Source organism: Bradyrhizobium sp. USDA 4502 (assembly GCF_054063355.1).
This window is the reverse complement of the sequence record NZ_JBSSGF010000001.1, coordinates 1,495,240-1,551,679: the sequence shown is the minus strand read 5'-3', so window position 1 is coordinate 1,551,679 and position 56,440 is coordinate 1,495,240. Positions and strand designations below refer to the sequence as shown.

Here is a 56,440-nt window from a genome sequence, read left to right as displayed (position 1 = left end):
GCTGCCGCTCAAGGACGTGCTCGATCCGGTTGGCGTCGGCCACATGGTGGCCGAGGTCGCGGCGATCGATCCGGCGACGCGCGCGGTCACGATCAAGACCAGCGCGGGCGCGGAGGTTCTGAGCTACGACCGGCTGGTGCTAACCACCGGCAGTGAGCTGGTCCGCCCCGCCATTTCGGGCCTTGCCGCCCACGGCTTCGATGTCGACACGTATGAAGCAGCGATGCGGCTCGACACGCATCTGGCGGCGCTCGGTAAAGAGCCGCCGTCAGAGGCACGCGCGAGCATCGCGGTCGTCGGCGCAGGGTTCACCGGGATCGAGGTCGCGACCGAGATGCCGGCCAAGCTGGCGCACGCCGGCATCACCGGCGATCATCGGGTCATCCTGATCGATCCCAATCCCGTCGTCGGCGCGACCTTCGGCGCGCATGGCCGCCCGGTCATCAACGAGGCGCTGGCCGCGCTCGGCGTCGAGACGCGGCTGAATGTCCGGGTCAGTGCCGTCGGCGCCGACAGCATCACGCTCGATAGCGGCGAGATCATTCCGACCAAAACCGTGGTGTGGTGCGCCGGCATGCGCGCCAGCCCCCTCGCCGCCTCGCTGCCGGCCAGGCGCGACGCGCTCGGCCGCATCAAGGTCGACCATACCATGCGCGTCGAAGGCCTTGCGGACGTCTTCGCCGCCGGCGACGTCGCCGCCTGCCTGATCGACGGCGAGCACCCGACCGTGATGTCGTGCCAGTTCGCGCGGCCGATGGGCCGCTTCGCCGGCCACAATGTGGTGGCGGACCTGTTTGGCGAGAAGTTGCTGCCGCTCAATATCGACTGGTATGTGACGGTGCTCGATCTCGGCGCCTGGGGTGCGCTCTACACCACCGGCTGGGACCGCGAGGTGCACACCACAGGCGCCGCCGCCAAGCTCACCAAGCAGACCATCAACCAGCAGCGCATCTATCCGCCACGCAACGGCGACCGCGCCGCGCTGCTCGCCGCGGCCGCGCCGACGATCCAGACGGCGCCGCCGACGCGCAAGTAGTTTGGGACTCACATTCGCCGATCGTCATTGCGAGCCACCCGGTCGGCGCGAAGCGCCGCCGGATGACAGGCTCCGCGAAGCAATCCACCCCTCCACGCCGGGATCGATGGATTGCTTCGTCGCTACAGCGCAAAATGGCTTCGCAATTTTGTCGCGAGCTCCTCGCAACGACGGCGAGTACGTCTGCTACTGCGACAGCTTCACGAAGTTCGGAAACTTCATCTGGCCCTCGGCGATCGCCTTCGGCCAGACCGTGATCTGCTTGCCGCCCTGCCACTGGAACACGAGGCCGGTCACCGCGCCCGGACCGGACTTGATGCCGTGGGTGAACTCGTCGTTCTTGCCGTAGAACTGGATCTTGCCGATCGTGCCCTCGAAGTCGGTCTTCTCGAGCTCGGTCACCATCTTGTCCGGATCGGTCGAGCCGGCGCGCTGGATCGCCTCGGCGATGATGTAGACCTCGTCATAGGCGGTGTAGCCGGTATAGGCCGGCGGCGTGCCGAACTTGGCCTTGAACGCTGCCGCGAACGGCTTGGTCTTCGGCGTGACGGCAACGTCTGGCGTTGCCACCGCGAGTGAGGGCACGCCTTCGGCGGCGCCGTTGGTGTCGCCCCAGAAGGTCGGGCTCAGCGCCTGCGCGCTGATGCCGAACATCGGGATCGGCACCTGCTGGTTCTTCCACTGCACGGTCGGCTGCACCCCGACATGGGAGATGCCGGTGACGATCACGTCGGGCTTGGCGGCTTCCATCTTGTTGAAGATCGGCGTGAAGTCGGTGGTGTCGGGCGAGAAGCGAATGTGCTCGACCACCTTCAGGCCCGCTTTCGGCAGGCAGGCCTCGTAGCCGACGTCGAGCGGCTTGGTCCAGGCCGCGTCCTCGCTCATGATCGCGACCGACTTGAACTTGAGCTGGTCGACCAACAGCTCCTTGGCCGCGTCGCAGACCAGCTGCGCCTGCGCGGCCGAGGTCAGGTAGCCGTGGAAGGTGTACTTGTTCTTCTCATAGTCGTTGTGGATCGCTTTGGTGATCTCGTTCGAGGCGGCGCCGGGCGTGATCAGCGGCATCTTCAACCGCGCAGCCCACGGCTCGAGCGCCAGCACGACCTCGCTGATGTAGCTCGCGATCACGGCGGAGACCTTGTCCTCGCTCACCGCGCGCTGGAAGGCGCGCACCGAGTCCGCCGACGAGCTCTTGTTGTCGTAGGTGACGATCTCGATCTTGCGGCCCATCACGCCGCCCTTGGCGTTGATCTCGTCGGCTGCGATCTGCGCGCCACCCGGCGTCGCCGCACCCGCGATCGACTGTACTTCGGCAATGATGCCGATCTTGATCGGGTCCTTGGACTGCGCATAGGCCGGCGCGGCGAGGCAGAGCGCGAGCACCGAGGCCAACAGGCTCACGCGGGTCGCGGTTGAATATGCCGTCATCATGATCTCCCTTGTTTTGCTTTCTTCTTTTCAAACTGCGAACGTCAGAGAAAGTCCTTGCCGGCCTCCGCGGCGAACCGGCCCGGATCGCCCTCCCAGACGATCCGCGCGTGCTCCAGCACATAGACGCGGTCGGCATGCGGAAGCGCAAACGTCACGTTCTGCTCGCCCAGCAGCACCGTGATCTTGGTGGTCTGGCGCAGCTTCTCCAGCGCTTTCGACAGCAGCTCGAGGATGACAGGCGCAAGCCCCAGCGTCGGCTCGTCCAGGATCAGGATCTGCGGCTGCATCATCAGCGCGCGGCCGATTGCCAGCATCTGCTGCTCGCCGCCGGACAGCGTCTGCGCCATCTGGCCCTGACGCTCCTTCAGGATCGGGAACAGCTCGAACAGCCAGGCGAGCTGCCTGGCCCGCGCCGCGTCGTCGAGATGCTGGCCGCCGAGGTCGAGATTTTCCCGCACCGTCATCTCGCCGAACAATTCGCGCGATTCCGGACATTGCACGAGGCCGGAGCGAGCGATCTTCGCAGGTCCCGTGCCGCGCAGTGGCTGCCCGCCGCGCAGGATCTCGCCGGTATACGGCAGGAAACCCGAGATGGTGTTGAACAGCGTGGTCTTGCCGGCGCCGTTGAGGCCGACGACGGAGACGAACTCGCCCTCATGGACGTGGATCGAGACGTTTTCCAGCGCCTGCGCCTTGCCGTAATGCACGCTGACATTCTCGACCTGCAGCAGCGGCACCTTGTCCTTGAACGAGGTCTCGGGCCGCGCGTGCGTCTGGATCGCGCCGCCGAGATAGACCCGCCGCACGGTCTCGTTCTTCATCACGTCCTCGGCGCGGCCGGTCGTGATCTCCTCGCCGAGATACATCGCGAGCACGCGGTCGACCAGCGCCGCGACGCTCTTGACGTTGTGGTCGACCAGCATCACCGCGCGGCCCTCGTCGCGGAAGCTGCGGATCAATGCGGAGAAGGTGCCGACCTCGGCGCTGGTGAGACCAGCAAAGGGCTCGTCGACCAGCACGACCTTGGGGTCGCGCGCGATCGCCTTGGCCAATTCCAGCCGGCGCAGGTCGGCGAATGGCAGCGTCGGCGGGCGGCGGTCCATCACCGCCCCGAGGCCGACACGCTCGGCGATCCATTTGGCGCGCTCGGTCAGCGCCTTGTCGGGAAACAGCATGAACAGGCTATCGGGCAACAGCGCGACCATGATGTTCTCCAGAACGGTCTGCCGGTTCAGCGGCCGCGAGTGCTGGAACACCATGCCGAAGCCCTTGCGCGCGATCTTGTGCGCGGGCAGCCCGGCGACGTTCTCGCCTTCGAACAGCACCTCGCCCGCGGTCGGGCGCTCGATGCCCATCACGCTCTTCATCGCGGTCGACTTGCCCGAGCCGTTCGGCCCGATCAGGCCGAGGATCTCGCCGGGATGCAGATCGAACGAGAGATTCTTCACGGCGGTCAGGCCGCCGAATCTTTTGGTCAATCCACGGACGGTGAGCGTTGCTGTGGTCACAGTCTGATCCATTTAAGAGCGCGCCTCGCGTGACAGGGCCGCTCCGAGGAAACCGCCGGGGAAGAACAGGACGACGAGCAGCGCCACCGCCGAGACGATGAAGGTCGCAAGCTCGCCGGTCGGGCGCAGGAATTCGCCGGCGACGATCAGGAAGATCGCGCCTAATGCGGCGCCGAGCACGGTGCGCCGGCCGCCGAGCACGGCGGAGACGATCACGTTCACGCCGACCGCAACGTCAACCACGGTGCCGACCGAGGCGGTGCCGAAGTAGAACACGAGCAGCGCGCCCGACAGTCCCGAGAAGAAGGCGCTGACGATGAAGGCCGCGAGCTTGTGCTTGACGATGTTGAAGCCGAGCGCGCCGGCCTGCACCGGGTCCTGCCCGCTCGCCTGCAGCACGAGACCGACCGGCGATTGCGACAGGCCGTACAGGATGGCCGCGCTCACGGTCATGAAGCCGAGCGCGATCCAGTAATTGGCGCCGGCATTGATGGTGATGACGTCGGGGATGGTGAGCCCGATCTCGCCACCGGTGAGATCGGCGAACACCACGACGAAGTTCTGCAGCATCAAGACCGCCACCAGCGTGGTCAGGCCGAAATACGGCCCCCTCACCCGCAGCGCCGGCAGCGCCAGCACGAAGCCCGCGACGACCGACGCCAGCGCGCCGAGCAGGATGCAGAGATAGACCGACCAGCCGAACTGGTTGTTGAGGATCCCGGCGGTGTAGGCGCCGGTGCCGATCAGGAAGGTCGGCCCGAAATTGACCTCGCCGGCGAAGCCGAACAGGAGGTCCCAGGCCATCGCGAACACGCCGAAATAGAACGCGACGGTCAGCAGCCCGAGGATGTAGCCCGAGACGTAGAACGGCAGCGTCGCGGCGACCACCACGCAGACCAGCGAAATGAAGAACAGGCGCGAGGAAAAGAAGCTGGCCATCTCAGCGCCTCCCGAGCAGGCCCTGAGGCCGGATATACATCACGAACACCAGAAGCAGCAGCGCCGGAATGGTGCGATAGGCCGGCGAGATCATGTAGGCCGTGATGGTCTCGAGATAGCCGACGACGAAGGCTGCGATCAGCGAGCCCGACACGCTGCCGAGGCCGCCGAGCACGACGATCGAGAACGCGCTCGCGGTCAGCGGCCCTACGCTGTAGGAGCTGACGCCGAGGAACATGCCGAGCAGCACGCCGGCGATGCCGGCGAGAATGCCGTAGATGCCCCACACCACGATGTAGATCTGGGTGAGCTCGAGCCCGAGCAGCGTGACGCCGCGCGGGTTCATCGAGGCCGCCAGTACCGCCTTGCCGGTCCTGGTGCGGTTCACCAGTAGCCACAGCAGGCCGATCACGAGGCAGCAGACCAGCGCGGTGAAGATATTGTTGCGCGGTGTGCGGTTGCCGAAGATATCGACGACACCCTCGACGATCGGCAGCACCGTCTTGGCGTTGTTGGTGAAGAAATAGGCGATCAGCTCCTGGATCATGATGCCCCACAGCAGGGTGCCGGTGAGGACGAAGATTTCCTTCTCCTCGTTGGGGATCCGCGTTGAATTCTGGATCGGCTTGACGACCGCAAAATAGGTCGCGAACGACACGATCAGCGCGACGCCGACACCGAACAGCGCGCCGGTGTAGATGTCGAGGTGCAGCACGCTGGCCGCGGCCCAGGCCGCGACCGCGGCGGCCACCATGATGGCACCGTGGGAGAGGTTGAGGACGCCGGAGACACCGAAGATCAGGGTGAAACCGGTGGCGCCGAGCGCATAGAGCGCGCTGATGGCAAAGCCATCGATCAGGATTTGTAAGGCAAGCATCTCAGATTGGCCGCGGCAGCAGGGCTGCCTGTTGTGGAGGACACAGAACCGAACAGGGATGCTCCCGGGTGGGGCCCGGGAGCATGATCATCAGTCAGTTCGTGGTGACCTTGATGAAGCTCGGGAACTTGAGATCGCTCTTGGCGACCTCCTTCGGCCAGACCGCGACCTGCTTGCCGCCCTGCCACTGCAGCATCAGTCCGGTGATCAGGCCCTTGCCGTACTTGATCGAATGCGTGAACGGATCATCCTTGCCGTAGAACTGGACGCGTCCGATGGTGCCTTCCCAGTCGGTCTTCTCCAGCGCATCGACCATCTTGTCGGCCTCGACCGAGCCGGCGCGCTTCACCGCATCCGCGATGTAGTAGACCTCGTCATAGGCGGTGTAGCCCGCGTAGGACGGATAGTTGCCGTAGCGCTTCTTGAAGCCTTCCGCGAACGGCACCGACTTCGGCGTCACCGCGACGTTCGGGCCGGACACGCCCTGATACAGCACGCCTTCCGCCGCGTCGTTGGTGTCCTTGCCGAAGGTCTCGTTGGTCGCCTGCGAGGAAATGCCGAACATCGGGATCGGCACCTGCTGGTTCTTCCACTGCACCGTCGGCTGCACGCCGACATGCGAGATGCCGGTGATGATCACGTCGGGCTTGGAGCCTTCGACCTTGTTGAAGATCGGCGTGAAGTCGGTGGTGTCGGGCGAGAAACGGATATGGTCGACGACCTTGAGCCCGATCTTCGGCAGGCACTCCTCGTAGCCGACATCGAGCGGCTTGGTCCACGCGGCATCCTCGCTCATGATGACCGCGGTCTTCATGTGCTTCTGATCGACCAGCAGCTCCTTGGCGGCGTCGCAGACCGACAGCGCCAGCGCGGCCGAGGTCAGGTAGCCGTGGAAGGTGTACTTGTTCTTCTCGTAATCGGCGTGGACGCTCTTGCTGATCTCGTTGGAGGCGGCGCCGGGCGTGACGAACGGCGTCTTCAGGCGCGAAGCCCAGGGCTCGAGCGCCAGCACCACTTCGCTGATGTAGCTCGAAATGACGACGTTGACCTTGTCTTCGTTGACCGCGCGCTGGAACGCGCGCACCGAATCCGCCGAGGACGAGTGGTTGTCGTAGCTGACGATCTCGATCTTGCGGCCGTCGATGCCGCCCTTGGCATTGATCTCGTCGGCGGCCAGCTGCGCCGCCTGCGGGATCGATGCACCGGCAATCGCCTGCGCTTCGGCGATCACGCCGATCTTGAGGGTGTCGGCAGCCAGCGCTCCGCTCGGCGCCGCAGCCAACAGGCCCAACACGGCCGCTCCTGCAAGTTTCTGCATCGCGTGCACGGGGAGTCGCAATGTTCTTGTCACCCTGTTTCTCTCCTCTTTTTCTTCGGCTGCTTCGAGCTCTTGGGGCGCGACTATAGCCGCGACAAAATGCGCAGCAAGTGAAACTGCGCGCAGATCGCCATGCAAGGACGGCGACTAAAGTAGTGGGTCGGCGCTCACCAAATGAACAAACATGAGGCAGCGGGGGAATAAAGTGGTGGTGCACCGATCGCTCAGATCGTCATTCCCCGCTGCGCAAATTACGCGGGGCGAGCGAAGCGGAGAGAGCGGAACGAAAAGCACGGCTCGGGCAATTCATGTCGCGAGAACGCGGATTGTTGCCCGCTGGCCGTGCGACAAGCTCAGTGCCGTCCCTGCGAAAGCGGGACCCACAACCACGGATGCTCATTGTTACGCGATTTGGAACGACGAGTCCGATTCACAACATCCGCCGCGGCGACGACAGCGGTGTATGAGTCGACTGCCTCTACTCCGCCATCTCCGCCGGCGGGTGGGCGGCGGGACCAGCGAGCGGGCGCTCTTCCATCGTGATCATGCAGATCGAGGCGGTGGTCAGCAGCACGGCGGCGGCGCCGAACACGTAGCGGAACGCATGGATCATGTCGGCCATCGGGATCGCGCTGACGGTGCCGGCGGAGGCGGCATGATGCTCGCCGGCGAGCGAGATGTCGGTCCCCAGCGTCATCAGCAGGATGGTAGTGAAGGCGGCGACCGTGAAGGAGGCCATCATCGCGCGGAAGAAGTTCATCGCGCCGGTCACGGTACCGACCTGCGGCCGCGCCACCGCGTTCTGCAACGACACCACGCTGATCGGGAATGTGGTGCCGAGGCCGAGCGCGAACACGCTCATCAACAGCAATAATCCCCACAGCGGCAGCGTCGTCACCGCCATGCCGACGGCACAGATCGCGGCCACCGAGGTGCCGACGATGGCGACGCGCTTGTAGTGCTTGGCCTTCGCCATGGTCCGGCCGGCGATCGCCGCACCGAAGGTCGAGATCGCCGCGAGCGGGATCAGCGCGAGGCCGGCCTCGCTGGCGGTGAGATGATAGACCACCTCGTAATAGAGCGGCAGATGCACGGTGAGGCCGACCATGGCGCCGAGCGCACAGCCGCCCGCCCCCATCGCGAACGGCACCACCGAGCCGCCGAGCAGCGACAGCGGCAGGAACGGCTCGTCGGCGCGGCGCGCGTGCCAGACGAAGGCGCCGGCGAGCGCGATCGAGGCGCCCACCATCGCGGTGATGGTCGGCGACAGCCAGGACAGACGGGTGCCGCCCCAGGTCAGCACCAGCATCAACACGACGGCCGAGGCCATCAGCAGGATGCCGCCGAGCCAGTCGACCTTGCGCTTGCGGTGGAACACCGGGATCTTGCCCATCTTCGGCAGCAGCAGCGCCAGCGCCGCCGCCGCGAGCGGCAGGTTGATCCAGAAGATCATCGACCAGTGCAGATGCTCGGCGAACACGCCGCCGACCACCGGGCCGAGAATGCCGCCGGCCATCCAGACGCTGGAGAAATAGGCCTGATAGCGGCCGCGCTCGCGCGGGCTCACCACGTCGGAGATCACGGTCTGGACCACCGGCATGATGCCGCCGCCGCCGAGCCCCTGCAGGCCGCGGGCAACGATCAGCATCGTCATGCTGGGCGCGATCGCGCACAGCACCGAGCCGACCACGAACAGGCTGAGCGAGGTGATGATCATGACGCGGCGGCCATAGATGTCGCTCAGCGTGCCGAACACCGGCGCCACCGCCGTCGAGGCCAAGAGATAGGCCGTGATCACCCAGGACAGATTGGTGACGTCGTGAAACTGGCGCCCGATCGTCGGCAGCGCGGTCGCGACGATGGTCTGGTCGAGCGCGGCCAGGAACATCGTCAACATCAGGCTGATGACGATGGTGCGGACTTCGTCCGGATTGAGCGGTGCCGGCGGCGCCAGCGGCGGCGCTTCGCTGAGTTCGATCACCTCGCTCGGAAGGCGTGACAGCTCTTCGGCAATGTCGTCGGGCAATGTCGCTTGGTCGGCAGGAATCCGGCTCTGCCGTTCATACTTGTTCATTTGAGGCGTAATGCTGCTGCGCGGGCGCATCCCGCGATGGAATCATTCTCTGCTTTGCAATTTATGCAGCAATTCAATGCTGAGGCAGGCACCCCAGCGCATGGGTGCATCCCACCGCGATGTTCTCGCGGTGACGTGATCGCGGACGCGGCGACGACGTCACGCTTTGGTCGTCTTGCCCAGCATTTTCGGCCGCTTCTTCAATTGTGCCCGTTTCGGCAGCAGCGCCGGCCATCGCACGATATGATCCTCGAGATCGGCGTCGTTGACGTCGAGCTCGGTGCCCTCCACTCGCCCGCGTACCGAAACTCCCGCTTCATGGACGGTGTTGGGATCGCCCGAGATCAGGGGATGCCACCAATAGAGGTCCCGCCCCTCGGCCACCAGCCGGTAGCCGCAGCTCGGCGGCAGCCAGTTCAGCGTCCGGACGTTTTCGGGAGTCAGGCGGACGCAATCCGGAACCTGGTCGGAACGGTTCGGGTAGTCCTTGCAGGTGCAGAGGCCGGAATCGAGCAGCTTGCAGGAGATATGGGTGAAATAGATCTTGCCGGTGTCCTCGTCCTCGAGCTTCTCCAGGCAGCACCGTGCGCAGCCGTCACACAGGCTCTCCCATTCGGCGTTGGACATCTCTTCCAACGTCTTGGTTTTCCAGAAGAATCCCTCCTGGTCCGACGGGCGCTTGGGCGATGCGGTCATGATATCCCTGAAATGGCGGTGCAACTCTTCTTGGGATGCCGGCAACGCTTGCGCAAGGGGGTGGTATTGCGGGGTCGAAAAAGCCGGTGGGCAGCGTTAGGGCTCCCATTAAATTCACAAGCCGCGCCATTGGTTTATGGCAGCCGCTCGGATAGAACAACGAACGAGTCCCCATCGACGCAAAAGCGCCTTGGGATTGCCGCAACATCGAAGCAAGACGCTGCCCTGTGCCCGGTTTGGGCGCCCGCAGCGCAGTCGAACTGATCAAGGGTCCGGTCCTTTCAGATCATGCCGTCCCATTGGAAACAGAGGGTCCGGAACTTCTTCCTGGACCTCGATGCGCGTATCGACTCGACGCTGTTCTCGTCGGGCAAGGGCCTGCGCGAGCTCTACGAGCGCTATTCCACCTTCATGGACCGCTTCTATGTCGGCCGCTGGAAGCGCTGGGTGTTCATCGAGCCGCTGTCGGAGGCCGCAACCCTTGGGCTCGGCGGCATGATCCTGATGCTGACGCTCGCGATCCCCGCCTTCCGCGAGACCGCCGACGAGGACTGGCTGAAGAAGTCCGACCTCGCGGTGACGTTCCTCGACCGCTACGGCAACCCGATCGGCAGCCGCGGCATCAAGCATAATGACTCGATCCCGCTGGAAGATTTTCCGGACAATCTGATCAAGGCGACGCTCGCGACCGAAGACCGCCGCTTCTACGACCATTTCGGCATCGACGTGCCGGGCCTCGCCCGCGCGCTGGTCACCAACGCGCAGGCCGGCGGCGTCCGCCAGGGCGGTTCGTCGATCACCCAGCAGCTCGCCAAGAACCTGTTCCTGAACAACGAGCGCACCATCGAGCGCAAGGTGAAGGAAGCCTTCCTCGCGATCTGGCTGGAGACGCGGCTCACCAAGAACGAGATCCTGAAGCTCTATCTCGACCGCGCCTATATGGGCGGCGGCACCTTCGGCGTCGACGGCGCGGCACACTTCTACTTCAACAAGTCGGTGCGCGACGTGAATCTCGCGGAGGCCGCGATGCTCGCTGGCCTGTTCAAGGCGCCGACCAAATACGCCCCGCACATCAACCTGCCCGCGGCCCGCGCCCGCGCCAATGTCGTGCTCGACAACCTCGTCGATGCCGGCTTCATGACCGAGGGCCAGGTGTTCGGCGCCCGCCGCAATCCGGCGGTCGCGGTCGACCGGCGCGACGAGAACTCGCCGAACTACTATCTCGACTACGCCTTCGACGAGATGCGCAAGCTGGTCGACACCTTCCCGAAATCCTACACCGAGCGCGTCTTCGTGGTCCGCACCGCGATCGACATGAACGTGCAGAAGGCGGCCGAGGAAGCGATCGAGAACCAGCTGCGACAGTTCGGGCGCGACTATCACGCGACGCAGGCCGCGACCGTGGTGTCCGATCTCGACGGCGGCATCCGCGCCATGGTCGGCGGACGCGACTACGGTGCGAGCCAGTTCAACCGCGCCACGGACGCCTATCGCCAGCCGGGCTCATCGTTCAAACCCTATGTGTACACCACGGCGCTGCTGAACGGCTTCACGCCGAACTCGAAGATCGTGGACGGCCCGGTCTGCATCGGCAACTGGTGCCCGCAGAACTATGGCCATTCCTATTCGGGTCAGGTCACGCTGACGCAGGCGATCACCCGCTCGATCAACGTGGTGCCGGTCAAGCTCTCGATCATGATGGGCGGCAAGGAAGGGCCGAAGGCGGGCCGCGCCAAGATCGTCGAGGTCGCGCGCCGCTTCGGCCTCAAGGCGCCGCTGCCCGATACGCCGTCGCTGCCGATCGGCTCCGACGAAGTCACGGTGCTGGAGCACGCGGTTGCCTATGCGACCTTCCCGAACCGCGGCAAGGCAGTGACGCCGCATTCGGTGCTCGAGGTGCGCACCGGCGCCGGCGACCTGGTCTGGCGCTGGGACCGCGACGGTCCGAAGCCGCGGCAGGCGATTCCGCCGAACATCGCCGCCGATATGGCGGGCATGATGAGCCACGTGGTCAGCGAAGGCACCGCGCGCCGCGCCGCGCTCGACGGCATTCCGACCGCCGGCAAGACCGGCACCACCAACGCCTATCGCGACGCCTGGTTCGTCGGCTACACCGGCAACTTCACCTGCGCTGTCTGGTACGGCAATGACGACTATTCGCCGACCAACCGCATGACCGGCGGTTCGCTGCCGGCGCAGACCTGGCACGACATCATGGTCGCGGCGCATCAGGGCGTGGAGGTCAAGGAGCTGGTCGGCGTCGGCATGGGCCAGAAGCTGCCGCCGCAGCCGGCGCAGGCCAATGCCCAGGCCAACACGGCGCCGCGCGTATTGGAGACCAAGCCGGGCCCGCCGCCGGTCTTGACCAAGCGCGGCGCGGATATCCTGGTGCGGGTCGAGAAGCTGCTCGATGACGCCGCCAGGACCGCCGGCAAGACCACGCTGAACGAGTCCTCGAAGACCGGCAAGGCCGAGTCCTCGAGCGCGCTGGCGTTCCCCGAAAACTACGTTGCCGCGGCCGGGCCGGACGGCGCGACACCGGCACCGCCACGTAAGAACTGACGTGCGGCTCCTCCTCACCACTTTGCTGGCACTCGTCATCGCCACCGCCGTCGGCCTCGGCCTGACCTACGCGACGGCGACCCGCGGCACCGATCTCGGCACGCTGAAGATCGGTGCCTGGACCGCGCGGCCGAAGAGCGGCACCTCCGATGTCGATCCCTACTCGCGCGCCACCATCGCGCGCAGCGGCGAGTTGCCGATCGGCACCGGCGACGGCATCGCGTTCTCGGCGAGCACAGACGACAAGAACAAGCCGCTCGACGGCCGCTGCGACATCGTGGTCAGCGGCGTGACGCCGGCGGCGCGGTTCTGGACGCTGACGCTGTTCGACCGCAAGGGGCACCTGGTCGCCAACACGCTGCAGCGCTACGGCTTCACCAGCCAGGAGATCATGCGCGCCTCCGACGGCACGTTCGAGATCCACATCGCCTCGCGCTCGCGCGCCGGCAACTGGCTGCCGACCGGCGGCATCGAGCGCTACGCGCTGATGCTGCGCCTTTACGATACGCCGGTCGGGGTCGCGACCCGCACGCAGCGCGACGCGCCGATGCCGTCGATCGCAACGACGGGTTGCCCATGATCCGCGTGCTGCTCACCATCCTCGCAGGCGTGCTGCTCGGCGGCGTGGTGCATCTCGTCAGCGTGCTGGCGCTGCCGCGCATCGCCTCGCAGGACGCCTATTCGCGGCTGACGCCGATGACCAAGCTCAACGAGGTGACGCAGCTGCCGCTGGCCGACCCGAGCCATTCGCCGATGCCGCTGATGGATCCGGCCTTCGCGGTGGCGATCTGCCGCTACGATCTCTCCACCGGGCCGCTCAAGCTCACCGTACCGGTCAGCCAAGCCTATACGTCGGTGTCGTTCTACACCCGCAACGAGGTCGCCTATTACGCGATCAACGACCGCTCCGCCGGCAAGAAGGTGATCGAGCTCGACCTGATGACGGAAGCGCAGCACAACGAGCTGCCGGAGGACGAGGAAATCACCGCTGCCGACCGGCTGATCATCGACTCGCCGACCTCAACCGGCCTGATCCTCCTGAAGGCGCTGGCGCCGGAGCCCGGCCTGATGCCGCAGGCGCAGGCCTCGCTCGCCGCCTCCTCCTGCAAGGTGCAGACCGAGCCGGTCGCGGCCAAGCAGGAGGCGCCGCCGCCGCTGCCTGTGCCGGCCCCGCCGCCTGCGGCACGGAAGCGCTAGCTGGCGGCGAGCGCGTGCCGGCCGCAGCGGCAGGTCTCGTAGTCGACGGGATCGTGGCTGTTGACGATCGTCACATCGGCGCCATGCGCTGCCTTCAATTGCCGCAGCCGCTCCTGGTTCTGGATGCGCATCGCGCGATCCATGTCCGCCCGGCGCTGGAACATGCCGAGCACCAGCGGGATCCGCGGCCTGGCGTCGAGCTGCGCGTGGTGGAAATAGGCGTCGCCGGCGTGCAGCAGCCACCTGTCCTTGTCGCGCACCGCGATCCCGCAATGGCCGAGCGTGTGGCCCGGCAACGGGATCATCAGAATGTCCGGCTCGCGGTCGCCGAGCGCGCGCACGCCCTTGAAGCCGAACCAGTCCTCGCCGCCGGCACCATAGAACGCCCAGTCCGGCCCGTGCTGCCACTGCGCCGTGATGTAGCGCCCCTGCGGCGGCGTGACCTGATGCGTTACCGCCATGTCGTACTCCTTGCGATCGACGTGCACCTTGGCCTTCGGAAAGTCCGGCACGCCGCCGGCGTGATCGCGGTCGAGATGCGTCAGCAGCACATGGCGCACATCGTCCGGCGAGAAGCCGAGCGCCTTGACCTGCCGCACCGCCGTCTCGGCCGGATCGAGCCGCGGCGTCGTCTGCCGCACCCATTTGCGTCCGAGCCGCGGCGGGTCGCCGATGTCGTCGAGCCCGATCCCGGTGTCGACCAGCACGAGGCCATCATTGCTCTCGACCAGCAGGCAGTGACAGACCATCCGCGCCCGCTGGAAGATGCTGCCACTGCCGTTCACGAGCCGCTTTCCGATCGGGCACATCGTGCCGGTGTTGAGATGGTGGATGCGCATGACAGGTCCTCCGCTGTAACAGGCGCAGACTTGCCACTCGCGTTTCCATAGGTAAAATATTGTCTTTCTATCTCTGTGATAGGATACGCCTATGGATATCCGCGAACTCCGCTACTTCGCCGCGGTCTACCGCGAGCGCAACCTGACCGCCGCGGCGAAGCGCTGCTTCATCTCGCAGCCGTCGATCTCGGCGGCGATCACCAATCTCGAAGCCGAGCTCGGCACCACGCTGTTCATCCGGCACAAGAAGGGCATGGCCCCGACCGCCTCAGCCGCGCAGTTTCACGGCATCGCGCGCAGGATCATCGACGAGGCGGACGCGGCGCGAAATCTCTTCCGCAAGCCCGCGACGCAGCAGGCGCTGACGCTCGGCCTGTTGCGGACGCTCGATCAGGCCCGGACCATCGCGTTGCTGAAGCCGTTGACCGGCAATACCGATCTTGCGCTCCGGCTGGTCGGCGCCAGCGAGAAGGCCGACGCGCGGATCGTCGCCAAGACCATGGTCGGCGCCGGCGAGCACTTCATCCCGCTGTGGAGCGAGCGCTATGTCGCGGCTCTGCCGCCCTCGCATCCCCTGACGCTGAAGGAGACGCTGCGGACCACCGACTTCGCCGGCGTTCCGATGATCGATCGCTGCCATTGCGAGCAGCAGGAATTCTTCAAGCGCACGTCACCGCCGCGCAAGCCGGTGGCGATCGCGGAATCCGAGGAGTGGGCGATGGCGCTGGTGGCAGCCGGAGTCGGCATCGCCATCGTCCCCGAGGGCGTGGCGCGCGGCAATCCTGATGTCGCAATGCGCGCGATCGATATCGACGTGACGCGCCAGGTCGGCCTCGCCTACCCCTCGGCCCACCCGCCCTCCGATGCGCTGAAGGCATTCATTGCGAGCCTGCCACGGCAAGCCAACAGTCGCCGGGTCAAATCGACGGCGAAGAAAACGAAGCGCGCCTAGACTAGGCGGTGTGGACAGTTATCGCAGCCATAGGACGATGGCTGCGAGAGTGATGACGGCAAGGTAATTTCGGGCGGTCTTTTCGAAGCGGGTTGCGACGCGGCGGAATTGCTTGAGCTTTGAGAAGCAGCATTCGACGAGATGGCGCTGGGCATAGAGATGCTTGTCGAGCGGATACTTGAGCGCGCGTGACGGGTTGTTGGGGATGACGGCGAGCGCGCCCTTGGCTGCAATGTCCTGGCGCAGGTGATCGGCGTCATAAGCCGTATCGGCCATGAAAACCTCGGCAGGCAATCCCTCGATCAATGTGGCGGCTTGCGGTGCATCGCCCTTCTGGCCTGCGGTGATCGTGAACCGTACCGGACATCCCAAGCCGCGAACGGCCATATGTATCTTGGTGCTCAGGCCGCCGCGCGAACGGCCAAGCGCCTGATCTTCAGACCCCCTTTTTTGGCCCCGGCAGCATGCTGATGGGCTCGAACAATGGTGGAATCGACAATCAGATATTCGAAGTCCGGATCGTCGGACATTGCCTCGAAGATCCGCCACCAGACGCCTTTGGCACTCCATCGGCTGAAGCGCCGGAACGCGCTGTTCCAATCCCCGAACGCTTCCGGAAGATCACGCCAGGGAGAGCCCGTGCGAACGATCCACAGCACACCTTCCACGAACATCCGATTGTCGCGCCCGGTCGAGCCCTTCTGGTCAGGCCGGCCTATGATCAGCGGCGCCATCCGCTCCCAAGCCGCATCGCTCAACACCAGACGATCCATCACACCCAAGACTGCCTCCCAAAAGCAGCCTTGAATCTGATTTGCTCCTAAAAGGGAATCCTTAGAGTCCACACCGCCTAGCCCTTCGTCACCACGGCCTGGCCTGTCACCGGCGCGGAGATGAGCGGCGCATTGGCGGTGAGCCGGGCGAGCTCGTTGATCTGGCGTTCGGCGTCGGCGGCCATGCCGTCGGGCGCCTGGATCACCAGTCGCTCCAGCGCCCAGCGATAGGACGAGATCCGCCGCTCAAGGGCCTGCTGGACCCATTGCACGATCAGCGTGTTCTCTTCCATCCGCGCCACGGCATCGGCCCGCTCGCGCGGCGACACGTCGGCGATCATGTGGAGGCTGGCATTGCGCTTGCGATCGAGCTCGATCACCTGGATCGCGGTGGCGAAGAACGGCTCGAAGCGGGTGATGTCGTCGCGCACCTCGTCGATCAGCAGCGAATAGCGCGAAGCGAACGAGCGATGCGGCTCGTCGATCAAATTGCGGCCATAGGCGGTGCGATCGAACACGACCCTCTGCCGCCACGGCGAAGGCAGCGGCTGGTAGTCGCCGAATACGCTCTTCCACGCCGGACGCGACAGCGGCGGCTCGATGAACTGATAGGCGAGGTCGCGCAGCTGACGTTCGTGTTCGGTGAGCTGGAATTGCGAGGCGTTCTTGCCGATGCTGCCGGTCGCCTCGGCACCGATCCAGCGATGCATATCGTCGTTGCGGAAATCGGCCCGGGTGCGGCCGAAATCGCCGCCGCTGCAGCCGGCGAGCGCCGAGCCCGCCAGCAGCAGGATCAGCGCCGGGAGTGACCGCCGCGCGACGGTCCGCTGCACAAGCTCCGGCATTGCCCGATGTCCGCGATCAGGAGCGGCGTCGGCGACGGCGGCCCTGCGCAGTGCCCTGCTCCGGTCCGCGACCACCGCCGGTCTCCTCCGTCGTTCGCTCGATCCGGACGACGGGAAGGATCAGTACGGTCCCCATGCCTTCGCCAGCAGCACCGGCCATGCTCGGCCGCCGTGCAGCCGCATCCGCCGGAAACTCAACGATGGTGCCCATGTTCCGTTCTCTCTGGCCCCGCACGGACATGATTTGCCCCGCGCACGCCGAGTTAAGAACGCGCATGGTTAATGACATCTTAAGCCGCCGGTACGGACGGTTACGGATATGGCGCTGTGCCTTAATAGACACGCGCAAATTCGAGCATTCACCTTCACGGCTTGTTTTCCTTAACTGCCTCTTAAAACAGCCTGCGTAGGCTCGCTGCCACAAGGCTTTCAAACCGAAGTTCACTGGCAAGTCGCGTACGCCCGAGATGAGCGCAGCTCCGCTATTTCCTGGTTTCGATGGGCTGATGACGCTCTCCCGTCGCGAGGGCGTCGACATCCGCCCGACGCTGCTGCGCGTCCTGACCGACCTCTATGTGCAGGCGAGCGCCCACTCCGCCGATGAAGAGCGCCAGTTCGTCGAGTTGACGACGCGCCTGATCGACGAGGTCGACGACGCGACGCGTGCCGCGGTCCGCGCGCGGCTTGCGATCTATCCGGCGACGCCCGCCCGGATCGTGGACAAGCTGGGGCTGCGCCGCGTCGGTCCCGACCAGCCGATGCCGGCGGCCGCGCCAATTCCCGCGCCCGCCCCGTCCGCGCTGCCGGCCAAGATCCCGACCGAAGCCGAGTTGCGGATGGCCGCGAGCCTCGCCATGCGGCCCAACGATGCCGCTGAAATCTCCGACATGTTCTTTGCCGCCAGCACGAAGGAGCGCGCGCAGATCCTGCACAACCTGCAGGAGACGCCGCTGAAGGCCGCGGCGCGGATCCCGGCTGCGCGCGCCGCGCGCGCGATCCATATCCTGGAGATGGCAGCGTTTGCCGAGGACCTCGATAACTTCACGCTCGAACTCGGCGAGGCGCTGATCCTGCCGTCGCGGATCGCCGCGGACGTCGTCAACGATCCCGGCGGCGAGCCGCTCGCCTGCGCAATGCGGGCGCTCGACGTGTCGAGCGCCGCATTCCAGCGGATCCTGATGTTCCTCAATCCGGAAGCCGGCTCCTCGGTCAATTATGTCTATCGACTGTCGCGGCTCTACGATCGCCTGAGCGAGCGCTCGGCGTTGGTGATGCTGGCGGCGTGGCGCGGCTCGACCATGGCGGTGGCCCGCGCCAAGTATCGCTCGTCGCTCTATGACGATGAGCGCCATCGCGTGCGCGCGGCATCCTCGCAGACGCGCCCCGCGTTGCAGCCCGGCAGCGCGCCCGCCATTCGCAACCAGAAGTCCGGAAGCTAGTTTTTCGCCAGATCAAGAAAGTGCCGCCCGGCACGGTCCTCGGTCTCGACGATCCAGGCGTCGGGATCGAAGCGGAGCTCCTTGGTCAAGCGCTCCTCGACAGATGGCTCAGATACCGGCTGTGGTGCCGTCGGCACGAACAGCCGCTCGACCGGACGGCTGTCATCATAGACCGTCTGCGGCGCCGGCGCATACAACATCGCGTTGCCGTCCATCAGCGCCACCTTGACGAACACGGCGCCGGCTTCCTCGGCGCCCTTCTTGCGGACTGCGCCGAACACGCCTTCGGTCTGGCAGCGGCGCAGATACGCCGCGACCCAAATGCTTGTTTTCAATCGCATGCGCCGACCTATAAGCCAGCGGCGCGGCCACGTCCAATTGTCACAGATGTCGTCACGCCGCGGCGGGTTGACCGAACCAATCGTCACCCATATCCTTGCATCTGCGGTGCAAGCCGCGCCCGGGTCCACGGGAAGGGTTGAACCCACTTGCATCCATTGAGCGGCCAACCAAGCCTTTGTGCAGCCGGTTTTGTGGACCATCGGCGATGATGCACGGAGGTTTCCATGGACCGATCGCCCGCGCGATTGAATCTCGAACATCTGAAGAAGCAGGCCAAGGAGCTCATCCGCCTTTATCGGCGGCAGGCGCCAGAGGCCTACGCGCGTTTCCGGCATGCGCTTCCGGCTGCGGCCGGGCGCAGCGACGCTCAAATCGCCGCGCTTGATCTGCGGCTGCACGATGCGCAGTCCTGCGTGGCGCGCGATCTCGGCTTCGCCTCCTGGCCGGACCTGCGGCGCTATGTCGACGCACAATTGCCGCTTGGTAAAAGCAAGGCCGATCGCGTGCGGCGATGGCTGCAGCTGGTCTATGCCGCGGACGTCGCCGGCACCACCGACCGCGCCAATCCGCGCGTTGCGGCGCGGATGCTCACCGAGGATTCCAGTCTTGTCGCCGACGATCCCTATCTCGCCTGCGCCATCGGTGACGAGGAGACAGTGCAACGCACCGCCAACGACGATCCCACATGGGTCAACCGTCCCGGCGGTCCGTTCAAGCTGCCGCCGCTGGTCGCCGTGACGCATTCCAGCCTGCTGCAGATTCCGGAATTTGAGGCGCGGCTGCATCGCTGCGCACGCCTGCTGCTGCAGGCCGGCGCCGATCCCGACCAGCACATCAGCAGCCGCTGGCCGCCGGGATCGCTGGAGGCGCCCGATGACAGCAATCCGCTGTCAGCACTCTATGGCGCCGCCGGCCGCAACCACGATCTCGAGCTGACCAGACTGTTGCTCGAAGCGGGCGCCAATCCGAACGACAATGAATCGCTCTACCACTCGCTCGAAGGCTCGGTGACGACTGGCCTGCTGCTTGAGCATGGCGCACGGATCGCCGGCACCAACGCGATGTACAAGGTGCTCGACGACGAGAACGTGGCGGCGCTCGATCTGCTGCTGCGGCACGGCGGCAATCCGAACGAACCCGCCGGCAATGCGCCGCTGACGGATTGCGGCTCGCCGCTGCTGTGGGCGATCCGCCGGCGGCGGTCGCGAACCTGCATCGCGATACTGCTCGACGCCGGCGCAGATCCGCGCATCACAACACCAGGCGGGCTCAGCGCCTACCGCTACGCATTGCAGTTCGGACGGACCGATGTCGCCGAGTTGCTGCGCGAGCGCACCGGCGACGAGACGCTTGCCGATGATGAGCGGTTCGTCGCGGCGTGCAGCAGCGGTGACGAGAACGAGGCGCGGCGAATCCAGGCCGGTCGGCCCGATCTTCCGGGTTCACTTTCACCGCAGCAATTGCGGTTGCTCCCGGAGCTCGCCGCGGCAGGCGGCGACGATGCGGTGCGGCTGATGGTCGAGCTCGGCTGGCCGATCACGGTGCGCGGCGGCGATTGGGATGCGTCGGCACTCAATCACGCGGTGTTCCGCGGCAATGCCGGCCTGACGCGATTCCTGCTCGAGCACGGCGCGGAGTGGACCGAGCAGCACGGCTTCGGCGACAACGCGTCCGGCTCCTTGTCATGGGCCTCCTGCAACGAGCCGGTCAGCGGCGGCGACTGGGTGGGCTGCGCGCAGGCCCTGCTCGATCACGGCATGCCGCGCGCTATTCCGGATCGCGACGATCCGGAATGGGTGCTGGTGGCCGGCCGCAGGAAGCTGTTCTCCGACGAGGTCAGGGACGTTCTGCTGGGTGATGCGCCTTAACTCGTCATGGCCGGGCTTGTCCCGGCCATCCACGTCTTGGCTGCAACAAGTCTCAAAGACGTCAATGCCCGGGACAAGCCCGGGCATGACGAATACATATTCAATGCCTTCGCAGAGAGACTACTCGATCGAATGGCCGATCATCGCGCCGAGCTCGCGCACCAGGCGATCGGACATCTGTCCGGTCACCGGCAGCTTGCGGGCGCGCTCGAACTTCGCGATCGCGTGCTGGGTATCGGCGCCGATCGTGCCGGTCGGCTTGAGCTGGCCGTAGCCATACTCCGTTAGCGTACGCTGGACCGCGGCGATGCGTTTTCCGGCCGGGCTCAGATGCGCGGTCGGGATCGGTGCCGGCGGACGAACGACGTTTGACGGTGCGGCGGCCGGGGACGGTGCGGCGGCCGCCGGCGCGGCGGTCGATTTCAGCACCAGATTGGCCATCGGATCGACCGGCTTGGCCTCGGCCTTGGGTTCTGCCGGCTTGGCTTCGACGGATCTGGTCTCGGCCGGCCTGGTCTCCACCGGCTTCACGTCGACGGGCTTGCTCGGCTCTATGGTGGCCGGCTCAATCGATCGGGCAGCGGCCTCGGCCGGACGCGGGCGCGGTATCGGGCTGGTGGCCGCGGCAACCGGGGCCGGCGGCGGCAGCGTGACAACCGAACCGCCGAACATCGGCGACGGATGACGGCCGGCCTGCAGGAACAGCGCATTGATCAGGATCGCAACGATGGCAGACGTCGCCAGCACGCCGGCAACCAGATCCTTCGGACTGTGCAGCAGCAGGCGCAGGACGAGGCCACGTTCCTCCTCGGCCGCGATGGCTACTGCCTTGGCGCCGCGGCGACGGCGCGGCGTTTCATCGTCATCCAAAGTCTGTCTAGGCACTCTTCTTCACCTGATGGGTTTGCTCTTGTAGTCCGGAACGCAGCGCGGGCTTCAGGGTCGAGACGTTGCTGGACGGCTCGACGGCGGCGGGCGGGGTGAACGCCAGCGGCAGCGCGACCGACACAATGGTGCCCTCGCCCACCTTGCTCCCCACATTGATTTCGCCGTGGTGCAGGCCAACCAGCCCTTTCACGATGGAAAGACCAAGACCGGTGCCCTCGTGGCGGCGCTGATAGGTCTTGCCGGCCTGGAAGAACGGGTCGCCGATCCGCTTGAGATCATCGGCGGCGATGCCGACGCCGGTGTCCGAGACACGCAGCACCAGCCGCGATCCCTCGACGCTGGCCGACACGGTGACCTTGCCGCCGCGCTCGGTGAACTTGATGGCGTTGGAGACCAGATTGAGCACGATCTGCTTGAACGCGCGCGGATCGCCGTTCACGATCGGCAGATCGTCCGGCACGCGGGTGACGAGGTCGACGCCGCTCTCGCGCGCCTTCAACGCCACCAGATTGCAGCAATTGAGCAGCGCCGGCCGCGGCGCAAACGGCTCCGGCGAAATCTCGAAATTCCCCGACTCCATCTTCGACATGTCGAGGATGCCGTTGACGACCGACAACAGATGCTGGCCGGAATCGTTGATCAGCTGCGCGTATTCCTTGCGGCGGGCCACGTCGAGGCCGAGCACGTCTTCCTGCGCGATCATCTCGGAGAAGCCGATGATGGCGTTGAGCGGGGTGCGCAGTTCGTGGCTCATGGTGGCCAGGAAGCGCGTCTTCGACGCATCGGCCTGCTCGGCCACGTTGCGCGCCTGTTCGAGCGCCTGCTCCTGCACCTTGCGATCGGTCACGTCGCGGATCACGGCGACGACCTCGGCATCGGCGGCGGCCTGATCGAGCGGGCGGCAGCGCATCTCGGCCCAGATGAATTCGGCGACGGCTTCGCCCCGCGCACCGTCACGGCGCACGCGGAACTCGACGCTGCGGGAGTCACCGCGCGCGGCGTCCGACAGCGCCGTGAGATAGGCCGGGCGATCGGCGACATGAACGCGGTCGAACAGGCCGTGGCCCAACAGCCGCGATGCCGGCACGCCGAGCATGTTCTCGGCCGCGGGCGAAATGAAGCGCACCGCGCCGTTGCGGCTGTGCCGCGACAGCACGTCGCTCATGTTATGCGCGAGCAGGCGGTAGCGCTCTTCCTCGACATAGAGCAGCGCCACGCTGGTGCGCGCCAGCGACTCCGCACCGAAGGCGAGCCCGGCGGCGTAAAAGATCGCCGATACGAGGCCGAAGCCGACCAGCGTGCTGTTCGAAGCAACCGCGGGATCGACGACCGGCAGTACATGATAATGGCCGAGCACGCTCAGCAGCGCCGCGCAGATCATCGCGAGCGCGAACGCAAACGCCACTACACGCCGCGAGGCCGACAGCGCCGCCTCGATCGGAATGACGACGAGCCACACGGCGGCGAACGAGGCGATGCCGCCGGTCGTCGCCGCGATCATCATCACGAGACCGGCGAGCGCCAGCGACGACAGCACATGCGCGCCTTCATAGCGGCCGGTGCGCGACAGGAACCACGACAGCAGAATCGGCGCGATCAGCCAGGCGAATGCCGCGACCTCGATCGCCGTCGGCGCACCGCGCATCGCAAGAAAGGCAGGGAACGAGGCAAGCGCCGCCAGGCTGCCGAGCAGCCGCGGCGCCATGAAGGCACGATGGCGCGCACGCGTCAGCGCATCATATTGCGCCGACGGATGCAGCAGCGCATCCAGGCAATCGCGGATCAGACTCAAACTACTCACAGCACTCGCGCTTCGGCTCAATCGTCAACACAGACGCGCCGGAACGCCTCCTTCGTGATTGCAGGTCAACGTGTCAGAGCGAACTTAAGCGAACGCTAAGGCTGGGCGGCCTGCCGCCAAACACCGTGCATTGGAGAGGGTTTGACCCGCTATTCACCGGCCATTTGTCGGGGATGGTGAACGGCTGGTTTCCGGATGCGACATTCTATGGTTTCGAAATGGTGGACGCGGCGAATCCTGCGCATCCGGCACGCGTCGGCCGCCATCAATCGAAAATTTACGGCGAATCAATTCAGGCGAATTTTCCGCGATTTTTCGGCGGATTTACTTCAAGGCAGATACTTCCGATTTATCGACCGATGCTAACCCTCAAGGCCAATAGCGGCATCGACCGCGCAAGAAGCAAGACAAGACAGACGACCGGGATCGCGCCATGTTCTTCCTGCTGCGTTTGGCATTCTGGCTCGGGCTTGTGCTCGTGCTGCTGCCGAGAGACAAAACACCTGAAGCGGACAAGGCGCCGCAGATCAGCGCGTCGGACGCGGTGTCGGCCGCGACCGCGACGATCAACGACATGGGTCAGTTCTGCAAGCGCCAGCCGTCCGCCTGCGAGGTCGGCGGCCAGGCCGCGACCGCAATCGGCCAGCGCGCGACCGACGGGGCGCGCAAGCTCTACCAGATCATCACCGACAAGAAGCCACCCGATCACACCGGCTCGATCGGCCAGGACGATACCGATTCAGCCACCGCGTTCCGCGACACGCTGACCGCAGAGGATCAGTCGATCGAATTCCGCCTGCCGCCGACGCCGTGAGCGGAAACCAAGGCGCGATCGACCGAGGCAGGCACCGGTTCGCGTGAAGAAAACGCCTCAAAACAGCCGGGAACCGGTTCCATTTTCATCGCTTTCGCGGCCCGCCTTCCTATATAAGCCGTCAAGGACAGGACGCGGGCCACGATGACGACGATCGACGAAATCAGGGACAATTTTGCGCTGCTGGACGAGTGGGACGACCGTTACCGCTATGTCATCGAGCTCGGCCGCACGCTCGAACCGTTGTCGGAGGCGGAGCACTCGGCCGAGAACAAGGTGCAGGGCTGCGTCAGCCAGGTCTGGCTGTCGAAGCGGATCGAGCGCGATGCCAACGGCGAACCGCGCCTGATCTATATCGGCGACAGCGACGCCCACATCGTGCGCGGCCTGGTCGCGATCGTGCTGACGCTGTTTTCCGGGCAAACGCCCAAGGAAATCCTCGGCACCGACGCGCTCGCGCTGTTCGACGAATTCGGCTTCCGCGACCATCTGACGCCGCAGCGCTCCAACGGCCTGCGCTCGATGGTCGACCGCATCCGCAACGATGCGCGCGAGGCGCTGGCGTCCGCCGCGTAGATCTTTACTTCCGCTTTCGCGCCTGCTGACCGAGACCCATCTTCTTGGCGAGCTGCGATCGCGCCACCGCATAGTTCGGCGCCACCATCGGATAGTCGGCCGGCAGGCCCCATTTGTCGCGATACTGCTCCGGGGTCATGTTGTACTGGGTGCGCAGATGGCGCTTCAGCGACTTGAAGCGCTTGCCGTCCTCGAGGCACACCAGATATTCGGGCGTGATCGACTTCTTCATCGACACCGCAGGCTTGGCCGGCTCGCTCGGCGTGTCGTTGCGTCCGCTCGACACCCGCAGCAAAGCGGAGTGGACCTGGCTGATCAGGTTCGGAATGTCCGAGGCCGGCGTCGGATTGTTGCTGAGATAGGCCGAAACGATGTTGGCGGTCAGCTCGACCGGCGTTTTGCCTGACGTATCGGACATGGCTCAATCTTCCCCGTGCTATCGACAGCCCGGCGCCCACCGGACAGTATCCATGCGCAGCAATACATTAATGGAATCGCGTACTACTTTGCGAATATGCACGAATTGCAGCAAATCTGACAACAACGGCTGCGTTTCCGGCTTCGGGCCGGCCGCGCGCAAGTATTGGCCCGGATCTTAAGGCCGCTGCTCCAGATGCGACCTGAGCTCGTCGATCGAGGCAAATCGCATCATGCCCTCCGGCATCTGCGCCTCGATTGATCCGTCCGAATAGAGCGAATAGGCCATGCCGTCGACGACGCCGGATTTGAGCACGGTCACCGGCGGCTGCTCCTGGGGCGGCGGCGGATGGCCCGACGACGGCGAGGCGGCGGCGGCCGACTGGGCCTCGCCGAAGGTGGATGGCGTCCGGGGGCCGCGCCGCGGGGCGACGTCGACCGGCCGCGGCCGGTCGGTCTTCGGCCAGGCATCGTCGAAGGTTGCCGACGCCGGTTCGGCCGAACCACCCGGATTCGGACGCAGTTCCGGCGACAACAGATCCGGCGTGAGCGGCTCGGCGGCACGCCCCTGGCTCCGCTCGCGCTCCTTGCGCGAGGAGGAAAACAGCAGATTGCGCCGCTTGGGCGGCGCAGCGCCATCCGCGGGCGCGGCCGCCGGTGCGGGCGGCGGCACCTCGCCTGATGCGCCGCGCGAGGCGATCTCGTCGTGCCAGGGCGGCGGCGCCGCGGGAGCGGATGGCGGGAACGCTGGAGCCAGCGGCGGAGGCGCCGAGACCTTCGGCTCAGGCGGCGGGAACACCGGATCGTCGGGAGTGCCGCGCGGGGAAGTTGCAGACGGCGACCCGGACCGCAGACCCACCGCCACGACGGCATCGAGCCGGTCGCCCATGGCCTGGAGTTCGCGAAGGATGGCGGCAAGGGCCAGAACAATCACGCCGGTACATGCGCCGGTCACGCCTGTTGCGATCAACGTGCCGCCGACGCTGAATTCCTTGTTTGGAATTCCGAGGCCGATCGCCGCCAAGCCCGCCACGACCAGGCCCGCGCCGACGACCAACAGACCAACCTTCATCGAACTAACCCCCGGGAGACCCATCCGAAAATCGGCGCGGGCCACCAACGCCACGATACCGTCATATTGCCCACACCGCCAACCGCCAATTGTAGACAGAGTTCCCTAAAATCCCGCTTAACCAAGCCGCGATGCGCTACTTCACCGCGGCCGCAGTGGCTGTCGGGCAGCCAGCTCCCGTAGATTTACTGGCTACGAATTGCTGCCAATTTATTGCAACGCATCTGGGAAATTACGCCACAATTACCAATTACTCGGAAACGGAACTGCGCTATGGATGCCGGGGAATGAGGCCCTAAAGCGCCAATCTGGGCCACAGGCACGCCGGTATCACTAGCTATGTCATCGATTACGACGTCTGCCCTCGAGGCGCCTGCGCGGCGCTCGGTGGAGAAGACCTGCGACGATCTCGCTGTCCTCGTCCTCGGCGTGGTCGCCGTGGTCGCCGGCTTGACGTTCCGCGATTACGGTCTGGGCTGGGACGATTACACCCACGCTGAATATGCCGACCTCCTGCTGCGCATGTACGAGTCCGGGTTCAAGGACACCGGCGCGCTGTCGTTTGCCAATCTGTATATGTACGGCGGCGGCTTCGACATGGCCGCGGCCCTGCTGCACAAGATCATTCCGCTCGAACTGTTCGAGACGCGCCGCCTGCTCGGCGCGATCGTCGGCGTCATCGGCCTTGCCGTAACCTGGCGCCTGGCACGCCGCGTCGGCGGCCCGCGGGCGGGACTGGCGGCGCTGCTGCTGCTGGCGCTGTGCCCGACCTTCTACGGCCACATGTTCATGAATCCGAAGGATGCGCCGTTCGCCGTGGCGATGGTGGTCCTGATCATGGGCCTGGTGCGCCTGATCGAGGAATATCCGGCGCCCTCGCCGCGCACCATCCTGATCGTCGGCCTGGGGGCCGGCCTGTCGATCGGCTGCCGCGTGCTTGGCGGGCTCGCATTGATCTACGCCGTGGTCGGCTTCGTCCCGCTCCTGATCGAGGAATTCCGCAAGCAGGGCCCGCGCGAGGCGACCCACCGCTTTGCCCATGTCGTCTATGTGCTGCTGCCGGGACTTGTGCTGGGCTATCTCGTGATGGGCCTGATCTGGCCGTGGTCGATCATGGAGCCCGGACATCCGCTCGAAGCGGTGACCTATTTCTCGCACTTCTTCGAGAAACCGTGGAAGGAGATGTTCGACGGCGCGCTGGTGTCGGTGCCGGACATGCCGTGGTCCTATCTGCCCACCTTGTTCGCGCTGCAGCTTCCCGAAGTGCTGCTGGTGCTGCTGGCAGCCGCCGTCGTCATCACCTTGATGTCGCTGTCGCGCTACGACGTCACCGCAAAGCGCAAGTCGATCATGCTGATGCTGACGCTGGCGGCGACGCTGCCGCTGGTGATCGCGATGGTGAAGCGGCCGGCGCTCTATAACGGCATCCGTCACTTCATCTTCGTGATTCCGCCGATGACGGTGCTGGCCGGCGTCGCATTCGCGCGCGGCATGGACTGGCTCGGCGAGAACCGCCGGGCCTGGCAGCCCGCGGCGCTCGCCATGTTCGCGTTCGGCCTCTTGCTGCCGCTCAGCGAAATGATCCGCCTGCATCCGTATCAGTACACGCACTTCAACCACATCGCCGGCACGGTGCGTACCGCGGACAACTTCTTCATGCTGGACTATTGGGGCCTGGCGCTGAAGCAGGCATCCGACGGGCTGCGCGAGCAGCTGGCGGAGCGGCAGGAAGTGCCGCCGCAGAACCGCAAGTGGAAGGTCGCGGTGTGCGGACCGCAGCGCCCCGCGCAGGTCGCGCTCGGCCCTGATTTCACGATCGGATGGGACAGCAATGCCGCCGACTTCGCGATGACACTCGGCGAATTCTACTGCAAGGGGCTGGCCGCGCCGGTCATGGTCGAGATCAAGCGCGACGACGTCGTGTTCGCCCGCGTCTACGACATCCGCGGCCGCAGCATCTCGAGCCTGCTGGCGATCCCAGCGCCGTAACGCATCACGCTGCCCACTGACGATTGCCGTTCCGATCGTGGGCCGCATGCCGACATGACTGTCACGCCGTTACCCTGCCTTGCTGCGGTCCGGCGGCGGCGCTACGCTTGGACCAAGCAATAACGCCATCAATGGAGCAATCGGCCATGTCGCCAGCGGAAGCGCGCCTGAAGGAAGTGCCGTCGGATATGAGTGCGGCGGAATGGGAGCAGCGGATCAATCTTGCTGCCTGCTACCGGCTGGTCGCGCTCTATGGCTGGGACGATCTGGTCGATACCCACATCTCCGCGCGCGTGCCGGGGCCCGAGCATCACTTCCTGATCAACCCCTACGGGCTGATGTTCGACGAGATCACCGCGTCGAGCCTCGTCAAGGTTGACCTCGACGGCAACCAGCTTTCGAAGAGCGACTACAGCATCAACCCGGCCGGCTTCACCATCCATTCGGCGATCCACGAGGTGCGCGAGGACGCCGGCTGCGTGCTCCATCTGCACACCGTCGACGGCACCGCGGTGTCGAGCGGCCCCGACGGGCTGCTGCCGCTGAACCAGACCGCGCAGCTCGTCACCCACGACCTCGCCTATCACGACTATGAAGGCATCGCGCTCGATCATGACGAGCGCCCGCGCCTGCAGCGCGATCTCGGCAGCAAGAACCACATGCTGCTGCGCAATCACGGCACCCTGACGGTCGGCCGCTCGGTCGCATCCGCGTTCGAGCGGATGTACCATCTGGAGCGCGCCTGCTCGATGCAGGTGGCGACCCGCGCGCTCGGACCGATCGCCTATCCGGTCGACCAGCATGCGATCGACAAGAACACCGAGCTGCTCTCCAACCCGGACCGCGCCGAGCTGCGCTCGACCCAGCTGGTCTGGCCGCCGCTGCTGCGCAAGCTCGACCGGGTCAATCCCGGCTACCGTGATTGAAATTTCACAATCTTCGGGTAGGCTATCGGCCAACACCCTCTGCACTACCGAATCAAAACGCCGCCCAATTCCGGGCGGCGTTTTTACGTTCGGTTTCTCTTCCGTAGCCCGGATGGAGCCAACGGGGCGCGCGTTCGCGCGACCCGTTGGCTGCATCCGGGCTTCATGGACTTGCGCATGCGCGCTATTTGGCGTCGCCGAACGCCGCCAGGATCCGCGCCCAGGAGCGGATGCCCTTGTGGTAGCTCTTGAGGTCGTACTTCTCGTTCGGCGAATGGATGTTGTCGTCGTCGAGCCCGAAGCCGATCAGCACGCTGTCGAGGCCGAGCGTGTGCTTGAAATCGGCAACGATCGGGATCGAGGCGCCGGAGCCGATCAGCAGCGCCTCCTTGCCCCATTCGTCGGTCAGCGCGCGGCGCGCGGCTGCCAGCGGCTTCATGTTCCAGTCGAGCGCGATCGCCGGCGCGCTGGAATGGTCGGTGAACTCGGCCTTGCAGTCGGCCGGCAGGCGCGCCTTCACATAGTCGCGGAACGCCTTTCGGATCTTCTCGGGATCCTGTCCCTCGACCAGCCGGAACGAGACCTTCGCCGACGCCTCGGCCGCGATCACCGTCTTGGAGCCCTCGCCGGTATAGCCGCCGACGATGCCGTTGATGTCGCAGGTCGGGCGCGAGGAGACCTGCTCGATCAGGAGCCGGTCCTTTTCGCCGGCGGGCACCGAGAGGCCGATCGGCTTGAGGAAGCTCTCCGGCGTCAGATTGAGCTGCTTCCACTGGGCCAGAATATCCGGCGGCAAATCCTTCACGCCGTCATAGAAACCCGGGATGGTGATGTGGCCATTCTCGTCATGCAGGCCGCCGAGGATCCGCGTCAGTACGCGGATCGGGTTCTGCGCGCCGCCGCCGAACACGCCGGAATGCAGGTCGCGATTGGCGGCCTTGATCTTGACCTCGTCATAGACCAGGCCGCGCAAGGAGGTGGTGATCGCCGGCGTATTCGGGTCCCACATGCCGGTGTCGCAGACCAGCGCGAAGTCGGCCTTGAGGTCGTCCTTGTTCGCCTCGAGGAACGGCACGAAATTCTTCGAACCGATCTCCTCTTCACCCTCGATGACGATCGTGATGTCGACCGGCAGCGATCCCGTCACCGTCTTCCAGGCACGGCACGCCTCGACGAAGGTCATCAACTGTCCCTTGTCGTCCTCGGCGCCGCGCGCGACGATGATCTTGCGCCCGTCGGCATGGTCGGTCACGACAGGCTCGAACGGCGGACGGTGCCAGAGATTCAAGGGATCGACCGGCTGCACGTCGTAGTGGCCGTAGAACAGCACGTGCGGGCGTCCGTCGGTCGAGCCGTTCAGCTTGCCGACCACGGCCGGATGGCCGGCAGTCGGCCGCACTTCGGTCTTGAAGCCGAGGGTTGCGATGTCCTTGGCGAGATGATCGGCAGCCGCCTTGCAGTCATCAGCGAAGGCCGGATCGGCCGAGATCGATTTGATCCGCAGCAGCGTGAACAGCCGCTCGAGACTGTTGTCGAAATCGGCGTCGATGCGGTCGAGGGCGGGCTGCAGCTTGGCGTTGGACATCGCGGATATCCTTTTTGTTGGACGTTGCGCCAGGTTGTAGCGCGCCGGCCGCGGGAGGCAAAGCCGGTCTCCCGCTTCGGCCGACCGGCGCGATGCTATCTGCGCAGCAATCCGCCGAGCGCGCCGCGCACCAGCGCCCGGCCGATCGAGCCGCCAACCGAACCGCCGAGCGATTTACCGAGATCGGCGGCCGCGCCACCGATCACCTTGTCGGTCACCGAGCGCGTGACGCTGCGCGCGATCACCTGTCCGGTCGACATGCGGCCGCGCTTGACGTTGGTGCCGAAGATCGTGGACGCGATCGAACCGAGCTGGCCGAGGATGCCGCCCCCCTCGCCGCCAGCGCTGCCGTCCGCCGGCGCCGCCGTCCCGGCGAGCCGCTTCTGGATGATCTCGTAGGCGGATTCGGCATCGACCGCGGTGTCGTATTTGCCCTTGACCGGGCTCGCATCCATGATCGCCTTGCGCTCCTCCGGCGTGATCGGCCCGATCCGCGCCGACGGCGGGCGCACCATGACGCGCTCGACCATCGACGGCGTGCCGCCGCCCTCGAGGAACGACACCAGCGCCTCGCCCTTGCCGAGCTCCATGATCACCCGCGCGGTGTCGAGCTTCGGATTGGGCCGGAAGGTCTGTGCGGCCGCGGCAACCGCCTTCTGGTCGCGCGGCGTGAAGGCGCGCAGCGCGTGCTGCACGCGGTTGCCGAGCTGCGCCAGCACCTTGTCCGGCACGTCGATCGGATTCTGCGTAACGAAATAGACGCCGACGCCCTTGGAGCGGATCAGCCGCACCACCTGCTCGATCTTGTCCATCAGCGCCTTCGGCGCGTCGGTGAACAAGAGATGCGCCTCGTCGAAGAAGAACACCAGCTTCGGCTTCGGCAGGTCGCCGGCCTCCGGCAATTCCTCGAACAATTCCGAAAGCATCCAGAGCAGGAAGGTGGCGTAAAGCCGCGGGCTCTGCATCAGCTTGTCGGCGACCAGGATATTGACCATGCCGCGGCCGTCGCGGTCGGTCCGCATGAAATCCTTCAGCGTCAGCGCCGGCTCGCCGAAGAACTTTGCACCGCCCTGGTTCTCGAGCACCAGGAGCTGACGCTGGATCGTTCCGACGGTCGCCTTGGACACATTGCCGTAGCTCTGTGCCGCTTTGCGGATCGGCGCCAGCGGATCCTCCTCGTCGTCGGCAGGCTTCTTGCTGCCGTCCGGGGCGATCGCATCCAGCAGCGCCCGCAGGTCCTTCATGTCGATCAGCGTGAGGCCGTTCTCGTCGGCGACACGGAAGGCAACATTGAGCACGCCTTCCTGCACGTCGTTCAGATCGAGCATCCGCGAGAGCAACAATGGTCCCATCTCGGTGACGGTGGCGCGCACCGGATGGCCCTGCTCGCCGAACACGTCCCAGAATACGGTCGAGAACTGATCCGGCTGGAAGGTCAGGCCCATCTCCTTGGCGCGCTTCAGGATAAAGTCCTTGGCCTCGCCGACTTCGGAGATACCGGAAAGATCGCCCTTGATGTCGGCTGCGAAAACCGGAACGCCGGCGCGCGCAAATCCTTCAGCCATGACCTGCAGCGTGACGGTCTTGCCGGTTCCGGTCGCACCGGTCACAAGGCCGTGGCGGTTGGCCAGCGCAAGCGTCAGCCAGGCTGTTTCCTCGCCCTTGCCGATAAAGATCTTCTCATCGGTATCGGCCAACTTGGTGTCGGACGTCGCCATCGCTTCGCCTCTTAACGCGATTTTAAATCGGCTCGATCCATTCGAACCGATGACATCATATTGCATCTTGCAGGTCGATTGAAACCATCGGCGCGCACTGATGTATATTGTCGCTCCACCAGTTCCTCATACTTTATTCCCGGCCAAGTGACGAAAGGCATTGCGCATTGCGACAAGATGGTGTGAATCCGCCGCTCAATCTTGCAGAGGTGCAACACTCCCGACGCGATCGAAAAAGAAAACGAACTGAAATGCGCGGATCGCTTGTATTTCGTGACACAGGCGCTCAAGATAAATCTTCAAGAATGATCCGGCAAAAACCGGTTGAGGCGGGGCAATATGGACGAATTGGTTGGGCAGCTGGCCGCGAAGGCCGGCATCGACGGTGCTGTCGCTGAAAAAACCATCGGCATCGTTCTGGGTTTCCTCCGTAACGAGGGACCTTCCGACAAAGTTCAGGCTCTGATCGACCAAATCCCCGGCGCCGAAGCGGCAATCGCCGCCTCCAACAACAGCGGTGGTCTATCGCGGTTGATGGGTGGCGGTCTGATGGCTGTCGGCACACGGCTGATGGCGCTTGGATTGAGCATGAGTGAGATTCAGAACGTCGCGCGTGAACTTTTCAGGTTCGGCCGCGACAAAATCGGAGCGGATCAAATGGGCGAGATCATCTCGGGGACGCCGGGCCTCAGCCAGTTTGCCTGAAGCATTATCCCAAACGCCATTGCACGTGCGCTCCCTTCTACCTGCATACGAGTATCATGACATACCCCCTCTCCGAGATCGAAGGCCTGTCCGCCTATTGCGCCACCAAACTGAAATCGCACGGTATCCGCACGACCGACGCACTGCTTGAAGCCGCCCGCACCGTCAAGGGACGCAAGGTGCTCGCCGCCAAGACCGGGATCAGCGAACAACAATTGCTCGAATGGGCCAACATCTCCGACTACATGCGGATTCCCGGCATGGGCAAGGCGAAGGTCGGTCTGGTCCGCGCCGCCGGCGTCACCACCGTGCGCGAGCTCGCGCACCGCAACCCGTCGCGGCTCGCGCAGAGCATGAAGGACGCCAATGTGCGGCGTAAGCTCGTCCGCGTGATGCCGTCGGAGAAGTCGGTCGAGCTGCTGATCGAAGAGGCACGCAAGCTGCCTCCCAAGATCACCTATTAGCCTGTCTTAACGGCATTCGGCCGCCGGCCGCGTCACCCGTCACCGCCGCACCTTGACTTGCCGCTGCGGTCAGCGCAAAGCCACCGCATGATGGCGAGCAAGCCCATAGCATCGACGGTGACCGGCCCGGCCGTATCGGCGGTGCTGCCGGCGCTGTTGTCGCGGCCCTATCCGGCCGTGATGGGCATCCTGAACGTGACGCCGGACTCGTTCTCCGACGGCGGCCAGTTCGCCGCACCCGAAGAGGCGCTGGCACAGGCCCGCAAGCTCGTCGCCGAGGGCGCCGATATCATCGACATTGGCGCGGAATCCACCCGTCCCTACGGCTCGCAGCCGGTCACCGCCGAGGCCGAGATGGCGCGGCTGAAGCCCGTGCTTGCCGACGTGATCGCGCTTGGCGTGCCGGTCTCGATCGACAGCATGAAATCGGAGGTCGTGGCCTGGGCGCTCGACCAGGGCGCTGTCATCGCCAACGACGTCTGGGGCCTGCAGCGCGATGCTGGCATGGCGCCGCTGGTCGCCGCACGCGGCGTGCCCGTGATCATCATGCACAATCGCGAGCAGGCCGATCCGGCGATCGACATCATGCAGGACATCGCCGCCTTCTTCGAGCGCTCGCTCGCGATCGCCGCAAGCGCCGGCATTTCGCCCGACCGGATCGTGCTCGATCCCGGCATCGGCTTCGGCAAGACCCCGGAGCAGAGCATGATCGCGCTGGCGCGGCTCGCCGAGCTCGACGCGTTCCACCTGCCGCTGCTGGTCGGCGCCTCGCGCAAGCGCTTCATCAGCACGGTCGTGCCGTCGGAGCCGCAACAGAGGATCGGCGGCTCGATCACGGCGCATCTGATCGCCGCGCAGAATGGCGCCCGTATCATCCGCGCGCATGACGTCGCCGAAACCGTTCAGGCGCTGCGCGTGGCCGCAGCAATCGAGGGACAGCAATGACCGATACGATCTTCATCACCGGGATCGTCATCCATGCCCGTCATGGCGTGATGGAACATGAGACCGAAGTCGGGCAGCGCTTCGTCATCGATCTCGAGCTCTATACCGACCTCTCGGAATCCTCGCGCACCGACCGCCTTTCAGATACGGTCTCCTATTCCAACGTGGTGGCGACCGCGACATCGGCATTCAAGAACACCAACTACAAGCTGCTGGAGCGCGCCGCCGGCGCGGTGGCCGAGGACATCCTGGCGAGCTTCCCGCGCATCCGGGCGGTCAAGGTCACGGTGCACAAGCCGCACGCGCCGATCGCCGCGATCTTCGACGATGTCGGCGTAGTGCTGACCCGCTCGCGCCATCAACCGCCCCAGGGTTGAACGCAGATGGCTGACGTCCTGATCGCCCTCGGCGGCAATGTCGGCGACGTCCGCACCACGTTTCGCAAGGCGATCGCCAATATCTGCGGCATGACCCAGGCCGCGCTTATCGCACGCTCGTCGGATTATTCGACGCCGCCCTGGGGCGAGCAGCAGCAGCACAGCTTCATCAACGCCTGCATCAAGATCGAGACCAGTCTCGATCCGCACGCGCTGCTGTTCACGCTGCACAAGATCGAAGCCAAATTCGGCCGCGACCGCGCCAATGAGCAGCGCTGGGGGCCACGCACCCTCGACCTCGACCTGATCGCCTATGACGACGTCACACTGAACAAGCCGGAACTGACGCTGCCGCACCCGCGTTTGTTCGAGCGCGCTTTCGTGCTGGTGCCGCTCGCCGAAATCGTTCCCGACCGCGTCATCGCCGGGCGCCGCGTCGCCGATGCGCTGGCGAAGGTCTCTACAGACGGTATTTTCCGTCTAGCGGACCTCGATTAAAGCCAAACCATCGCAAACAACCGTTTGGCTTGGCCGCCCGCCCGTGGCAATTTCCGGCCAAATCAAGGGGGCCCCTCGCGGGGCCGGTGAAGGACGATTTGGGCGGATGACGACCTCGACTGACGATTTGGCTCTGGCTTCGGATTTTCGACCTGCGACCTATGACGACTGGCGCAAGCTGGTCGACGGCGTGCTGAAGGGCGCCCCGTTCGAGAAGCTGGTCGGCAAGACCTATGACGGCCTGAAGATCGATCCGATCTACCGCCGCGCCACCAATTCAAGCCCGCTTGCCGGCCGCGCCGCGGCTGCGCCCTGGCAGATCCTGCAACGGGTCGATCATCCCGATGCCGCACAGGCCAATGCGCAAGCGCTGCAGGATCTCGAGAACGGCGCGACCGGCCTCGAATTCGAGTTCGCCGGCGGTCCCGGCGCGCGCGGCTTCGGTCTTGCCGATGCCAGCAAGAAGACGCTGGCGCGCGCCTGCGGCGGCGTCCATCTCGATGCCGGCATCATGATCGCGCTCAACCCGGTGATCGGCCGCGAGAACGCCGGCGAGACCTTTGCCGACATGGTCGAGGCCCGCAAGCTCGACCCGGCCAAGCTCGATCTGCATTTCAATTACCAGGCACTCAGCACGATTGCCGTGCGCGGTGCTGCGACAGCCGGCTGGGCCGACTACGCAAAGCCGTTCGGCCAGGTGGTCAACGGCCTGATCAAGCGCGGCTTCAAGGGGCCGTTCGTGCTGGCCGACGGCCGGCCGGTCCATGATGCCGGCGGCTCCGAAGTGCAGGAACTCGGTTTCACGCTCGCGCTGGGCCTCGCCTATCTGCGCATGCTGGAAGACGCCGGCATCGATCTCGATGCGGCGCGTGCGGGCATCTCGTTCCGCCTCAGCGCCGATGCCGACCAGTTCCTGACCATGGCGAAATTCCGCGCGCTGCGCCGCCTCTGGGCAAGGATCGAAGAGGCCTGCGGGCTTGCGCCAAAGCCGATCTTCGTCAACGCGCAGACCGCCTGGCGCATGCTGACCCAGCGCGATCCCAATGTGAACATGCTACGTGCGACGATCGCGACCTTTGCGGCCGGGCTCGGCGGGGCCAATGCGATCACGGTGCTGCCGCACACGCTGGCGCTCGGCCTGCCTGACGACTTCGCCCGGCGCGTGGCGCGCAACACGCAACTCGTGCTGCTCGATGAATCCAACCTGGCAAAGGTGTCCGATCCCGCGGCCGGCGCCGGCGGCATCGAGACACTGACCTCGCAGCTCTGCGAGGCGGCGTGGACGCTGTTCCAGGAGATCGAGAAGGCCGGCGGCATCTTCGCCGCGCTCGAGCAGGGGCTGCTGCAAAACAAGGTCGCCGCGACGCGATTGCTGCGCGAGACCAATGTGGCGAAGCGCCGCGACGTGCTGACCGGCGCCAGCGAATTTCCGGATCTGCGCGAGGCCGCCCCCGCAGTGCTGGATGTGAAACCATCAGCGCCGGCGTCCCTCGCCGGCGCCAAGGTGAAATTCGACGCCCTCGCGCCGACGCGGCTTGCCGAACCGTTCGAGGCGCTGCGCGACAAGTCGGATGCCGCGCTGAAGGCGCATGGCGCCCGGCCGAACATATTCCTGGCCAATCTCGGCACCGCCGCGGACTTCACAGCCCGCGCGACCTTCGCCAAGAGTTTCTTCGAAACCGGCGGGATCGAGGCTATCGACAGCGAGGGTTTTGCCGACGCGGCGGCGCTGGCCGCGGCCTACAAGGCCTCGGGCGCGGCGATGGCGTGCATTTGTTCCTCGGATAAGGTCTATGCCGCCAGCGCCAGTGAGGCCGCCAGGGCCCTTCAAGGCGCCGGTGCAAGGCATATCTATCTGGCAGGGCGGCCCGCCGACCAGGAAGCGGCGCTGCGGGCGGCCGGCATCGGCGAGTTCGTCTTCGCCGGCGGTGATGCGCTGGCGACATTGCGCGAGGCCTATCGGCGGATGGAGCAGACATGAGCGCAGAGGCACCAACGACACCTGTTCTGACCGGCGGCTGCCAGTGCGGCGCCGTCCGATTTGCCGTCTCGGCGGCGCCGACCCGGATCAGCATCTGCCACTGCCGGATGTGCCAGAAGGCGTCCGGGGCGCCATTTGCCTCTTTCGCCGACATCGATCGCAACGACTTCAAATGGACCCGCGGCAAGCCCGCCGCGTTCAGGTCCTCCTCGATCGCCGAGCGCGACTTCTGCGCGGCCTGCGGAACACCCCTGAGCTTCCGCCGTATCGACGGGCCGCGGATCGAGATCATGACCGGCGCCTTCGACCGGCCCGACCGGGTGATACCGACGCAGCAATTCGGAACCGAGTCCCGCCACGGCTGGGTGGTCGGCATCGCCAACCTGCCGAGCCAGACCACGATGCAGAATTACGGACCGGACAAGATGGCGACGATCGTCAGCCATCAGCATCCGGACCATGATTGAGTTAGAAGCTACAGCGATTGATCGAACGCAATCGCCAGTTTGAGGAAGCCCAGGAATGACCCGCATTCCCAATTTCGCCGATGTCGCCTTCCAGCCCGTTGCCACCGCGGCCCCGGCCGCGAGCGCCGAGCCGTGGCTGACGCCCGAGGGCATCCCGGTGAAGCCCGTCTACGGCGAGGCCGATCTCGAAGGCATCGACTTCCTCGAGACCTGGCCGGGCATCGCGCCCTATCTGCGCGGCCCCTACCCGACCATGTATGTCAACCAGCCCTGGACCATCCGGCAATATGCCGGCTTCTCCACGGCAGAGGACTCCAACGCGTTCTATCGCCGTAACCTCGCGGCCGGACAGAAGGGCCTGTCGGTCGCCTTCGACCTCGCCACCCACCGCGGCTACGACTCGGATCATCCGCGCGTCTCCGGCGACGTCGGCATGGCCGGCGTTGCGATCGATTCCATCTACGACATGCGCACGCTGTTCGCCGGCATCCCGCTCGACCAGATGAGCGTGTCGATGACCATGAACGGTGCGGTGCTGCCGATCCTCGCGCTGTTCGTCGCGGCTGCCGAGGAACAGGGCGTGCCGCCGGAGAAACTGTCGGGCACCATTCAGAACGACATTCTGAAAGAGTTCATGGTGCGCAACACCTACATCTATCCGCCGGCGCCCTCGATGCGGATCATCTCCGACATCTTCGCCTACACCTCGCAGCGGATGCCGAAATACAATTCCATTTCCATTTCCGGCTACCACATGCAGGAGGCCGGCGCGACGCAGGACCTCGAGCTCGCCTATACGCTGGCCGATGGCGTCGAATATCTGCGCGCCGGGCTTGCCGCGGGCCTCGACGTCGACCGCTTTGCGCCGCGGCTGTCGTTCTTCTGGGCGATCGGCATGAACTTCTTCATGGAAGTCGCCAAGATGCGCGCCGCGCGGCTGTTATGGGCCAAGCTGCTCAAGCAGTTCAATCCGAAGGATCCGCGCTCGCTGTCGCTGCGCACCCATTGCCAGACCTCGGGCTGGTCGCTGACCGCGCAGGACGTGTTCAACAACGTGATGCGCACCACGATCGAGGCGATGGCGGCAACGCAAGGCCACACCCAGTCGCTGCACACCAACGCCCTCGACGAGGCCCTGGCGCTGCCGACCGACTTCTCCGCGCGTATCGCCCGCAACACCCAATTGTTCCTGCAGCAGGAGAGCGGCACCAACCGCATCATCGATCCCTGGGGCGGCTCCTACTATGTCGAGCGGCTGACCCGCGATCTCGCGCAGAAGGCCTGGGGGCACATCCAGGAGGTCGAGGCGCTCGGCGGCATGGCCAAGGCGATCGAGGCCGGCGTGCCGAAGCTCAGGATCGAGGAAGCCTCCGCCAAGACCCAGGCGCGGATCGATGCCGGCCGCCAGGCGGTGATCGGCGTCAACAAGTTCAAGCCCGAGAACGAGAAGCCGATCGACATACTCAAGGTGGAGAACTCCACCGTGCGGCGGCTGCAGATCGACAAGCTGGCGCGGCTCAAGAAGGAGCGCAACCAGAAGGACGTCGATGCGGCGCTCGCCGCCCTCACCCGCTCGGCGGGCGAAGGCAACGGCAATTTGCTGGCGCTGGCGATCGACGCCGCTCGCGCCAAAGCCACCGTCGGCGAGATTTCGGACGCCATGGAAAAGGTGTTCGGCCGCCACCGCGCCGAGATCAAGTCCATCACCGGCGTCTACAAGCGAGAGGCAGCGGCGATGTCCAACAAGGTCGAAAAGGTGCAGGCCCTGATCGATGCGTTCGAGGAGGCTGAGGGCCGACGTCCCCGCATCCTGGTGGCGAAAATCGGCCAGGACGGCCATGACCGCGGCCAGAAGGTGATCGCATCGGCGTTCGCCGATGTCGGCTTCGACGTCGATATCGGACCGCTGTTCGCAACCGCCGACGAGGCCGCCCGCCAGGCGGTCGAGAACGACGTCCACATTCTCGGCGTCTCCTCGCTTGCCGCGGCACATCTCACCGCGGTGCCCGAATTGAAGGCCGCGCTGAAGAAACACGGCCGCGACGACATCATGATCATCATCGGCGGCGTGGTGCCGCCGCAGGATTACGATGCGCTGTATGCGGCCGGCGCCGAGGCGATCTTCCCGCCGGGCACGGTAATCTCGGATGCCGCCGAGGAGTTGATCCACAAGCTCAACGCCCGGCTCGGCCATAGCGCGGCGGCGGAGTAGATGATAGATTAGCGGGATTGCAAGGTCCCAAACCATGACACGCGAAGAGATCGTGGCAGCGATACGAGAGAATGCCGATGCCATCAAGGCAGAGGGCGTGTCGAAGCTTGCGATCTTTGGATCGCGCGTGCGCGGCGACTATCGGCACGACAGTGACGTCGATGTGCTGGTTGAAGTCGAGCCCGATGCCTCGTTTTCGCTACTCAACCTGATCGGCGTCGAGCATATCATTGAAGACGCGACGGGCTTGCAGGCGCAAGCAACGATGAAGCGATCCCTTCCTCCTCGCCTGGCACAACGAATTGCCGACGATATTCTCGAAGTATTCTGACGTGCAGCCAACCGTTGCAGACCGCATAGGCCACATTGCCGCAGCGATCGATAGCATTCGGGACATAACGGCCGGGCAAACCCGCGAGAGCTTCACCAGCAATCTGGTGATGCGGCTGGCCGTGGAGCGGCTGCTTGAGATGATCAGCGAAGCATCAAGGCACATTCCAACCGATTTGAAGGCCAAGGAAACAGGTATCAACTGGAGGCGATTGGCCGATCTCGGAAACTGGTTGCGCCATGCCTATCATCGGACCGACGCTGGCTTGTTATGGATCATGATTGAGGATGATCTGTTGCCATTGAAGGCGTTCGTCGATCAACTCGCCAGGGAATCGAAGCATTGACTATCATCGTGAAGTGGGCCGTTGCCCTGATATCGGGCTTCGTCTTCATTTCCCTCGCCATCGCCGCAGACCCCAAGCCTGATGCCACGATCAGGAACGCAAGCATCGAGGCCAACGTCTATCTCGACGACAAGATCAAGGCAGACAGCGCGCTGGCAGCCGACTGCCTCGCGGAAGGCAAGAAGTGGATCGAGAAGAATGCCGCCGCGGCTGCGGCCGACCGCAAGCAGGAGCCTGAGCTTTTCAAAGATCGCGGCGGCTACTCGTTCGAACGCAAATACTCCGAGCGCTCCGTCGTCGACGGCCGCTATGTGAGCGTGCTGCGCGACGACTACATGGACACCCACGGCGCGCATCCGAACTCCGACGTCAACACCATCCTGTGGGACACCACGGCGAAGAAGCGCATCAGCATCCGTCCCTTCTTCACCGAGACGACGGACAACGGCCCGACTCTGACGGCGATGCGCAAGGCCATCGTCAGCGCGCTCAACGCCGAGAAGAAGCGGCGCGGCGCCGGCGAGACCGCAACCGCCGAGTGGTACAAGGAGTTGAAGCCAACCCTGCTCAAGATCGGCGCCGTGACGCTGGCGCCGTCGACCGTGTCAGGCAAGAGTTCCGGCCTCACTTTCCACTACCCGCCCTACGCCGTCGGCCCCTACGCCGAAGGCCAGTATGTCATCTTCGTTCCGTGGGAGACGCTGAAGCCGTATCTGACGGCGGAAGGCGCAAAAATCTTCGCCGGCGCGCGGCCGAAGGGCGATACGGACGAGCAGCAATAAGGCTTCATCAACAGGCCACGCCGGTGCCGATCCGCGTTCCCCTCGCCTGCCATGGCCAGCCGTTGTAAACCAACCCCATGATCGCATCGAAGCCTGCCGCTCCCGACATCAGCGCCCTCGCCAAGGGCCTCCGTGCCGGCCACCGCGCCGCGCTGGCGCGGGCGATCACGCTGATCGAGAGCCGGCGCGGCGATCATCAGGCGGCGGCGCGCGAGCTGGTGCAGGCGCTATTGCCCGACACCGGCAAGGCGGTGCGGGTCGGCATCACCGGCTCGCCCGGCGTCGGCAAGTCGACCACCATCGATGCGCTCGGCATGTTCCTGATCGAACGCGGCCACAAGGTGGCGGTGCTGGCGGTCGATCCCTCCTCGGCGCGCACCGGCGGCTCGATCCTCGGCGACAAGACACGGATGGCGCGGCTCGCCGTCTCCGACCAGGCCTTCATTCGCCCCTCGCCTTCTTCCGGCACGCTCGGCGGCGTCGCGGCGAAGACCCGCGAGGCGATGCTGCTGTGCGAGGCGGCCGGCTTCGACGTGGTGCTGGTCGAGACCGTCGGCATCGGCCAGTCCGAGACCGCGGTCTGCGATATGACCGACTTCTTCCTGGCCTTGATGCTGCCCGGCGCCGGCGACGAGCTGCAGGGCATCAAAAAGGGCCTTGTCGAGCTCGCCGACATGATCGCGATCAACAAGGCCGACGGCGACAACCTCAAGCGCGCCAACCTCGCCGCCGCCGACTATCGCAGCGCGCTGCACATCCTGGCGCCGCGCTCCGAGCACTGGCATCCGCCGGTGGAGACCTATTCCGCGCTGACCGGCGCCGGGCTCGACCGGCTCTGGCAGAAGATCCTCGACCACCGTACCGCGATGAACGCTTCGGGCGAGTTCGCCGGCCGCCGCAGGGAACAGCAGGTGAAGTGGATGTGGTCGATGCTGGAGAGCCGGATGATGGCGCGGCTGCGCTCGGATGCCGCGATCCGCGCCAAGGTGAAGAAGATGGAGGCCGAGGTCGCCGGCGGCCGCATCTCGCCCGCGGTCGCTGCCGAACAGATCGCGGAGATGCTGCATTGAGCGGCAGGCTGCGCATCCTCGTCACCGGCTTCGGGCCGTTCCCGGGCGCGCCGTTCAACCCGACCATGCCATTGGTGAAGCGGTTGACCGCCCTGCGCCGCCCGGCCTTCGACGACGTCGCGCTGTCGAGCCACATCTTCGACGTCACCTACGCCGCCGTCGATCGCGAATTGCCGGAGCTGATCGCACAACATCGCCCGCAAGCGCTCTTGATGTTCGGCCTCGCCGGCCGCACCGGCTATCTGCGGATCGAAAGCCGCGCCCGCAACGCGGTGACGACGCGCTTCCCGGATGCCGGCCGCCAGCATGCGCGCAAGGGATCGATCGAGGGCGGCGCCGATGCGCGCTTGTTCGGGCCTCAAACTGAAAAATTGCTGCGCGCCGCGCTGGCGACCGGGATCGACGCGCGAGCCTCGCGCGACGCCGGCAGCTATCTCTGCAACTACCTGAGCTGGCGCGCGATCGAGGCCGTGAACCACGACAATGACTTGCGCCTCGCGCAATTCGTCCACGTTCCGCCGCTCGCCCATGACGGCACGGCTGCACCCGGCAAATCATCGATCACGCTGGAAGCGCTCGTCGATGCCGGCGAGGCCATGCTGGTGGAGCTGGTGAAACTGACCCGGCAGGGCTCGCGCGCGTGAGCGCGCGGATCGGGCGGTGTAACTACACGCCCCTAGTTGGCATCGCGCGTACGCAAGCTCAACCGTAGACCCCAGCAAATGCTAAAATTGGATCGAATGACGAGGTCTGCAACGGCCATTCAGTGTCGTCCCGGCGAAGGCCGGGACCCATAACCACGAAAGATCATTGTTGAGCGTCGCTGCAATGACGAGTCCCGTTCACAACACAAGCCGCGGCGTATGGGTCCCGGCCTTCGCCGGGACGACGCCTGGGAAGGAGCCGTGGGCCCGCATCTCCCCGGTGTCGGGCCCGCGCATGCGCGCGTGATGATACCGGGGAACGCCTGTTTGACACGTGAATCGGTTGCACCCGCGATTAACCCTACCGCCAACAATCGCCCCGCTGCGTCGGCGTGTTCACCATGCCGCGCCGCCTTTCGCGCTACCACTCGACCCGCGAACGTCACCGCTCGCGAATGTTGCGAGGGCCAGGCCCATGGACGTCAACCGCCGCCATCTGATCGGAGCAACCGCCGCCGGCGCAGCCGGCGCGCTTGCGATGTCGCCTGACGCTGTGCGTGCCGCGGCGCCGTCGACCGGCTCGCTCGGCCGCGACGTCACGCAATATGGCGTGCATCCCGGCAGCCCCGACGACCAGACCCGCAATCTGCAGCGCGCGATCGATGACGCCGCGCGGGCGCAGGTGCCGCTCGCGTTCCCGCCCGGCGTCTACCGGACCGGCCCGTTGCGGCTTGCGCCCGGCAGCCAGCTGATCGGCGTGCGCGGCGCCAGCCGGCTGGTGTTCAACGGCGGCGCCTCGCTGCTGGAAGGCGAAGGCGCCGGCGGCGTCGTCCTGATGGGCCTCAGCTTCGACGGCGGCAACGTCCCGCTGCCGAACCGGCGCGGCCTCGTGCACTGCCTATCGGGCCGCGACATCCGCATCACCGATTGCCGGTTCACCGGCAGCGGCGGCAACGGCATCTGGTTCGAGCAGATGTCGGGCGATGTCAGCAACAACATCTTCACCGAGATCGCGACCACGGCGCTGGTGTCGTTCGACGCGATGGGCCTGATGGTGTCGCGCAACACCATCAAGGGCACCAACGACAACGGCATCGAGATCCTGCGCACCGCGATCGGCGACGACGGCTCGATCGTCGCAGACAACCGCATCGAGGACATCAAGGCCGGCCCCGGCGGCTCCGGGCAGTACGGCAACGCCATCAACGCCTTCCGCGCCGGCAATGTGATCGTGCGCGGCAACCGCATCAAGAACTGCGACTTCTCGGCGGTGCGCGGCAATTCGGCCTCCAACATCCACATCACCGACAACAGCGTCAGCAATGTCCGCGAGGTCGCGCTCTATTCGGAGTTCTCGTTCGAGGCCGCTGTGATCGCCAACAACACCGTCGACGGCGCCGCGATCGGCGTCTCCGTGTGCAATTTCAACGAGGGCGGCCGCATCGCTGTGGTCCAGGGCAACATCATCCGCAACCTGCTGCCGAAGCGCCCTGCAGGCACCGACCCGAACGACGGTGCCGGCATCGGCATCTATGTCGAGGCCGACAGCACCGTGACCGGCAATGTAATCGAGAACGCGCCGACCTTCGGCATCGTCGCCGGCTGGGGCAAGTACCTGCGCGATGTCGCGATATCAGGCAACGTGGTCCGCAACGCCTTCGTCGGCATCGGCGTCTCGGTGGTGCCGGGCGCCGGCACCGCGCTGATCAACAACAACATGATCTCGGAAACCCCGCGCGGCGCGGTGGTCGGGCTCGACCATTCCCGCCCGATCACGCCGGATCTGTCGGCAGGCGGCGCCCAGCAATATGCGCAGCTCGTGGTCGGCGCGAACGCGGTGCGGCGCTAGATCCGGAAAAGGGCGAAGCGGTTTTTCCTCGCGACAAACGCGGAACGCGCTTGCGCGGAGATCATGCTCAAAAATAAGCGAGAGCGGTCGCCTACAGCGCGTTGCGCAGCAGCGGATAGCGCCGCTGGATGGTGTCGAGATCGAGCACCGGCGGCGGCGCAGCCGGAGCGGGCATTTCCAGCGGCGGCGCGTCGGCGACCGTGGGCGGCTGCTCCAGCACCTCGGCCGCCGTTTCCAGCGCGGCCGCGACCGCCTTCATCGCCGCCTCGGCCAGGACCGCAGCCTCCGGCCGGCGCTCGGGCGGCGGCGAGATGTGGGGCGGCGGCAGTTTCGACCTGCCGCGGCCGAGCCAGGACAGATCGATCGGCGAATTGTCGAGCGAGGCTTCGCGCGACAGCAATTCGCGCCAGATGTCGACCGCGGCGCGGGCTTCCCTGATGTTCTCGAGAAAGGCCTGCTCGCTGTGATAGCGCCGCCAGCGCCCGGTATCGAACAGTTCGGTAAGGTGCTCCAGCCTTTGCTCGGCGAGGTTGCACCAGCGTGCAACGATCTCCTGGCCTCTGGCCACGTCGGTCCGATGTGTCATTCAACTTGCCCGCAGGAAAAGAAACGGACGCAGACGCAACCGAACCGAATCAACTGGACGTGACGCCGATATTCTGTGGAAAAGGTAAATAAAGTCTAACTAAATTCTTAATCGCGAACGGGCGATCGAAGAAGTCCGCTCTACTACGGAGTTTCTCGCGCGAACTGCCTTCAAGTCATCGACTTGCCATGGTGGCGATGCGCACCGCTCCCGGGCAACGCACGGCGGAAAGATCCACAGCAAACCGCCGCCGTCGCGCGTTTGCCCATCCCGTTGCGATCGGTCGGCGCCATCGTGCCGCGCACCGTCGAGTCCGTCATGCAAGGGTGCCCCCAAAATGAAAGACCCGTCCGGGGGGACAACCGGACGGGTCAAAGCCATATGGGCGCTTGGGGTGGATGGGCGCTCGCGCCTGATATAGCCGGGGAGGGTTAAACCGCTCCCACACACATAAGTCGTGAGAGGAAGGCGGACGTTCAAATCGCCGGCGATTTTTTTAACCTTCTCGCGCCGCGGTTCCATCGCACCGTTGCAGGCGTTCGGCGTCGAAAATCACTGCGCAGCACGACGATTTGCTGCGGAATCCTCCGATGCGATCGACGGCGCGGGGTCATTCGACATGCGGCTCACGGAAGTGTTATTGCCGTCGGCCTGCTCTGCAGGCTGCGACGGTTTGTCCGCGGCAGAGGCGACGGGAGCACTGGTCGCCGCCATCACCGCGGCAAGCGCATCCGCTTCCCCCGCACCGAACAGATCGTCACGTCCAGGTGTCCCGAGATCGCGCGCCGTGCTGGTCAGGACCCGTCGCACCTCGGCGGGCTTCAATGCCGGATTGCGTTCTAGCACCAAGGCCGCGATGCCGCTGACGAAGGCGGCCGAAAACGATGTGCCCGACATCAGCTGGTACTTGCCGTCAGGCACCGGCACGAGGAGGTCGGCGCCCGGGGCGGCCAGCGCGATATGGCTGCCGCGGTTCGAGGCGGCCATCAGCCGGTCGCCGGCATCGGTGCCACTCACCGCGATCACATCGGGATGGGCGGCCGGATACAGCGGCGGCGATGTCGCACCCGCATTGCCGGCCGCGGCGACCAACACGACGTCCCGCATCACGGCAGCGGCCACCGCGCGCTCGACCAGGGCGTCCTTCGGTCCGGCGAAGCTCATGTTCACGATCTGCGCGCCATGCGCCACCGCGTAGTCGAGGCTCCTGAGGATCACATAGGAGGTGCTCCCGGCGCCGCCCGCGACCGCACCGAAGGCGCGGATCGCCAGGATCCGCACTTCCGGCGCGCTCCCCGTGAGCCTGACACGCGCCGCAATCGCGCCGGCAATGGCGGTGCCGTGGGCGTTTGGAGCATCCTTGCTGCCGAGCGCATCGAACGTATCGGCGACCGTGTTCGCCAATTCCGGATGGGCGGCGTCGACGCCGGAGTCGATCACGGCAATGGTGACATTCATCCCGCGCGCCAGCTTGTGGGCCGCGGGCAGATGCAGCTGTGTCTGGGCATATTGCGCCGGATCGCTGCCGCCCGACGCCTTCTGGTCCTGCAGCGCGTAACGGTAGTTGGGCTGTACGGAGCGGACGCCGGCATCGCTTGCGAGCTCGCGGCTCGCCGTTTCGGCCGAACGATTGCCCAGGATGCGGAACAGGCCGATCGTCGCACCCAGCAGCGCGACATTCTGCGAGGCGATCCGCCTCAACCCATGACGGCGCGCGAGTGCATCTGCTTCCGCCTCCGTCAAGGCACCGTCGATTTCGGCCACGAGCTCATTCGGCACGGTTCGCACGCTCGACGCATCCTGTGCACGCAAACTGCCGCCACCGCCGGCCCTGCCCTTCCGCGTTGCGCCCTTGCCGCCGCCGTTGCCGGCAACCGGCCGGTCGGAACATTGGCCGCGATCGCCGTCATCGCAGCTGGCAGAGAGACGGGGCGCGGGGCGCACGGGGGACGGCACGCGCAATCGCGGCCCATCGTAGGTCCACGACGTGGCCGGGCCGCGGTCCACCGTCGGCGGCATGCGGCCAACCGGGCCGTCGAACCCGCCGGCGGGATTGCCACGAACCCTTCCGATACCGGGATTGGCCCGCAACCCGGGCGAGACCTGTGGCGCGCCACCGGTCGGCGATCGCATGAAATTCTGAGCGGAGGCGGAGCCGGCAACACAGACCAGCAACAAGGCTGCGGCCGCGGCGATCGCGTGGTTCGTCAAGCTGGTCCGGCCGTCGGCGGCCATGGTGACCTCAACTCGGCGCAGAACCGTCAGCCGCCGATTACGGCGTTTCGACCGCGAGGCTGACGATCTTCTCCTTCTGCAAACGCGCAATCAGCGCAGCGACGCTGCTCTTGTCCATTGCGCGGAACTGCAGCTGGAACATCCCGCCCTTCCCGTCGAGGATCGAGGCCTGGTAATTGTCGAGTAGCGACGTGATGTCGGCGACCCTGGCATCGGGTGTGAAGCGCACCAGCAGCCGGGTCGGCGTCGCCGCCACGCTGGCGCCGAGGTCGCGGGTGATCGGCGCACTGGGCGCGACCGGCGCACTGCGCTCGGCGACATCGAGCGACGCCGTCTGGAACAAGGCCGGCTGGCTGCGCATCAGCACCGCGCCGATCACGCCAGCCTGCAACAACACCACGACCGCACCGAGGCCGGACGACCACGCCAGCGTCCGCGGCGACAATTTCGAAAAGAACTCCGAGACAGAGGCCGACATGCGCGCGCCCATCGACGGCTTGTGTTCCGGCTCGGCATCGATCGCGGCGAACAGCTTCTGCATCGCGCGCGCCGAGGGCGCACCGAGACTCTCGTTGAGGCCGATGGTCTCGGCATATTCCTCGCGAATGACGGCATATTGCCGGGCGAGCTCCGGATCGCTCGCAAGCGCGTCCTCGACGCGGCGCGCATCACGCGCGTTCAGCGTGCCGGCCGCGTGCCAGGGCAGCAGCATCTCGATATCGTCAGGCTCTTGCACCTTTGTTCTCGCAGCCATCATGGCCAACCTCGCTCGACACCGGCTGCCTTCAGCAACTCGGCAAGTTTCTTGCGCGCATAGAACAGGCGCGTCTTCACGGTATTCTCCGGAATCCCCACGATCTCAGCGACATCTTCCACGGATTTCTCGTGATAGTAGACAAGATCGACAATTTCCCGATGTTCCGCCGATAGTCCCGTCAGGCACCTACGCAGCGTGTCACCGGTGTCCTTCTTCTGCACCACCGTTTCCGGATCGTCGGACGTGTCCTCGATCGCGTTCGCGGCCTCATCGTCCAGCTCGGCGTCCTTCCTTCGCCGCAGCGAAGACAACGCCTTGAACCGGGTAATCGCCAGAAGCCAGGTCGAAACGGCGGATCGTCCCTCAAACTTGCCCGCCTGACGCCACACGTCCAGGAAGACCTCGCTGATGAGGTCTTCCGCTACTTGTTCGTCCCGCACGAGCCGAAGCCCGAAGCGGTACACCCTGACATGGTGCCGCCCGTACAGCACCTGCATGGCAAGCCGGTCGCCTTGAGCGATCCGAGCGATCAGAACGTCGTCTGAAGCCGCCTGTGTCGCGCTCAATGCCCGTCTCGCAAAGTTGGTCTGAAGGGGGCGGTGCGTGGTTCGACGCGAGAGCCAAGATTCTTCACATTACGGCAATGTCCGCACTGCATGTGTGATCTATGCCACAGTCGGCGCTTCCAATGACGAAAAATCAGCCGAGACTCGATAAACGGTATCATAATAGTGGAAACTCTCGCGGACAGGCACCATCCGGCGCGACCATACCAAGGCTTTATCGGCACGCCAGCACCGTCACGAAGTCCGCCACGGCGCAGGCTTGCCGCACATCGCTCCCGTCTCGCCTCTGCGAACGGATTCCCCTTACGAAACAAGGGCGATGACCGGGCTACACCGGGGTAGATTCGGTTCCAAAAGATACCAAACCTAAAGGCTTTCCCACGTAGATTTTCGCCGGACTTCACCAATGGCGAGACCATGGGCAGCGCTGCGTCGTCACTTCCCAGTCCGATCGCGGGCGCATCGGAAAGCGGCCGTCCCAGGCTGACGGCCGAGCGCCTGGCGCGCCGGGCCAAGCAGCGCCGCCAGATCCAGTCGATGATCGCGGCCTGCTTCGTGCTCGACGCCGTCGTGCTGCTGATCTACGCGCATGGCGGCACCACGTCGGATTGGGTGGCGGCGGGCTACGCGCTGACCGGCCTCTGTCTGGTCGCCGTCTATGTGGTGCTCTCCGAGCGCGGCTTTCACGAGCGCTTCCGCGACCACTATCTGGTCGCGCCGCAATCGGCGATCAACATGGTGAACCTGCTGGTGTTCACCTACATCGCGCCGGAAGTCGGCGTGCTGTTTCTCTGCAACCTGTTCGTGGTGTTCGGCTTCGGTGCGCTGCGCACCTCGGCGCGGCAGACTGCGATCGTCTGGACCGTCATGGTGCTGGGCCTCGCCGCGCTGTTCCTCGGCACCGACAAGGCGATCGGGATGCCGACCGCGACCCGGATCGATCGCCTCGCCACCATGCTGGTGTTCGCGCTGACGATCGGGCGCTGCATGTGCCTCGGCATCTTCTCCAGCTCGATGCAGCAATCGCTGTACCAGAGCGGACTGAAGCTGAAGGAGGCCTATCGGCGCATCGAGGAGCTCGCGGAGCTCGATGAACTGACCGGCGCCTCCAATCGCCGCAGCATCATGCGCACGCTCGAGGAGGAGATCGCGCGCTGCGCCCGCAACGGCAGCTCCTGCGCGGTTGCGCTGATCGACCTCGACCATTTCAAGCGCATCAACGATGTCTACGGCCATCCAATCGGCGACGAGGCGCTGCGCACCTTCGCCATCGGCATGTTCGCCAACCTCCGCAGCGTCGATCGCTTCGGCCGTTACGGCGGCGAGGAATTTTTGCTGGTGCTGCCCGACCTGTCGCAGGATCAGGCGATGCGCGCGCTCGAACGGCTGCGCGCGATCATCGCCGATCTCGACTGGAGCGCATTCTCGCCCGGCATGCGGGTGACGATCTCCGCGGGCGTCACGACGCTCAAGCCGCGCGAAAACTCCGATACGTTGCTCGCCCGCGCCGATGGCGCGCTGTACGCAGCCAAGGCCAGGGGACGCAACCGCATCGCCAGCGCCTGAAATCCATTTCCCTCTTCGGCGCCGGAGAAGCCGTCGCCACCGCTCCAGGACAGAGTCATGAGTTTGAAGCCCGAGACCGCCCCCGAAAGTCTGCTCGACGAGCTGCAGACGACGCTCGCGCACGGCACCGTCGCACGCCGCGTCGAGACGCTGCGCCGCGTGACCGACCTCTTCATCAACGGCTCGGTGAACTATTCCAACGAGCAGATCGTGCTGTTCGACGACGTTTTCCAATGCCTGCTCGAGCACATCGAGAACTCGGCCAAGGCGCTGCTCGCCGACCGCCTCGCCCCGATCGACACCGCACCGCCGCAGACCATCCGCACCCTTGCCTTCGACGACCTGATCGAGGTCGCGGGCCCCGTGCTGACGCTGTCGCCGCGGCTCGACGACGACACCCTGATCGAAACGGCGCGCAGCAAGAGCCAGGCGCATCTGCTCGCGATCTCGAACCGCAAGACGCTGAGCGGCGCCGTCACCGACGTGCTGGTGCTGCGCGGCAATGACGAGGTGATCCAGAGCGCGGTCAACAATCCCGGCGCGGAATTCACCGAGCGCGGCTTCACCCGCCTGGTCAGCCGCGCCGAGGGCGACGACAACCTGTCGACCTGCGTCGGCCTGCGCCCGAACATCCCGCGGCATCTCTATCTCAAGCTGGTCGCCAAGGCCTCGGACGCGGTCAGGCAGCGGCTCGAGACCGCCAATCCGCAGCAGGCCAAGGAGATTCCGATCGCGGTGAAGGAAGCGACGCGGCGCGCGCGCTCGGCGCCGGCCGCCGTGACGCCGGACACCACGATCGCGCATGCCTTGGTCAAGTCGCTCTACCAGGACGGCCGGCTCGACGAATTCCAGCTCGCAGCTTTCGCCGAGGCCGGCAAGTTCGACGAGACCAATGCCTCGCTCGCCGCGCTCGCCAACGTCTCGGTCAGCGTCGCCGAGAACATGATGATCGAAACCCGCGCCGAGGGCGTCATGATCCTGGCCAAGGTCTCGGGCCTGTCATGGTCGACGGTGCGGGCGATCATCAACCTGCGCGACGACATCTCGGGCGGCGAGCCGACCGATCTGCAGGCATGCAAGGACACCTACGAGCGGCTGCGGCCGTCGACCGCGCAGCAGGTGCTACGCTTCCATCGCATGCAGCAGTCCGCGCCCGCGGCCTGATTTCCCGTAGCCCGGATGCAGCGAAGCGCAATCCGGGGACCTGTATCCGCGGATGGAGCTGCCCCGGATTTCGCTCCGCTGCATCCGGGCTACGAAGCTCTCTTCCCCTTCCCCCTGAAAGGCAGGGGTGTCCGGGGAAATTCAGGCATAGCGGAGCTCCATCTGGTCAGGTGAGATGGTTGATTTCCGACGGCTGGGGTTGATGGGCGGAGGTTTGTCGATGGCAGCGAGGGATCGACGCGTGAGCAGGAGCTGGCCGACGAGTTCGGCGAACCTGAGCGGGAGCATTTTGATGCAGTTGGTGTGAGCGGCGATGCGCAGCAGCAGGTAGGCAATCATCGCAGCGAGCACCTGAAGGCGGATCGCGTTGTCGTTGGCGCCGAGGAACTTGCGAATATCGAGATGCTGCTTGATCCAGCGGAACAGCAGCTCGATTTGCCATCGGCTCTTGTAGAGGGCGGCGATCTCGACGGCGCTACGGGCAAGGTCGTTGGTCAGGAGTGTGATCTTGCCGCCTTTCTCGCGTCTGATCTTGATGCGGCGGAGCGGGATTGGAAGGCGCGAATCGCCCTTGCTGGTGAGCTTCACCTCGTCATCGGCAAGGATTTCGAAGCCATCCCCGTTACGCTTGCGGATGGCGCGATGCCTGAGCGAGCGAAGACGGATGCTCGTCTTCGCCCGGGTAACGAAGAAAGCCTTGCTATCATATCATTGATCTTCTGCCACCAGTCGAAACGGCAATAGCCCTTGTCAAACACATAGGTGGTGGCGGGCTGGATTGGGGTCTGTCGGCCGATCTCGATGTCATTGACGTTCGCGGCCGTCATCTCGACGCAGGTCGGGACATCGCTCCTTGGGTCGTAGACGACATGCAGCTTCATGCCGCGGATGCGGCCGTTCCACGTCGCCCAACTGCAGACCTTGCCGAGCGGGATCGGACTGGCGTCGATCAGACGCACCATCTCCATGCCTTCACTCCGCAGCTGGCGACGCGCCATCGCCGACAGCGCCGCAAAGGTTTGCGCGAAAATGCCGATCGGACGGCGGGCATTGGCATCGGACAACGTCGAGCGCGACAGCTTGCCGGTTCCCAAGTGATAGTGATGCTGCGAATTGGCGTTGAAGCCAGTCACCACCCCGCGCAGACTGCTGTTGCCGCTAAGCTGGGCATAGATCAGCGCCACCAGATGATCCCAGCTCCTGAACGACTTGTCGTAGGCATCCCCGTCCAGACGATCCACAACCGTCTGAAACTGCCGTCGATTGATCGGTTCAAGCAGCCTTCCAAAAATGCTACCGCGATATCGCATGCTCGGCCCTCTGTGTCTCGACAACCAGAAAAGACCGATTTGCCTCGGTCCTGCCGAGCATGCACCGCGACACAGTGAATCATTCCCCGGACACCCCTGCCTGAAAGGGGGAAGGTCGGGATGGGGGTCAGCCGCAGGCGACGCTGCTCTTGGAGACAGCCGATCCCCACCCGCCTTGCTCTAACGAGCAAAGCGACCTCCCCTTTTCAAGGGGAGGTTAGGGCGCAGCCGGATTTCGCGGAGTTGTTATCGGGCGCGCGTTCGCGCGACCCGTTTGCTCCATCCGGGCTACGATTGCTCAATATCGTAGCGCCCGGTTTCCCATCAGCGCGCCGACGCTCGCGACGATCGCGGTCGCCAGCGTGTACCAGGTGGCGACGAACAGCGGCGAGTCATCCGTGCAGTGCGACGCGTAGACGGTTGCCGCGAGCCCTGCCGAGAGCAGGCCGGCTATCGCACCGGCGACCGCCGGCCGCGCCGGCGCGCCCTGCCGCAGCCCATACAGCGCGCCGACCAGCAGCGGCAGCGACATCGCGGGGATCGCGGTCATGCAGGCCATCGAATTCTTGCCGATCAGCCGCGTCATCATCGGCGTACGCTGCGGCATCATCATCTCGCCGCTGATGGCGGCGACGAGGATGCCGGCGGGAATCAGCAACCACCAGCCGAAGCCGCGCAGCGAAGCCTCCGGGCGCGACAGATGCAGGCTGACCGCGATCGCCGAGGCGGCCAGCGCCAGCGTCACGGCGAATTTTAGGTCGAAGAACGGATTGTGCATCGCGCTCATCACGTCGGGCCGCACGCCGAGTTCGGCGAAGAAGATCAGGAGCGAGACCGGCGCCGCCGCCAGCAGTGCCAGCATCAGCGCAAGACCGATCGGACGCGCGCGATAGGCATTGTCGGCAGCAAGGGTTCGAATGAGTTGATCGGTGTCCATGCTCATCGATCCCGTAATTTCGCAGTGAGGCTCGCAAGCCCGCGATGCAGCGCGACCCGCACCGCGCCCTCGGTCATCGAGAATTTCGCCGCGGTGTCCTTGATCGAGGCGCTGTCGACCGCGATCGATTGCAGCACCTCGCGCTGCCGCGCGGGCAAAGCCTGCAGCTGGGCGCTCACCTCGCCCGGCGAGGCCGTCGGTTCCGGTGTTTCCCCGGGCAGCGTCTCGGCGAAATCATCGATGTTGACGAAGATCCGCTTGCCGCGGCGGCGCAGCGCGTCGATCAGCTTGTTGCGCGCGATCGCGAACAGCCAGGGCGCGAACGCCGCGCTGGTGTCCCAGGTCTGTCGCTTCAAATGTACCGCCAGCAAGATGTCCTGCACGATGTCCTCGGACTGATCGACCGGTTGTCCCGCGCGCGCCAGGCCGCGGCGCGCCGCAGCACGGAGTACCGGCGTGATGGCCTTGAGCAGGCGATGGTACGCCGCATCATCGCCTGAAATGGCCGACCGCATCAGGCCGGTCCATTCATCCTCACGTTCGCGCACGCAGGCTCCTGAATTGCAATTCGGCCGATCTTTCAGTTCGTTACGCGGCACGCCAGACGATCACGAATTCGTGATCTCTATTCTCCGGCAAGACCGCGCCGAGGATCGGCCTCAAAGAATCGCTCCAGCGGGTTTCCAGACGTCACGGCTCATAACACCGATCGGTCCGACAAACATCGGTGCTGCTGCCGTCGATGGGCCACTGGGAAGAAATTGCCCAGCTTTTGCCCCCGGATGCCCGAAGATTCCCTTTTTCTGCCCCGGTGTGGACACGCAGCGGGGTCTCTTTTCGCCCTTGGGCGGGCGACATGGGGAGATCATCAAAATGAAGATCAAAGCCAGCGGGCGCTTGGCATTGATGGTTGCGACAGGACTGACAGGGCTTCTTGTGTGTCTCGCGGCTCCGTTGCCGGCGCATGCGGCCGGATCGGACGCATCGGCATCGAAATCCGACAGCGCAACGACCGACAAGTCCGCCGGGCAGAGTTCGCGGCATGGCCGGCGCTCGGCACGCCACCGGTCCTCCAGGACCACTGACAAGACCGCCGACAAATCCGACAGCAAGAACGCCACCAATAACGACGCCGGCAGGGTCACCTCGGCAGGCATTCCCGCTACCGTCGCCAACGCCAATGCGGAGCTGACCTCCGGCGACGACAATGCAGCGGCGACGCCGGTGAAAGCCAATGTGTTGATTGCCGCGGCCGACAAGCCCGCAGATCAGTCCGACGGTAATGTGGTCGCATCCGACCAGCTCAACGAGGTCGACCGCGCCCTGCAGCAGGAGCAGCCGGCGGAACAGCCGCAGCCGGCCCAGCCGCAGACCGCTCAACAGGAGGCATCGCCGGCGCCGCCGCCGACGGTTGCCGTGGCTGCACCCAAGCCGGCCCCGGTTCTGGCGAGCAGCGACAGCGCGAGCTGGGACCAGACCTCGCTGATCGGGAAGATCTTCATCGGGTTCGGCGCTTTGCTCACGGTGGCCTCCGCCGCGCGCATGTTCATGGCCTAGCGGAGGCACCTGCGGTGCGGCGCGGGGGGGCGCCGCACCGCAGCCCAAAGCCTCGTTTCAGCCACTTGAAGCGCATCCCGTCAGCGGGCACATTGCCCGGCAAATCAGGCACGGGGTTTGCGTCCATGGCTACGTTCGAATTCATCATTGTCGAAAGCAAGGGACCGGTCGGCGTCATCACGCTGAACCGGCCGAAAATGCTGAATGCGCTCTCGTTCGGCGTGTTCCGCGAGATCGCCGCGGCGGTCGATGATCTCGAGGCCGACGACAAGATCGGCTGTATCCTGATCACCGGCAGCGAGAAGGCCTTCGCGGCCGGCGCCGACATCAAGGAGATGCAGCCAAAGGGCTTCATCGACATGTTCAACAGCGATTTCACCGCCATCGGCGGCGATCGCGTCGCCCGTTGCCGCAAGCCGACCATTGCCGCGGTCGCGGGCTATGCGCTCGGCGGCGGCTGCGAGCTCGCGATGATGTGCGACATCATCATCGCCGCCGACACCGCCAAGTTCGGCCAGCCGGAAATCACCCTCGGCACCATTCCCGGCATCGGCGGCACGCAGCGCCTGACCCGCGCGATCGGCAAGTCGAAGGCGATGGACCTCTGCC

At 65.4% G+C, this 56,440-nt stretch carries 53 protein-coding genes and 1 pseudogene (2 of these 54 running past the window's edge); 29 read left to right on the top strand and 25 right to left on the bottom strand.

From position 1 onward, the window contains the following. Nucleotides 1-1,036: the 3' portion of an NAD(P)/FAD-dependent oxidoreductase gene (locus ACVW1B_RS06885; protein ID WP_456821395.1), read on the top strand. Its footprint begins 179 nt before the window's first position; the window shows 1,036 of its 1,215 coding nt (coding positions 180-1,215); its start codon lies off the left edge, out of view; it ends in the stop codon at nt 1,034-1,036. Between the two features lie 186 nt (nt 1,037-1,222). Here the strand turns inward: ACVW1B_RS06885 and ACVW1B_RS06880 are convergent, their stop codons facing one another. The 7 genes from ACVW1B_RS06880 to ACVW1B_RS06850 all read right to left on the bottom strand — a co-directional run bounded on the left by ACVW1B_RS06880 (nt 1,223) and on the right by ACVW1B_RS06850 (nt 9,879). Continuing rightward, nucleotides 1,223-2,467, bottom strand: coding sequence for an ABC transporter substrate-binding protein (locus ACVW1B_RS06880; protein ID WP_057020203.1), 1,245 nt, complete (start codon nt 2,465-2,467; stop codon nt 1,223-1,225). Nucleotides 2,468-2,508: 41 nt separating this feature from the next. Further along, nucleotides 2,509-3,987, bottom strand: a complete 1,479-nt coding sequence (locus tag ACVW1B_RS06875) for an ATP-binding cassette domain-containing protein (RefSeq protein WP_456821394.1) — start codon at nt 3,985-3,987, stop codon at nt 2,509-2,511. Then, nucleotides 3,988-4,914 carry a branched-chain amino acid ABC transporter permease gene (locus tag ACVW1B_RS06870; protein WP_057020202.1) on the bottom strand — a complete coding sequence of 309 codons (927 nt, stop codon included), beginning with the start codon at nt 4,912-4,914 and terminating at the stop codon, nt 3,988-3,990. It lies immediately after the preceding gene. A gap of 1 nt (nt 4,915) precedes the next feature. Beyond that, nucleotides 4,916-5,791 carry a branched-chain amino acid ABC transporter permease gene (locus ACVW1B_RS06865; protein WP_050424320.1) on the bottom strand — a complete coding sequence of 292 codons (876 nt, stop codon included), beginning with the start codon at nt 5,789-5,791 and terminating at the stop codon, nt 4,916-4,918. Between the two features lie 94 nt (nt 5,792-5,885). Beyond that, the gene (locus ACVW1B_RS06860; RefSeq protein ID WP_076833190.1) at nt 5,886-7,109 is read right to left on the bottom strand and encodes an ABC transporter substrate-binding protein; all 1,224 of its coding nucleotides are present in this window, start codon (nt 7,107-7,109) and stop codon (nt 5,886-5,888) included. A 478-nt stretch (nt 7,110-7,587) separates the two neighbouring features. Next, nucleotides 7,588-9,183 carry an MDR family MFS transporter gene (locus tag ACVW1B_RS06855; protein WP_076833187.1) on the bottom strand — a complete coding sequence of 532 codons (1,596 nt, stop codon included), beginning with the start codon at nt 9,181-9,183 and terminating at the stop codon, nt 7,588-7,590. Nucleotides 9,184-9,342: 159 nt separating this feature from the next. After that, nucleotides 9,343-9,879 (bottom strand): YcgN family cysteine cluster protein, encoded by a 537-nt coding sequence (locus ACVW1B_RS06850; RefSeq protein ID WP_092079527.1) that lies wholly within the window; start codon nt 9,877-9,879, stop codon nt 9,343-9,345. 288 nt (nt 9,880-10,167) lie between these two features. Between ACVW1B_RS06850 and ACVW1B_RS06845 the strand changes: the two genes are divergently transcribed. The 3 genes from ACVW1B_RS06845 to ACVW1B_RS06835 are packed head-to-tail and all read left to right on the top strand — an operon-like array spanning nt 10,168 to nt 13,638. After that, on the top strand, nt 10,168-12,441 hold the full coding sequence (locus ACVW1B_RS06845) for a transglycosylase domain-containing protein (RefSeq protein ID WP_253609526.1): 2,274 nt from the start codon (nt 10,168-10,170) through the stop codon (nt 12,439-12,441). A gap of 1 nt (nt 12,442) precedes the next feature. Beyond that, entirely contained in the window at nt 12,443-13,021 is a 579-nt protein-coding gene (locus ACVW1B_RS06840) for a DUF1214 domain-containing protein (protein WP_456821393.1), read from the top strand. Next, entirely contained in the window at nt 13,018-13,638 is a 621-nt protein-coding gene (locus tag ACVW1B_RS06835) for a DUF1254 domain-containing protein (protein WP_057020197.1), read from the top strand. Before ACVW1B_RS06840 ends, ACVW1B_RS06835 begins: the two co-directional genes overlap by 4 nt. Here ACVW1B_RS06835 and ACVW1B_RS06830 read toward each other — a convergent pair. Next, nucleotides 13,635-14,477 (bottom strand): MBL fold metallo-hydrolase, encoded by an 843-nt coding sequence (locus tag ACVW1B_RS06830; RefSeq protein ID WP_253609527.1) that lies wholly within the window; start codon nt 14,475-14,477, stop codon nt 13,635-13,637. The two genes, ACVW1B_RS06835 and ACVW1B_RS06830, sit on opposite strands and share 4 nt — an antisense overlap. 91 nt (nt 14,478-14,568) lie before the next feature. Here ACVW1B_RS06830 and ACVW1B_RS06825 point away from each other — a divergent pair, with 91 nt between their 5' ends. Continuing rightward, the gene (locus tag ACVW1B_RS06825; RefSeq protein ID WP_456781124.1) at nt 14,569-15,429 is read left to right on the top strand and encodes a LysR family transcriptional regulator; all 861 of its coding nucleotides are present in this window, start codon (nt 14,569-14,571) and stop codon (nt 15,427-15,429) included. Nucleotides 15,430-15,447: 18 nt separating this feature from the next. Here the strand turns inward: ACVW1B_RS06825 and ACVW1B_RS06820 are convergent. The 3 genes from ACVW1B_RS06820 to ACVW1B_RS06810 form a co-directional block, all read right to left on the bottom strand. Beyond that, nucleotides 15,448-16,211, bottom strand: a protein-coding gene (locus tag ACVW1B_RS06820; RefSeq protein WP_092083899.1) for an IS5 family transposase whose coding sequence is annotated in 2 segments (ribosomal slippage) — nt 15,448-15,873 and nt 15,876-16,211 — 762 coding nt in all. Because the reading frame shifts where the segments join, the coding sequence is not laid out codon by codon here. Nucleotides 16,212-16,279: 68 nt separating this feature from the next. Further along, nucleotides 16,280-17,047, bottom strand: coding sequence for a hypothetical protein (locus ACVW1B_RS06815; protein WP_038379546.1), 768 nt, complete (start codon nt 17,045-17,047; stop codon nt 16,280-16,282). Nucleotides 17,048-17,063: 16 nt separating this feature from the next. Next, entirely contained in the window at nt 17,064-17,258 is a 195-nt protein-coding gene (locus ACVW1B_RS06810) for a hypothetical protein (protein WP_024579523.1), read from the bottom strand. A 295-nt stretch (nt 17,259-17,553) separates the two neighbouring features. Between ACVW1B_RS06810 and ACVW1B_RS06805 the strand changes: the two genes are divergently transcribed. Further along, nucleotides 17,554-18,486, top strand: a complete 933-nt coding sequence (locus ACVW1B_RS06805; RefSeq protein ID WP_456821392.1) for a DUF2336 domain-containing protein — start codon at nt 17,554-17,556, stop codon at nt 18,484-18,486. Here the strand turns inward: ACVW1B_RS06805 and ACVW1B_RS06800 are convergent. After that, nucleotides 18,483-18,827, bottom strand: coding sequence for a DUF1491 family protein (locus ACVW1B_RS06800; RefSeq protein ID WP_092079509.1), 345 nt, complete (start codon nt 18,825-18,827; stop codon nt 18,483-18,485). The genes ACVW1B_RS06805 and ACVW1B_RS06800 overlap by 4 nt on opposite strands. Nucleotides 18,828-19,052: 225 nt before the next feature. Here ACVW1B_RS06800 and ACVW1B_RS06795 point away from each other — a divergent pair, with 225 nt between their 5' ends. Then, the gene (locus ACVW1B_RS06795; protein ID WP_456821391.1) at nt 19,053-20,696 is read left to right on the top strand and encodes an ankyrin repeat domain-containing protein; all 1,644 of its coding nucleotides are present in this window, start codon (nt 19,053-19,055) and stop codon (nt 20,694-20,696) included. 120 nt (nt 20,697-20,816) lie between these two features. Here ACVW1B_RS06795 and ACVW1B_RS06790 read toward each other — a convergent pair whose 3' ends face one another. Next, a complete protein-coding gene (locus tag ACVW1B_RS06790) occupies nt 20,817-21,581 on the bottom strand; it encodes a peptidoglycan-binding domain-containing protein (RefSeq protein WP_456821390.1) in 765 nt (254 codons plus the stop codon). Further along, nucleotides 21,574-23,385, bottom strand: a complete 1,812-nt coding sequence (locus ACVW1B_RS06785; protein WP_456821389.1) for a PAS domain-containing sensor histidine kinase — start codon at nt 23,383-23,385, stop codon at nt 21,574-21,576. The genes ACVW1B_RS06790 and ACVW1B_RS06785 overlap by 8 nt, the downstream gene beginning before the upstream one ends. A 433-nt stretch (nt 23,386-23,818) precedes the next feature. On the opposite strand from ACVW1B_RS06785, the gene ACVW1B_RS06780 reads away from it, so the two are divergent. Together ACVW1B_RS06780 and ACVW1B_RS06775 are read left to right on the top strand one after the other, a co-directional pair. Beyond that, nucleotides 23,819-24,199: a DUF5330 domain-containing protein gene (locus ACVW1B_RS06780; RefSeq protein ID WP_316394540.1), complete on the top strand. Its 381-nt coding sequence runs from the start codon at nt 23,819-23,821 to the stop codon at nt 24,197-24,199. 144 nt (nt 24,200-24,343) lie between these two features. Then, nucleotides 24,344-24,775 carry a SufE family protein gene (locus ACVW1B_RS06775; RefSeq protein ID WP_141343262.1) on the top strand — a complete coding sequence of 144 codons (432 nt, stop codon included), beginning with the start codon at nt 24,344-24,346 and terminating at the stop codon, nt 24,773-24,775. Nucleotides 24,776-24,779: 4 nt separating this feature from the next. Here ACVW1B_RS06775 and ACVW1B_RS06770 read toward each other — a convergent pair whose 3' ends face one another. Together ACVW1B_RS06770 and ACVW1B_RS06765 are read right to left on the bottom strand one after the other, a co-directional pair. Beyond that, entirely contained in the window at nt 24,780-25,193 is a 414-nt protein-coding gene (locus ACVW1B_RS06770; protein WP_057015640.1) for a MucR family transcriptional regulator, read from the bottom strand. A 177-nt stretch (nt 25,194-25,370) separates the two neighbouring features. Further along, nucleotides 25,371-26,264 carry a DUF308 domain-containing protein gene (locus ACVW1B_RS06765; RefSeq protein ID WP_456821388.1) on the bottom strand — a complete coding sequence of 298 codons (894 nt, stop codon included), beginning with the start codon at nt 26,262-26,264 and terminating at the stop codon, nt 25,371-25,373. Nucleotides 26,265-26,603: 339 nt separating this feature from the next. Here ACVW1B_RS06765 and ACVW1B_RS06760 point away from each other — a divergent pair, with 339 nt between their 5' ends. Both ACVW1B_RS06760 and ACVW1B_RS06755 read left to right on the top strand, forming a co-directional pair. Further along, complete coding sequence (locus tag ACVW1B_RS06760; protein ID WP_456821387.1) at nt 26,604-28,253, top strand: glycosyltransferase family 39 protein; 1,650 nt, start codon at nt 26,604-26,606, stop codon at nt 28,251-28,253. A 146-nt stretch (nt 28,254-28,399) separates the two neighbouring features. Beyond that, the gene (locus ACVW1B_RS06755) at nt 28,400-29,179 is read left to right on the top strand and encodes a class II aldolase/adducin family protein (RefSeq protein ID WP_028331642.1); all 780 of its coding nucleotides are present in this window, start codon (nt 28,400-28,402) and stop codon (nt 29,177-29,179) included. 184 nt (nt 29,180-29,363) lie between these two features. Here ACVW1B_RS06755 and ACVW1B_RS06750 read toward each other — a convergent pair whose 3' ends face one another. Both ACVW1B_RS06750 and ACVW1B_RS06745 read right to left on the bottom strand, forming a co-directional pair. Next, on the bottom strand, nt 29,364-30,764 hold the full coding sequence (locus ACVW1B_RS06750) for a M20/M25/M40 family metallo-hydrolase (RefSeq protein ID WP_456821386.1): 1,401 nt from the start codon (nt 30,762-30,764) through the stop codon (nt 29,364-29,366). Nucleotides 30,765-30,859: 95 nt separating this feature from the next. After that, nucleotides 30,860-32,482 (bottom strand): helicase HerA-like domain-containing protein, encoded by a 1,623-nt coding sequence (locus tag ACVW1B_RS06745; RefSeq protein WP_456821385.1) that lies wholly within the window; start codon nt 32,480-32,482, stop codon nt 30,860-30,862. Between the two features lie 339 nt (nt 32,483-32,821). Here ACVW1B_RS06745 and ACVW1B_RS06740 point away from each other — a divergent pair, with 339 nt between their 5' ends. The 14 genes from ACVW1B_RS06740 (at nt 32,822) to ACVW1B_RS06675 (ending at nt 45,153) form a co-directional block, all read left to right on the top strand. Continuing rightward, nucleotides 32,822-33,187 (top strand): hypothetical protein, encoded by a 366-nt coding sequence (locus tag ACVW1B_RS06740; protein WP_016841849.1) that lies wholly within the window; start codon nt 32,822-32,824, stop codon nt 33,185-33,187. A gap of 56 nt (nt 33,188-33,243) precedes the next feature. Then, a complete protein-coding gene (locus ACVW1B_RS06735; RefSeq protein WP_456821384.1) occupies nt 33,244-33,651 on the top strand; it encodes a DUF4332 domain-containing protein in 408 nt (135 codons plus the stop codon). Between the two features lie 87 nt (nt 33,652-33,738). After that, nucleotides 33,739-34,596: a dihydropteroate synthase gene (folP, locus tag ACVW1B_RS06730; RefSeq protein WP_456821383.1), complete on the top strand. Its 858-nt coding sequence runs from the start codon at nt 33,739-33,741 to the stop codon at nt 34,594-34,596. Continuing rightward, nucleotides 34,593-34,973: a dihydroneopterin aldolase gene (folB, locus tag ACVW1B_RS06725; protein WP_016842351.1), complete on the top strand. Its 381-nt coding sequence runs from the start codon at nt 34,593-34,595 to the stop codon at nt 34,971-34,973. The genes folP and folB overlap by 4 nt, the downstream gene beginning before the upstream one ends. A gap of 6 nt (nt 34,974-34,979) precedes the next feature. Beyond that, a complete protein-coding gene (gene folK / locus ACVW1B_RS06720) occupies nt 34,980-35,471 on the top strand; it encodes a 2-amino-4-hydroxy-6-hydroxymethyldihydropteridine diphosphokinase (protein WP_456821382.1) in 492 nt (163 codons plus the stop codon). A gap of 106 nt (nt 35,472-35,577) precedes the next feature. After that, complete coding sequence (locus ACVW1B_RS06715; protein ID WP_456821381.1) at nt 35,578-37,452, top strand: methylmalonyl-CoA mutase family protein; 1,875 nt, start codon at nt 35,578-35,580, stop codon at nt 37,450-37,452. Next, entirely contained in the window at nt 37,449-37,919 is a 471-nt protein-coding gene (locus ACVW1B_RS06710) for a GFA family protein (protein WP_253609541.1), read from the top strand. Before ACVW1B_RS06715 ends, ACVW1B_RS06710 begins: the two co-directional genes overlap by 4 nt. Nucleotides 37,920-37,974: 55 nt before the next feature. After that, nucleotides 37,975-40,131 carry a methylmalonyl-CoA mutase gene (scpA, locus tag ACVW1B_RS06705; protein WP_456821380.1) on the top strand — a complete coding sequence of 719 codons (2,157 nt, stop codon included), beginning with the start codon at nt 37,975-37,977 and terminating at the stop codon, nt 40,129-40,131. Nucleotides 40,132-40,165: 34 nt separating this feature from the next. Then, complete coding sequence (locus ACVW1B_RS06700) at nt 40,166-40,462, top strand: nucleotidyltransferase family protein (protein ID WP_092079466.1); 297 nt, start codon at nt 40,166-40,168, stop codon at nt 40,460-40,462. A gap of 1 nt (nt 40,463) precedes the next feature. Then, a complete protein-coding gene (locus tag ACVW1B_RS06695) occupies nt 40,464-40,808 on the top strand; it encodes a HepT-like ribonuclease domain-containing protein (RefSeq protein ID WP_092079463.1) in 345 nt (114 codons plus the stop codon). Next, nucleotides 40,805-41,590, top strand: coding sequence for an RsiV family protein (locus ACVW1B_RS06690; RefSeq protein WP_456821379.1), 786 nt, complete (start codon nt 40,805-40,807; stop codon nt 41,588-41,590). The genes ACVW1B_RS06695 and ACVW1B_RS06690 overlap by 4 nt, the downstream gene beginning before the upstream one ends. A gap of 77 nt (nt 41,591-41,667) precedes the next feature. After that, nucleotides 41,668-42,660: a methylmalonyl Co-A mutase-associated GTPase MeaB gene (gene meaB / locus ACVW1B_RS06685; RefSeq protein ID WP_456821378.1), complete on the top strand. Its 993-nt coding sequence runs from the start codon at nt 41,668-41,670 to the stop codon at nt 42,658-42,660. Next, a complete protein-coding gene (locus ACVW1B_RS06680; RefSeq protein ID WP_456821377.1) occupies nt 42,657-43,304 on the top strand; it encodes a pyroglutamyl-peptidase I family protein in 648 nt (215 codons plus the stop codon). Before meaB ends, ACVW1B_RS06680 begins: the two co-directional genes overlap by 4 nt. Before the next feature lie 475 nt (nt 43,305-43,779). Beyond that, nucleotides 43,780-45,153 (top strand): TIGR03808 family TAT-translocated repetitive protein, encoded by a 1,374-nt coding sequence (locus tag ACVW1B_RS06675; RefSeq protein WP_456821376.1) that lies wholly within the window; start codon nt 43,780-43,782, stop codon nt 45,151-45,153. A gap of 91 nt (nt 45,154-45,244) precedes the next feature. Here the strand turns inward: ACVW1B_RS06675 and ACVW1B_RS06670 are convergent, their stop codons facing one another. The 4 genes from ACVW1B_RS06670 to ACVW1B_RS06655 form a co-directional block, all read right to left on the bottom strand. After that, nucleotides 45,245-45,739: a TIGR03809 family protein gene (locus ACVW1B_RS06670; RefSeq protein ID WP_456781139.1), complete on the bottom strand. Its 495-nt coding sequence runs from the start codon at nt 45,737-45,739 to the stop codon at nt 45,245-45,247. A 552-nt stretch (nt 45,740-46,291) separates the two neighbouring features. Continuing rightward, nucleotides 46,292-47,974 (bottom strand): S8 family serine peptidase, encoded by a 1,683-nt coding sequence (locus ACVW1B_RS06665; protein ID WP_456821375.1) that lies wholly within the window; start codon nt 47,972-47,974, stop codon nt 46,292-46,294. A 37-nt stretch (nt 47,975-48,011) separates the two neighbouring features. Beyond that, a complete protein-coding gene (locus tag ACVW1B_RS06660) occupies nt 48,012-48,731 on the bottom strand; it encodes a hypothetical protein (protein ID WP_456821374.1) in 720 nt (239 codons plus the stop codon). Then, on the bottom strand, nt 48,728-49,297 hold the full coding sequence (locus ACVW1B_RS06655; protein ID WP_016843228.1) for a sigma-70 family RNA polymerase sigma factor: 570 nt from the start codon (nt 49,295-49,297) through the stop codon (nt 48,728-48,730). The genes ACVW1B_RS06660 and ACVW1B_RS06655 overlap by 4 nt, the downstream gene beginning before the upstream one ends. A gap of 417 nt (nt 49,298-49,714) precedes the next feature. On the opposite strand from ACVW1B_RS06655, the gene ACVW1B_RS06650 reads away from it, so the two are divergent. After that, a complete protein-coding gene (locus ACVW1B_RS06650; RefSeq protein WP_456821373.1) occupies nt 49,715-50,863 on the top strand; it encodes a GGDEF domain-containing protein in 1,149 nt (382 codons plus the stop codon). A gap of 57 nt (nt 50,864-50,920) precedes the next feature. Next, a complete protein-coding gene (locus tag ACVW1B_RS06645; RefSeq protein ID WP_456781142.1) occupies nt 50,921-52,027 on the top strand; it encodes a DUF2336 domain-containing protein in 1,107 nt (368 codons plus the stop codon). A gap of 141 nt (nt 52,028-52,168) precedes the next feature. Here the strand turns inward: ACVW1B_RS06645 and ACVW1B_RS06640 are convergent. From ACVW1B_RS06640 to ACVW1B_RS06630, 3 genes and pseudogenes are all read right to left on the bottom strand, one after another. Continuing rightward, a pseudogene (locus tag ACVW1B_RS06640) lies at nt 52,169-53,337 on the bottom strand (IS4 family transposase). A gap of 298 nt (nt 53,338-53,635) precedes the next feature. Beyond that, complete coding sequence (locus ACVW1B_RS06635; RefSeq protein ID WP_028331662.1) at nt 53,636-54,274, bottom strand: NrsF family protein; 639 nt, start codon at nt 54,272-54,274, stop codon at nt 53,636-53,638. 2 nt (nt 54,275-54,276) lie between these two features. Then, nucleotides 54,277-54,822, bottom strand: a complete 546-nt coding sequence (locus ACVW1B_RS06630) for a sigma-70 family RNA polymerase sigma factor (protein WP_076833573.1) — start codon at nt 54,820-54,822, stop codon at nt 54,277-54,279. Between ACVW1B_RS06630 and ACVW1B_RS06625 the strand changes: the two genes are divergently transcribed. Continuing rightward, the gene (locus tag ACVW1B_RS06625; protein ID WP_456823097.1) at nt 54,776-55,831 is read left to right on the top strand and encodes a hypothetical protein; all 1,056 of its coding nucleotides are present in this window, start codon (nt 54,776-54,778) and stop codon (nt 55,829-55,831) included. The genes ACVW1B_RS06630 and ACVW1B_RS06625 overlap by 47 nt on opposite strands. Before the next feature lie 125 nt (nt 55,832-55,956). Beyond that, nucleotides 55,957-56,440, top strand: partial view of an enoyl-CoA hydratase gene (locus ACVW1B_RS06620; protein WP_076833105.1) — the 5' portion only. It continues 296 nt past the right edge of the window; 484 of the gene's 780 nt are visible here — the first part of the coding sequence; its start codon is at nt 55,957-55,959; the stop codon falls past the right edge of the window.

Bases quoted from the DNA above. Each gene is read 5' to 3' on its own strand.
- ACVW1B_RS06880 (WP_057020203.1), bottom strand. From the start codon at position 2,467: ATGATGACGGCATATTCAACCGCGACCCGCGTGAGCCTGTTGGCCTCG.
- ACVW1B_RS06875 (WP_456821394.1), bottom strand. From the start codon at position 3,987: ATGGATCAGACTGTGACCACAGCAACGCTCACCGTCCGTGGATTGACC.
- ACVW1B_RS06870 (WP_057020202.1), bottom strand. From the start codon at position 4,914: ATGGCCAGCTTCTTTTCCTCGCGCCTGTTCTTCATTTCGCTGGTCTGC.
- ACVW1B_RS06865 (WP_050424320.1), bottom strand. From the start codon at position 5,791: ATGCTTGCCTTACAAATCCTGATCGATGGCTTTGCCATCAGCGCGCTC.
- ACVW1B_RS06860 (WP_076833190.1), bottom strand. From the start codon at position 7,109: ATGCAGAAACTTGCAGGAGCGGCCGTGTTGGGCCTGTTGGCTGCGGCG.
- ACVW1B_RS06855 (WP_076833187.1), bottom strand. From the start codon at position 9,183: ATGAACAAGTATGAACGGCAGAGCCGGATTCCTGCCGACCAAGCGACA.
- ACVW1B_RS06850 (WP_092079527.1), bottom strand. From the start codon at position 9,879: ATGACCGCATCGCCCAAGCGCCCGTCGGACCAGGAGGGATTCTTCTGG.
- ACVW1B_RS06845 (WP_253609526.1), top strand. From the start codon at position 10,168: ATGCCGTCCCATTGGAAACAGAGGGTCCGGAACTTCTTCCTGGACCTC.
- ACVW1B_RS06835 (WP_057020197.1), top strand. From the start codon at position 13,018: ATGATCCGCGTGCTGCTCACCATCCTCGCAGGCGTGCTGCTCGGCGGC.
- ACVW1B_RS06830 (WP_253609527.1), bottom strand. From the start codon at position 14,477: ATGCGCATCCACCATCTCAACACCGGCACGATGTGCCCGATCGGAAAG.
- ACVW1B_RS06825 (WP_456781124.1), top strand. From the start codon at position 14,569: ATGGATATCCGCGAACTCCGCTACTTCGCCGCGGTCTACCGCGAGCGC.
- ACVW1B_RS06815 (WP_038379546.1), bottom strand. From the start codon at position 17,047: ATGCCGGAGCTTGTGCAGCGGACCGTCGCGCGGCGGTCACTCCCGGCG.
- ACVW1B_RS06810 (WP_024579523.1), bottom strand. From the start codon at position 17,258: ATGGGCACCATCGTTGAGTTTCCGGCGGATGCGGCTGCACGGCGGCCG.
- ACVW1B_RS06805 (WP_456821392.1), top strand. From the start codon at position 17,554: ATGACGCTCTCCCGTCGCGAGGGCGTCGACATCCGCCCGACGCTGCTG.
- ACVW1B_RS06800 (WP_092079509.1), bottom strand. From the start codon at position 18,827: ATGCGATTGAAAACAAGCATTTGGGTCGCGGCGTATCTGCGCCGCTGC.
- ACVW1B_RS06795 (WP_456821391.1), top strand. From the start codon at position 19,053: ATGGACCGATCGCCCGCGCGATTGAATCTCGAACATCTGAAGAAGCAG.
- ACVW1B_RS06780 (WP_316394540.1), top strand. From the start codon at position 23,819: ATGTTCTTCCTGCTGCGTTTGGCATTCTGGCTCGGGCTTGTGCTCGTG.
- ACVW1B_RS06775 (WP_141343262.1), top strand. From the start codon at position 24,344: ATGACGACGATCGACGAAATCAGGGACAATTTTGCGCTGCTGGACGAG.
- ACVW1B_RS06770 (WP_057015640.1), bottom strand. From the start codon at position 25,193: ATGTCCGATACGTCAGGCAAAACGCCGGTCGAGCTGACCGCCAACATC.
- ACVW1B_RS06765 (WP_456821388.1), bottom strand. From the start codon at position 26,264: ATGAAGGTTGGTCTGTTGGTCGTCGGCGCGGGCCTGGTCGTGGCGGGC.
- ACVW1B_RS06760 (WP_456821387.1), top strand. From the start codon at position 26,604: ATGTCATCGATTACGACGTCTGCCCTCGAGGCGCCTGCGCGGCGCTCG.
- ACVW1B_RS06755 (WP_028331642.1), top strand. From the start codon at position 28,400: ATGTCGCCAGCGGAAGCGCGCCTGAAGGAAGTGCCGTCGGATATGAGT.
- ACVW1B_RS06750 (WP_456821386.1), bottom strand. From the start codon at position 30,764: ATGTCCAACGCCAAGCTGCAGCCCGCCCTCGACCGCATCGACGCCGAT.
- ACVW1B_RS06745 (WP_456821385.1), bottom strand. From the start codon at position 32,482: ATGGCGACGTCCGACACCAAGTTGGCCGATACCGATGAGAAGATCTTT.
- ACVW1B_RS06740 (WP_016841849.1), top strand. From the start codon at position 32,822: ATGGACGAATTGGTTGGGCAGCTGGCCGCGAAGGCCGGCATCGACGGT.
- ACVW1B_RS06735 (WP_456821384.1), top strand. From the start codon at position 33,244: ATGACATACCCCCTCTCCGAGATCGAAGGCCTGTCCGCCTATTGCGCC.
- folP (WP_456821383.1), top strand. From the start codon at position 33,739: ATGATGGCGAGCAAGCCCATAGCATCGACGGTGACCGGCCCGGCCGTA.
- folB (WP_016842351.1), top strand. From the start codon at position 34,593: ATGACCGATACGATCTTCATCACCGGGATCGTCATCCATGCCCGTCAT.
- folK (WP_456821382.1), top strand. From the start codon at position 34,980: ATGGCTGACGTCCTGATCGCCCTCGGCGGCAATGTCGGCGACGTCCGC.
- ACVW1B_RS06715 (WP_456821381.1), top strand. From the start codon at position 35,578: ATGACGACCTCGACTGACGATTTGGCTCTGGCTTCGGATTTTCGACCT.
- ACVW1B_RS06710 (WP_253609541.1), top strand. From the start codon at position 37,449: ATGAGCGCAGAGGCACCAACGACACCTGTTCTGACCGGCGGCTGCCAG.
- scpA (WP_456821380.1), top strand. From the start codon at position 37,975: ATGACCCGCATTCCCAATTTCGCCGATGTCGCCTTCCAGCCCGTTGCC.
- ACVW1B_RS06700 (WP_092079466.1), top strand. From the start codon at position 40,166: ATGACACGCGAAGAGATCGTGGCAGCGATACGAGAGAATGCCGATGCC.
- meaB (WP_456821378.1), top strand. From the start codon at position 41,668: ATGATCGCATCGAAGCCTGCCGCTCCCGACATCAGCGCCCTCGCCAAG.
- ACVW1B_RS06675 (WP_456821376.1), top strand. From the start codon at position 43,780: ATGGACGTCAACCGCCGCCATCTGATCGGAGCAACCGCCGCCGGCGCA.
- ACVW1B_RS06670 (WP_456781139.1), bottom strand. From the start codon at position 45,739: ATGACACATCGGACCGACGTGGCCAGAGGCCAGGAGATCGTTGCACGC.
- ACVW1B_RS06665 (WP_456821375.1), bottom strand. From the start codon at position 47,974: ATGGCCGCCGACGGCCGGACCAGCTTGACGAACCACGCGATCGCCGCG.
- ACVW1B_RS06660 (WP_456821374.1), bottom strand. From the start codon at position 48,731: ATGATGGCTGCGAGAACAAAGGTGCAAGAGCCTGACGATATCGAGATG.
- ACVW1B_RS06650 (WP_456821373.1), top strand. From the start codon at position 49,715: ATGGGCAGCGCTGCGTCGTCACTTCCCAGTCCGATCGCGGGCGCATCG.
- ACVW1B_RS06645 (WP_456781142.1), top strand. From the start codon at position 50,921: ATGAGTTTGAAGCCCGAGACCGCCCCCGAAAGTCTGCTCGACGAGCTG.
- ACVW1B_RS06635 (WP_028331662.1), bottom strand. From the start codon at position 54,274: ATGGACACCGATCAACTCATTCGAACCCTTGCTGCCGACAATGCCTAT.
- ACVW1B_RS06625 (WP_456823097.1), top strand. From the start codon at position 54,776: ATGGCCGACCGCATCAGGCCGGTCCATTCATCCTCACGTTCGCGCACG.